The sequence below is a fragment of the uncultured Piscinibacter sp. genome, assembly GCF_937952055.1.
GTDB lineage: Bacteria > Pseudomonadota > Gammaproteobacteria > Burkholderiales > Burkholderiaceae_C > Piscinibacter.
The window spans coordinates 1-54,966 of record NZ_CALFYO010000028.1 but is presented as its reverse complement, the minus strand read 5'-3'; the positions used below and the strand labels follow the sequence as shown (position 1 = coordinate 54,966).

The window sequence follows — 54,966 nt, the reverse complement described above, 5'->3', positions numbered from 1 at the left end:
CTGATCGACACGACGAAGTGCGCCAGCGGCTGCACCGACTGCGTCAGCGCCTGCAACACCGAGAACGGCCTCGACCCGACGCCCTCGCCCACCTCGGCACAGTGGATCCGCAAGGTCGAGATCAAGGAGATCAAGACCGGCCGGCAGGCCTCGCTGCCGGTGATGTGCCAACACTGCGCCGAGCCGCCCTGCGTCGACGTCTGCCCGACCGGCGCCTCGTTCAAGCGCGCCGACGGCATCGTGCTGGTCGACCGCCACAGCTGCATCGGCTGCCGCTACTGCGTGATGGCCTGCCCCTACAAGGCGCGCAGCTTCGTGCACGAGCCGCTGACGAACCAGAAGCCCGACGTGCCGCGCGGCAAGGGCTGCGTGGAGGGCTGCACGCTGTGCGTGCACCGCGTCGATCGCGGCGGCACGCCCGCCTGCGTCGAGGCCTGTGCCAAGGCCGGCCACGAGGCGATGCTGTTCGGTGACCTGAACGACCCCGACAGCGCGATCTCCCGGCGCATCCGCGACATCGCGACGCGCCAGCTTCGCGCCGACCTGAAGCTCGATCCGGGCGTGCGCTACGCAGGACTGTGAGCATGGACCGCCAGGAATTCCAACGCATCGAACCGCGCGCCTTCTGGGCGCTGCTGGCCGTCGGCGGCGCCATCACGCTCGCCGGCCTCGCGGCCGCACACACGATGGAGGTGCACGGCCACGCCATCACCGGCATGACCAACCAGGTGGTGTGGGGCCTGCCGCACGTGTTCGCGATCTTCATGATCGTCGCCGCCTCGGGCGTGCTCAACGTCGCCTCGATCGGTTCGGTGTTCGGACAGAGCGCCTACAAGCCGCGCGCGCCGCTGTCGGGCCTGCTCTCGCTGGCCCTGCTGGCCGGTGGCCTGATGGTGCTGATGCTCGACCTCGGCCGGCCCGACCGCGTCATCGTCGCTGCGACGCACTACAACTTCACGTCGGTGTTCGCCTGGAACGTGTTCCTCTACTCGGGCATGGCGGCCATCGTCGCCCTCTACCTCTGGACGATGTTCGAGCGGCGCATGAACCGCTACTCGAAGGCGGCGGGCATCGCCGCGCTGGTCTGGCGCTTCGCGCTGACCACCGGCACCGGCTCGATCTTCGGATTCCTCGTCGCCCGCCAGGCCTACCAGTCGGCGGTGCTGGCACCGCTGTTCATCGTGCTCTCGTTCGCCTGGGGGCTGGCGGTGTTCCTCATCGTGCAGTCGACCATGTACGCCTGGAACGGCCAGACCCTGCCCGAGGCGGTGCGCGCGCGCATGGCGCGGCTGCTCGGCGTGTTCGTCGCGGCGGCGCTGTACCTCGTCGCCGTCTACCACGGCACCAACCTCTACTTCGCCCGGCAGGGCGACTTCGAGGCCTTCGTCCTGCTCGGTCGCGGCGATGCGCTCGGCGTCTTCCCTGCGCTGTTCTGGGGCGGCTACGTGCTGCTCGGCGCATTGCTGCCGATGGCCCTGCTGTTCCACCCGCGCGGCGTCGGGCCCAACGCCATGCTGCTGGCCAGCGCGATGGTGGTGGCCGGAGCCTTCGCGCTGCTGTTCGTCTTCATCGTCGGCGGTCAATCCTTCCCGCTGGAGATCTTTCCCGGCCACGAGGTGTCGAGTTCGTTCGCGGACGGTTCGGTGGAGCTGTACATGCCGCGCTGGCCGGAATGGCTGCTCGGACTCGGCGGGCTCGGCGCGGCCTTCGTGCTGACGCTGATCGGCGTGCGCGCGCTCGACGTGCTGCCGCAGGACGAGCTCAAGCCATGAGTCTGGCAGCCCTGCTCGTCTCCGCGGCGCACAAGTCGTCGGGAAAGACGACGGTGACGCTGGGCCTGGCCGCGGCGCTGGCGGCGCGCGGCCACGTCGTGCAGCCGTTCAAGAAGGGGCCGGACTACATCGATCCGATGTGGCTCTCGCTGGCCGCCGGACGGCCCTGCCTGAATCTCGACCCGCACCTCATGGCGGCGTCCGAGATCGAGGGCACCTTCGCGCAGCGCATGGACGGCGCCGGCATCGGCCTCGTCGAGGGCAACAAGGGTCTCTACGACGGCCTCGCCCTGGACGGCAGCAACAGCAACGCGGCGCTGGCGCGCCAGCTCGGCCTGCCGGTGCTGCTGGTGCTGGACGCGCGCGGCATGACGCGCGGCATCGCGCCGCTGATCCTCGGTTACCAGGCCTTCGACCGCGACATCCGCATCGGCGGCGTGATCCTCAACCGCGTCGGCGGCGCGCGCCACGAGGCCAAGCTGCGCGCGGTGATCGAGCACTACACCGACGTGCCGGTGCTCGGCGCGGTGCCGCAGGATGCGCGGCTGGAACTGGTGGAGCGCCACCTCGGCCTGATGCCCGACCGCGAGCTGGGCGATGCACCGCAGCGCGTGCGCGCGATGGGCGAGCTGATCGCCGAACGCGTGGACCTCGACCGCGTGCTGGCGCTGGCGGCATCGCGCACGTGTGCGGAGCCGGCCCTGCCCGCGCCGACCGCGCCGGCGCGCCGCGCCGGCGCCCCGCTGCGCGTCGGCATCGCGCGTGACAAGGCCTTCGGCTTCTACTACCCCGACGACCTCGACGCCCTGGTGGCCGAAGGTGCCGAGCTGGTGCCCCTGGACACGCTGGCCGACCGGCAGCTGCCACCGGCGCTGGACGGCCTGTTCATCGGCGGCGGCTTCCCCGAGCTGTTCATGGCCGAGCTGGAAGCCAACGTCTCGCTGCGCACGTCGCTGCACCGCGCGATCACCGAAGGCCTGCCGGTCTACGCCGAGTGCGGCGGCCTGATGTACCTGGCGCGCACGCTGAACTGGAACGGCCGCAGCGCGCAGATGGTCGGCGCCATTCCCGGCGACGTGGTGATGCACGAGCGGCCGGTGGGTCGAGGCTACGTGCGCGTCGAGGAGACCGCGGATTTCCCGTGGCGGGACGCCGCGTCGCCGCCGTCGGTGCGCCTCGGCCACGAATTCCACCACTCCAGCCTGGAGAACCTCGACCCGTCGGTGCGCTTCGCCTACCGCGTGCAGCGCGGCCATGGCATCGACGGTGCGAACGATGGCGTGCTGGTGCACCACGTGCTGGCCTCCTACGCCCACCTGCGCCACACCGCCGGCAACGACTGGCCAAGCCGCTTCATGGCCTACGTGCGCCGCGTGCGCGACGCCGCCCACCGGCCGCTGCCGCGGCCCCTGCCGACCGGAGAAGCTGCATGGTCGAGACGCTGAGAGACGCCATCCGTGTCGGCGAGAAGCTGATCGAGATCGATTCCGAGGGCTATCTGCTTCGCCTGTCGGATTGGTCGGAGGATTTCGCCCGCGCGCTGGCCCAGCGAGAGGGCCTCGAGCTGACCGAGGCGCACTGGGAGCTGATCCGCTTCCTGCGCGCCTACTGGAACGAGCATGGCGTACAGCCGCAAGTGCGCGTGATGATCCGCCACTTCAGCGACCGCTGGGGCGCGGAGCGCGGCAGCAACCATCACCTGCACGAGATGTTCCCGCGCGGCGGGCCGCAGAAGCAGGGCAATCGCCTCGCCGGCCTGCTGCGCACCAAGGGCGAACACTGAAGGACCCGACACGATGTTCACGCTGACCCGCAATGCCGCCGCACGCATCCGCCAGGCTGCCGTCGAAGGCGGCATGGAGGAGCTGGCCTTGCGCGTGGCCGCGCGCCGCGAGGCCGACGGCTCGATCACCTACGGCATGGGCTTCGACGAGCCTCAGGAAGGCGAACAGCCTTCGCTGCAGACCGAGGGCGTGACCGTGCTGATCGCCTCCAGCTCGCAGCCGTTGCTGCTGGACACCGAGCTCGATTTCGTCGAGATGGAACCGGGCCAGTTCAGCTTCATTTTCGTGCCGCAGGCCGCAGCGCAGGGCGGCAACGGCTGCGGCAGCTGCGGCGGCGGCGGCTGCGCCACCTGCTGAATCCAGATCCGAGGAGACCGAAGCGATGAACGCCTGCGTCGACATTCCCCGCTCGCTGCTGCGAGACGAGCGCGCGTCCCGCGCCGGCAAAGTCTACCTGGTGGGCGCCGGCCCCGGCGACCCCGAGCTGCTGACGGTGAAGGCCGCGCGGCTGCTCGCCGGCGCCGACGTGGTGGTGATCGACCACCTGGTGTCGCCGCCGGTGCTGGACCTGATCGGCCCCGACGCGCAGCGCATCTACGCCGGCAAGCAGCGCAACCACCACACGCTCAAGCAGCACGAGATCAACGCGCTGCTGGTGAAGCTGGCGCAGCAGGGTCGCCAGGTCGTGCGCCTGAAGGGGGGCGACCCCTTCGTGTTCGGCCGCGGCGGCGAGGAGATGCAGGAACTGGTCGCCGCCGGCGTGGACTTCGAGGTGGTGCCAGGCATCACCGCGGCCTGCGGCGTTTCCGCCTATGCCGGCATCCCGCTGACGCACCGCGATCACGCGCAGAGCTGCACCTTCGTCACCGGCCACCTCAAGGACGGCAGTGCCGAACTCGACTGGGCCGGCCTGGCGCGTCCGCGGCAGACGGTGGTGATCTACATGGGGCTGACGGCGCTGGCGCAGATCTGCGAGAAGCTGATCGCGCACGGCCTGCCGCCGACGATGCCGGCCGCGGTGGTACAGCAGGGCACGACCGCCGCGCAGCGCGTGGTCACCGGCACGCTGGCCGATCTGGCCCGACGCGTCGCCGACGCCGGCCTCGAATCGCCCTGCCTGACCATCGTCGGCGAGGTGGTAAAGCTGCGCGAGATGCTCGACTGGTACGAGACGCAGCCCGCCGCCGAGCCCGCCGTCGCGCGAGCGCCGGCCGCTGAACTCAGCGCGGCGTTCGCCTAGCCGATTCGACCAGGCTCGCGCCGCCGGGCATCGCGGCGCGCTGCTCGACCGCGAACACGGCCGCCTCGACGCGCGAGTTGAGGTTGAGCTTGGTGAGGATGTGCCGCACGTGCAGCTTCACCGTGTCGTGGCTGATGTCCAGCGCACGGGCGATGGTCTTGTTGCTCTCGCCACGCGCCAGATGCTGGAGGATCTCGCGTTCGCGTTCGGTCAGCGACGACAGCAGGTCGCGCCGCTCCGGTTCGCTGCCCCCGGACTGCAGCATCTGCGCCAGCTTGAGGGTCAACGCCGGCGCCACGGCGAGCTCGCCACGCGCGGCGCGGCCGATGGCAGCGATCACGTCCTCGGGCTCCATGTCCTTGAGCAGGTAGCCCTTCACGCCGGCGCGCAGCGCGGCAGCGAGGTCGTCCTGCGAGTCGCTCATGGTGAGGATCACCGCCGGCGTCTGCACGCCCTCGCTGCGGATGTGGCGCAACAGGCTCAGTCCATCGGTGGTGGGCATGCGCAGGTCGAGCACGACCAGGTCGGGCTGGTGCTCGAGCAGCAGGCCGGTCACTTGCGTGGGGTCGCCGGTGGCCGCCGCGACCTGCATGCCGCCGCGGTGCTGCAGCAGGTCGGTCAGGCCGTTTCGGCACAGCGAGTGGTCGTCGACCAGCACGACCTTCAGCGGCCGATCGCTCATGACGTCGCCCCGACCGGTCCGGCCGGCGCATGGCAGGCCAGGCGCACCCGCGTACCGCCACCGGGGCGCGCCCCGACGCTGAACTCGCCGCCCAGTCGATGGGCCCGTTCGCTCATGATGCCGATGCCGAAATGCGAGCCCTCGTCGCACTGTTCGTCGCCGGGCCTCGGCCCGATGCCGTCGTCCTCGACGCGCAACTCGAAGCCCAGCGGACCACCCTCGATGGTCAGCCAGGCGTGTCGCGCGTGCGAGTGACGCTCGATGTTCGCCAAGGACTCTTGCACGATGTGGAAGACGTCGGTCTCGACTTCAGTGGACAGGTTCAGCGGCATGCCGCGATTGACAAAGCTCAGTTCGATCGCATTGCGCTCGCGGAAGCGCGCCACCAGCGCGTCCAGCGCATGGCCGAGTCCGCGCGGGTCGATGCGCGTGCGGAACTGGGTGACGATCTCGCGCAGGCTGGCATGCGCCTCGCCCACCGCCCGGCGCACGTCACCGAGGTACTTCAGCGCGTTCGGTCCGTCGTGCTCGACCACCGCGTCCTGCAGCAGCGGCAGTCGCATCTTCACGAAGGTCAGTGTCTGCGCGATCGAGTCGTGGATCTCCGCGGCCATCGCCTGGCGCTCCTGCATCACCGTGGCACGCAGGTTCTCGGATTCGAGGCGGGCATTGTCCAGGGCCAGCCCGAGCAGCTCGCCGACGGACTTGAGCAGCGCCATGACCTGTGGCGACGGTTCGTCGTTGCCGGCGAAGAACAGGTTGTAGACACCCAGCACACGCCCGCGCCGCTGCAGCGGAACGGCCAGCACGCGCCGGCACTCGTGGCCGAAGTAGTCGCCGCCGCCGCGCGCCGAGCACAGCCGCAGGTCGGAGGTCGCAACCATGTGCCGCGCGTCCGCCGCCGCGCCGCAGACGCCGCAATGCCGGTCGACGCTCTCTTCGATGCGGTGCACCGCGCGCGGCAACCCGATGTCGCTGACCAACTGCATCCCGCTGTCGGAGAGCAACCGCACCGCGCCGGCCTGCGCCCCGGCCAGCGCGACGATCGGGGAGAGCAGGCGGTCGAGCAACGCGCGCAGATCCTCGCCTCCGGCCAGGCCGGCCGCGATCTCCGCCAGCAACTCGGAGCCGGGCTGCGGCGAACGGATGGGCGTAGCTTCGAGGCTAGTCGGTACGGCGGACATGACAGGCGAATGATGACGTATTCGAACGGAATTCTTCAGTCTCGGCCATTCGGCATTCTCCGGACCCGCGACCTGCCTTGCGTTGCGTCAAGCCCTGCCGAAGGAGTCGGCAAGGCCGGCCGCGACATCACCTGATCGCACGCAGGGTCATTTCCCGGGCGCCGCCGCTCTGCCACCGGGTGCGGCCCGAATCGCAGTCAGGCGCCCGGACGTGGCGAACGCAGCGCAGTGGCGCACGAACTCGTCCGTGCCCTGGCAGAGATGCTTGTCGCGGCGCAGCACGATGGCCAGGCGTCGCTGTGCGCGTGGCAAGCGTGTGTCCAGTTGCACGAGCGTCCCTTGGGCCAGCTCGCGAGCCACCGCCTCGCGCGACAGGCAGCCGAGCGCCGCGCCTGCCGCCACGAGGTGCTTGATGGCCTCGGCGCTGCTGAGCTCGAACTCCACTTTCAGCGGACCGACGCGCTCGAGAAGCCAGCGATCGACCGCCTGGCGCGTCCCCGAGCCGGGCTCGCGAAAAGCCCAGCTGGCCTCGCGCAGCTGTCGTGCGCTGACCGTGCCGGCGGCCAGCGCGTGACCGGGCGCCGCGAAGATGACCAGCTCGTCGGTCAGCCATGGCCGCACGATCAACTGCGGGTGGGTCTGCGGCCCCTCGATGAAACCCACGTCGACGTCGGACCCTGCGACCGCCGAAATCACCTCGGTCGTGTTGCCGATCATCATGTGCACCGGACTGGCCGGATGGTTCATCTTCCAGTGCGCCAGCAGCCCCGGCAGCAGGTACTCGCCGATGGTCATGCTCGCGGCCACGCGCAGCGGCGCGGCGTGCGCCCCCGAGAACAGATGTTCCACTTCGGTGGCGAGATCGAGCAGCAGGCTCGCCTTGGGCAGCAGCGCGCGGCCGTTCTCGTTGAGCACCAGGCGCCGTCCCACGCGGTCGAACAACGGTACCCCGAGGCAGCCCTCCAACTCGACGAGCGACGCGCTGGCGGCCGACTGCGAGCGCGCCACGTGGTCCGCTGCGGCGCGCGTGGACCCGGCGCGCGCGGTGGCCACGAAGACCTCGAGCTGGCGCAGCCCCAGGCGCAGCCGGCTGTTGGGCGGCAGGACACTGGATTGATCGGTTTTTCCGGTCACAGTGATCAGTATTGTCCGCTTTTTCTTTTGAAAGGGGATGTCTACGATCGGCCGACCCATCATGTACGCGATTGCCTGTCTCCGCTCCCGCCACGCTGCCTGCGGCGCACGTCGGGATGGTGCAATGGCTCCGGCCCCGCACCAGGATCGGCCCTCCGAGGCCGCGACGGGCCCTGTGTCGGCGGGCTCACGCGCGTTGCATCCGGAGGACAGATGAGCATGCTGGTTCGTCCCCACGGCGGTACCGAGTTGCGACCGCTGCTGCTCCAGGGCGCAGCGCTGGAGCAGGAACTCAAGCGGATTCCCGGACTGCCGAAGGTGCGCGTGAGTTCGCGCGAGCGCGGCGACATCCTGATGCTGGGCATCGGCGGCTTCACGCCGCTCTCCGGATTCATGACGCACGCCGACTGGCAAGGGGTATGCGACGGCATGCGCCTGACCAGCGGTCTGTTCTGGCCGATCCCGATCACCCTGTCGACCGACACCGACACCGCGGCTTCGTTCAGGACCGGTCAGGAGATCGCGCTCATCGACCCGGACAGCGGGGCGGCGCTGGCGACCATGCTCGTCACCGAGAAGTATTCGATCAACAGGGCACACGAGTGTGCCGCCGTCTTCCGCACCACCGATCCCGCCCACCCGGGCGTGAAGATGGTCATGGAGCAAGGCGAGGTGAATCTCGCAGGCCCGATCAAGGTGCTCTCGCAGGGCGGCTTCCCCGAGAAGTACGGCGACCTGTACATGACGCCGGAACAGACGCGCCAGCTGTTCACTTCCTACGGCTGGACGCGCATCGCAGCGTTCCAGACGCGCAACCCGATGCACCGCTCGCACGAGTACCTGGCCAAGGTGGCCATCGAGGTCTGTGACGGCGTGCTGGTGCACTCGCTGCTGGGCGCGCTCAAGCCCGGCGACATTCCCGCCGAGGTGCGCACGCGTGCCATCGGCGCGCTGGCAAAGAACTATTTCGTGCCCAGCACCGTCGTGCAGGCCGGTTACCCGCTGGACATGCGCTACGCCGGCCCGCGCGAGGCGCTGCTGCACGCGCTGTTCCGCCAGAACTACGGCTGCTCGCATCTGATCGTCGGCCGCGATCACGCCGGCGTGGGCAGCTACTACGGGCCGTTCGATGCCCATCGCATCTTCGACGAGATCCCCAAGGACGCGCTCGAGACACAGGCGCTCAAGATCGACGTCTCGTTCTGGTGCTACCGCTGTGGCGGCATGGCCAGCGGCCGCACCTGCCCGCACGGCGACGCCGACCGGCTGCAGGTCAGCGGCACCCAGTTGCGCAAGTGGCTGTCCGAGGGTCACGACGTGCCCCCCGAGTTCAGCCGGCCGGAAGTGCTCGACGTGCTGCGTACCTACTATGCCAGCCAGTCCGGCACGGCGCCGCGGTGACCGCATGAAGGTCTGCATCGTCTCCGACAGCCACGACCGTGCCGACGCGCTGGCTCAGGCCGTGCAGGCGGCCAGGGAGCGCGGCGCCGAGGCGGTGATCCACTGCGGCGACCTGATCGGCGCGCAGTCGCTCAAGCCCGCACTGGCAGCCGGGCTGCCGGTGCACTTGATCCACGGCAACAACCTCGGCGACGCGCAGGCGCTGCACCGGCTGTCGCGCAGCAGCGGCGGGCAGTTGCAGTATCACGGCGCGGATGCGCGCATCGAGCTCGGCGGCCGCCGTGTATTCGTCGTGCACTACGACGATTACGGCTACGCGATGGCGTGCACCGGCGAGTGGGATCTGGTGTGCTGTGGCCACTCGCATCGGGCCGAGGTGCGGCAGGTCGATGCGGTCCGTGGCGGTTCGAGCTGGCTGGTCAATCCGGGCACGGTGGCCGGACTGGCCGCGCCGCAGACCTGGGTGCTGGGCGACCTGGCGGCCCTGCGGTTCGAGGTGCACGAACTGGGCGCACCACGAAAGGACGCTGCGCTCGCGTAGAACGATCACGAAGTTGCGCGACCGGCGGCCCGCCGCGCAACCGCTCCAGCAGGCCGGGCCACCTAGAAGATCGACAGGAGACATGCACGATGTTCACGACCAACCCCTTTGCGGCGGTGGCCGACTCACTGCCGGCCAGCGCGATGCAGGTCTTCGTGGTCCTGATGGCGCTGGCGGTGCTGTTGGGCACGGTGCTCGACATGGTCCACAAGGGCAGTGCGACCTACTTCTTCGCCAACTGGCGCAAGTCTCGGGGCAAGGGCGCGCCAGTCGACGTCGCGTCGATCGCGGTCAAGACCGTCGTGGTGGACGTGCTCGCCTCGGGCGAGTTCTGCAACCCGCGGCGCCGCGTCGCCCACCTCCTGACCATGTACGGGTTCATCCTGTATCTGGTGACCACCGCGATCATGGTGTTCGGCTATCCGACGACCGCCACGCCGACGCCGACGCCGGTGGTGCAGCTGTGGTGGCTGGGCGGGCTGATGGTTCTCGCCGGCGGCTACTGGTTCTGGTTCTTTATCCGCGTGGACGTCGCAGCCGAGGGCAGTTCGCCCTTGCGCCTGATGCGCGCTGACCTCTTCATCCTCTCGCTGCTCGCCAGCGTGACGCTCGGCCTTCTCTGGGCGGGGCTGCAGGGGTCGGGCAGCGCGGCCGCCGGAGTCGTGTTCGGCCTGTACATCCTCGCCACCATCGTGCTGTTCGGCGGGGTGTACTGGTCCAAGTTCGCGCACATGTTCTTCAAGCCCGCGGCGGCGTTCGAGAAGCGTGTCTCCAAGGCCAGCGGCGTCTACGCCAACCTGCCGCTGCAGACTCGCGACGATCCTGCGCAGCGTGAAAGACATTCGATGGAGCTGCTGCGCGATGCCCCGATGGACATGGGGCTGGGCATCAAGCGCGAAGCGCCGCGTCACTATTGAGAGAAAGTCCGCAGGTCCTCGCGGAATACAACAAGGAGTCAGCCTATGCCTACCTTCGTCTACATGACGAGGTGCGACGGATGCGGCCACTGTGTCGACATCTGCCCCTCGGACATCATGCACATCGACAAGACCTATCGGCGCGCCTACAACATCGAGCCGAACATGTGCTGGGAGTGCTTCTCCTGCGTGAAGGCCTGCCCGCAGCATGCGATCGACGTGCGTGGCTATGCCGACTTCGCTCCGCTGGGCCACAGCGTTCGAGTCGTCCGCGACGAACAGAAGGGCACGATCGCCTGGAGGATCAAGTTCCGCAACGGTACGGAAAAGAACTTCCTGTCACCCATCACCACCAAGCCGTGGGGGCAGGCGATCCCCAAGCTCGCGGATGTTCCGGGCCCGAGCAAGGAAATGCGCGACAGCGAACTGCTCTACAACGAGCCCAAGTACATCCGCCTGGATGACGGCGGTCTGCGCACGCTCGAGTCCGCTGGTCTCAAGATGAAGATGGGGGTCTACTACTAATGGCCTACGAAACGATCGTCGAAGACGGCATCGACATTCTGGTCGTCGGTGCAGGTCTTGGCGGCACCGGTGCCGCCTGGGAGGCGAGATTCTGGGGACAGAACAAGAAGATCGTCATTGCCGAGAAGGCCAACATCGACCGCTCAGGCGCGGTCGCCCAGGGTCTTTACGCGATCAACTGCTACATGGGCACGCGCTGGGGCGAGAACAACCCGGAAGACCATGTCCGCTACGCGCGCATCGACCTGATGGGCATGGTGCGTGAGGATCTGCTGTTCGACATGGCCCGCCACGTCGACTCCACGGTGCATCAGTTCGAGGAGTGGGGCCTGCCCATCATGAAGGACCCGAAGACCGGGCGCTACCTGCGCGAAGGTCGGTGGCAGATCATGATTCACGGCGAGTCCTACAAGCCCATCGTGGCCGAGGCGGCCAAGAAGTCGGCGGACAAGGTCTTCAACCGCATCTGCGTCACCCACCTGCTGATGGACGAGAGCAAGGAGAACCGCGTCGCCGGTGCCGTCGGCTTCAACGTCCGCACGGGCAACTTCCATGTCTTCAAGTCCAAGGCCGTGATCTGCAGTGCGGGCGGCGCCTCCAACATCTTCAAGCCGCGCTCGGTGGGCGAAGGTTCCGGCCGGACCTGGTATGCACCGTGGTCGTCGGCGTCGGCGTACGGTCTCCTGATCAATGCCGGCGCCAAGATGACGCAGATGGAAAACCGCATCGTGCTGGCGCGCTTCAAGGATGGCTATGGCCCGGTCGGCGCCTACTTCCTGCACCTGAAGACCTACACGCAGAACGGCCTGGGCGAAGAGTACGAGTCCAAGTGGTTCCCCGAACTGCAGAAGATGGTCGGCAAGGAGTATCTCGATCCGGAAGCTTCGCACCTGACGCATCGGCCGATCCCGACCTGTCTGCGCAACCACGCACTGATCAGCGAGGTCAATGCCGGCCGCGGTCCCATTCACATGGTGACGATGCGCTCGTTCCAGGATCCTCATCTGGAAGAGGTCGGTTGGGAGAACTTCCTCGGCATGACCGTGGGTCAGGCGGTGCTTTGGGCCGCTACCGATGTGGATCCCAAGAACGAGAATCCCGAGCTGACAACCTCCGAGCCCTATGTCATGGGCTCACACGCGACCGGTTCGGGCGCCTGGTGCTCCGGCCCCGAGGACGTTTCCCCGCCCGAGTACTTCTGGGGATACAACCGCATGACGTCGGTCGAGGGTCTGTTCGGCGCCGGTGATGCGGTCGGCGGCACGCCGCACGCATTCTCGTCGGGGTCGTTCACCGAAGGCCGTCTCGCTGCGAAGGCGGCGTGCAAGTACGTCGATGACGGAAAGGGCGAAGGCATCGTCGTCAGCGACGAGCAGATCGGGCGCCGCAAGGAGGAGATCTACAAGCCGCTGGAGCACTACAGGATCTACCGCAACGAGATCGTGGCGGGCGACGTCAACCCGAACTACATCAACCCCAAGCAGGGCCTGGATCGTCTGCAGAAGCTGATGGACGAGTACTGCGGCGGGGTGACCGTCAACTACATGACCAACGAGAAGCTTCTGAACATCGGACTCAAGAAGCTCGCCATCATGGAGGAAGACCTCGAGAGCCTGGCCGCCAAGGACATCCACGAACTGCTGCGTGCGTGGGAGCTGAAGCACCGCCACCGCGCCGCCGAGTGCGTCACGCAGCACACGCTGTTCCGCAAGGAGACCCGTTGGCCGGGGTACTACTATCGAGGTGACGCCATGAAGGTGGACGACGTGAACTGGCACGTGCTGACGGTTTCGCGCCGCGATCCGAAGACGGGCGAGTACACCATGGAGAAGGCGCCCTGCTATCACCTGATCGAGGACGAGAAGTAGAGAGAACTGCAGGCGGGCGCGAGCGTGAACATCACCGAAAAGAGCGACGCGGAGATCCTGGCCCTGGCCGAGCCGCTGTGGCTCGGCCTCGTCAGGAATTCGAACGAAGGCAAGTATGGAGAATTCGCGAGGAACTTCTCCAGTTCCCTGGCCCGCAACCTGGATCAGATCGCTGCAGGCCACCAGTTTGCGCACAGCGAACTGGCGCGGAACCTGTCCGAAGAAGTGGATACTCTCGGCATCATCCGCAGGGGCGAGCACGTGACGGTTCTTTACCGGCAGCGCAGTACCAAGAAACCCGGCGAATGGCTTGGCAGGCTCGTCCTCGGCTACGAGGATGGAACAGTCAGGATCTTCGGTGCATCAATCTTCTGAATATTTCGTCGAGACTTGAGATGAGCGAAGTCATCCAGGACGGCAAGTTCGTCGAGCTGACCTACGAGGTGACCGACAAGAAGCTGGGGCATGTCCTCACCAGTGTCGAGTTCCCGTTGGGCTATGTGCACGGACACAATGAAATCCTGGCCCCGTCGGTCCATGGCCAGCTCGAGGGCAGGTCCGCCGGCGACGTCATCGAAGTGGAGATCGATGGCAATCAGATCTTCGGCCCCAGGGACGAGTCGCTGGTCTTTTCCGATCACATCGAAAACGTCCCCGAGCAGTATCGGCAGATCGGCACCTCCATACTCATGGAGAACGACAGGGGTCAGACGCGCAGCTTTCTCGTCACCCACCTGGACGACGAGACACTGACGGTCGACGGCAACAATCCGCTCTCCGGCAGGGTGGTCGTGTTCAAGCTCGAGATACGGACCGTGCGCGACGCCACGGACGAAGAAGCGCGGGCGGGTGGGGCGATCGATGCAGGCGCCGCGATCGACCCGTCGCTCCTGAAACCCGTCTGAACGGCGGTGCGCCATGGCATCGCACGCCGCTCAGGCATCGTCGACTGCACTTGCAGTCCTCCATTCACGGCAAGAAAGGTGACGATATGAGCGACCACAAGCCGCCCCCGGCCAAGGTTCCAGACGGTGTCACGCGTTATCTGACCACGCGCCAGATGCCGCCCAACGAGAAGGGTTTCGTCGGCTTCGAGACCATCTGGAAGCCGTTCCAGAAGGAAGCCGAATACAAGACGCCGAAACGGCCGTAGGCATCGTGCGGGGACATCGACGACCCGGGACGCGCGCGACGGGCTCGCCGGCCACCTGGAATATGCATATGAGCCGATATTCCGATCGTCACCGCTGACAAGCGCGACAATGCGCTTTGCCGGAGCGCGACATGGAACATCTGCATCCCACCAAGGCGTACGAGATCGTCAAGGAGAGCCCGAACACGCTCCTGATCGACTGTCGCACCGAAGTCGAGTTCTTCTACGTCGGCCATCCCACCGATGCGATCAACATCGAGTGGAACACCGCGCCGGACTTCGAGGTGAACGAGCACTTCGCTGACGAGGTGCTGCGCATGGCCGGTCGCAAGGACCGACCGATCGTTCTGATCTGCCGCAGCGGCAAGCGCTCGGTGGACGCCGGGCTCGAACTGGAGAAGCACGGCTTCACGAACGTGAGCAATGTGCTCGAAGGCTTCGAAGGCGAGCTTGACGCCGAACACCACCGCGGCAATCTGGGCGGCTGGCGCAAGCACGGTCTGCCGTGGCGCCAGGTCTAGCCGCCGGCTGATGCCGCCAGGCTGGCGACCCTTCGATCAGGCCGCCAGCCGCGCAGAGCGGTGGCCTGCGGCGGTTCACGCCTGACGGTCGGAATACTTCTTCGCGTTGCCGCGCGCAAGGTGGACGGGGTACTTGCTCGCGTTGGTGGCGAGCTTGCTGCGCACCGCCTCGTCGAGATCCACCTCCAGCACCGCAGCCAGGCGCACCAGGTAGACCAGCACGTCGGCGATCTCGTCGCGCACGCGACGCGCGGTCAGCGGGTCGCGGGCCACGTCGCGCGAAGCATCCTCGCTGAGCCACTGGAACAGTTCGACCAACTCGCCCACCTCGCCCGTGAGCGCCATGGCGAGGTTCTTGGGCGAGTGGAACGACTCCCATTCACGCGCGCGCGCGAACTGCGCGATCGCGTCCTGCAGCGCGGCAACGTCGACCAGAGGCCGCGCTGACGGTTCCGGGGCGGCTGACTCGTCCTGGGGATGGGGGTCTGCGCTCGTCATTGCTGGTCCACGGCATGCTCCAACCGTGCATCGTAGCCGGCACTGCCCCATCGAGCCGGGCCCGGACATACCCCTGTCGGGCAGGTGGAGCTACCCCAACGCGGGAGTAGACGCCCCAAAGGGCCGATTGTCCAATCGAACGAGCTTGCGCCCCCAGGGGTCGGTCCTTGCTCTGCATGGCGTCAGCACACCTCTCCCGCACGACCCAGATCCGCCACCCATCCATGCCCCGATCGCCGCTGCACGACCCGCTCACCGATCCGCATGCCGATGCGGCCCACGAGACGCGCAACACGACCTGCTACATGTGTGCGTGCCGCTGCGGCATCCGCGTGCACCTGCGTGACGGCAAGGTGCGCTACATCGACGGCAACCCGGATCATCCGCTGAACCAGGGCGTGATCTGTGCCAAGGGCTCGTCGGGCATCATGAAACAGTACTCGCCGGCCCGTCTGCTCAAGCCGCTGAAGCGGCGCGAGGGCAGCGAGCGCGGTGCAGGCGAGTTCGTGGAGATCGAGTGGGAGGAAGCCTTCGCCACGCTGGCCGAGCGCCTGGCGCGCATCCGATCCACCGATCCGAAGCAGTTCGCCCTGTTCACCGGACGCGACCAGATGCAGGCGCTGACCGGCATGTTCGCGCGCCAGTTCGGTACGCCCAACTACGCGGCACACGGCGGTTTCTGCTCGGTGAACATGGCCGCCGGCATGATCTACACGATCGGCGGCTCGTTCTGGGAGTTCGGCGGCCCGGACCTCGACCGCGCCAAGCTGTTCGTGATGATCGGCACCGCCGAGGATCACCACTCCAACCCGATGAAGATCGCGCTGTCGAAGTTCAAGCGCGACGGCGGGCGCTTCATCTCGATCAACCCGGTGCGCACCGGGTACTCCGCGATCGCCGACGAGTGGGTGCCGATCCGCCCGGGCACCGACGGAGCCTTCCTGCTCGCGGTGATCCACGAGATCCTCGCCAAGGGTCTGTACGACCGCGACTTCCTGGTGCGCTACAGCAACGCGGGCCAACTCGTCAACGTCGATGCCGCCAGCGACGAGTTCGGCATGTTCGTGCGCACCGAGGTGCCCACCGAAGAGGCCTGCTACGACCCGCAGGACAAGCTCTGGTGGGACCGCACCACCGGCAAGCCGGTCGTGACGCACACGCCCGGGGCCGACCCGTTCCTGCTCGGCGAGTTCACTCTGGCCGACGGCACCGTGGTCAAGCCGGCGTTCCAGCTGCTGCAGGACCGCGTCAAGGACTACACGCCCGAGTGGGCGGCGCAGATCACCGGCATCCCCGCCGACACGATCCGCCGCCTGGCCCACGAGATGGGCGTGACGGCGCGCGACCAGCGCATCGAGCTGCCGATCGCCTGGACCGATGCCTGGGGCAACGAGCACGACACCGTGACCGGCAACCCCGTGTCGTTCCACGCGATGCGCGGGCTGGCCGCGCATTCCAACGGGTTCCAGACCATCCGCGCCCTGGGCATCCTGATGTCGCTGCTGGGCACGATCGACCGGCCGGGAGGATTTCGCCACAAGGCGCCCTTCCCTCGCCCGATTCCGCCATGCGCGCGCCCGCCCAACGACGAGCGCGCCGTCAAGCCCGACCATCCGCTGGACGGCATGCCGCTGGGCTGGCCCGCCGACCCCGACGACCTGTTCGTCACCGACGACGGCTCGCCGGTGCGCATCGACAAGGCGTTCTCCTGGGAGTACCCGCTGTCGGTGCACGGGCTGATGCACAACGTCATCACCAACGCATGGCGCGGTGACCCGTACCCGATCGACACGCTGCTCATCTTCATGGCCAACATGTCGTGGAACTCCACGATGAACACGGCCGAGGTGCGCAGGATGCTCAACGACAGGGGCGAGGACGGCGGCTACAAGATCCCGTTCATCGCCGTGTCCGATGCCTTCCATTCGGAGATGACGGCGTTCGCCGACCTGATCCTGCCCGACACCACCTACCTCGAGCGGCACGACGTCATGTCCATGCTCGACCGGCCGATCTCGGAGTTCGACGGCCCGGTCGATTCGGTGCGCATTCCGGTGGTGCCGCCGTCGGGCGACTGCAAGCCCTTCCAGGAGGTGCTGATCGAGCTCGGCACGCGGCTGAAGCTGCCCGCCTTCGTGACGCCGCAGGGCCAGCGCAAGTTCCGCGACTACCCCGACTTCATCGTCAACTGGGAGACCGAACCGGGCTCCGGCATCGGCTTCCTGGCGGGCTGGCGCGGCAAGGGCGGCGAGAAGAGCCTGGTGGGCGAGCCGAACCCGCGCCAGTGGGAGATGTACGAGCAGCACAACTGCGTCTTCCACTATGAGTTGCCGCGCAGCTACCAGTACATGCGCAACTGGAACCAGGGCTACCTCGAGTGGTCGCGCGCCAACCGCATCACGCGCTACGCCGAGCCGATCCTGATCCACCTGTATTCGGAGGTGCTGCAGCGCTTCCGCAGCGCCGCGCAGGGCAAGGGGCTGACCCGCAAGCCGCCCGCGCACCTGAAGAAGCGCGTCGAGACGTATTTCGACCCGCTGCCGTTCTTCTACGAGCCGCTCGAATCGCACGTCACCGACAAGCACCGCTACCCGCTCGCCGCGGTGACGCAGCGCCCGATGGCGATGTACCACTCCTGGGATTCGCAGAACGCCTGGCTGCGCCAGATCCACACCTACAACGTGCTGCACATCAATGCCCAGACCGCGCGTGCGTCGGGCATCGAGGACGGCGACTGGGTGTGGGTCGAGTCGCAATGGGGCCGTGTGCGCTGCAAGGCGAGCCACTCGCAGGCCGTCGAGCCCGGTACCGTCTGGACCTGGAACGCCATCGGCAAGGCCTCCGGCGCCTGGAACCTGTCTCCCGACGCCAATGAGTCGCGCGAGGGCTTCCTGCTCAACCACGTCATCTCCGAGGAGCTGCCGGTGCGCGGCAGCGATGCGAAGATCTCCAACTCCGACCCGATCACGGGCCAGGCTGCCTGGTACGACGTGCGCGTGCGGGTCGTCAAGGCCGCGCCCGAAGAGCCGGCGCAAAGCGAACCGCAGTTCCAGCCGATGCGCCGCTACCCGGGCATGGCTGCGCGTCCCGCGGAGCTGACGAACGCGAGCGACGCGGCCATTCCCGCGAAGGCAAGCCGATGAGCCGCCGCCAACTCGCCCTGGTCATCGACCTGAACGTCTGCGTGGGATGCCACGCCTGCGTGACCAGCTGCAAGGAATGGAACAACGCCGGCGCGGCCGGGCCGATGTCCGACCAGAGTCCCTATGGGGCTGATCCGAGCGGCACCTTCTTCAATCGGGTGCAGACCTTCGAGGTCGGGCAGTTCCCGCTCACCGAGACCGTCCACTTCCCGAAGTCCTGCCTGCATTGCGAGGATCCGCCGTGCGTGCCCGTGTGCCCGACCGGCGCCTCGTACAAGCGCGAGGAAGACGGCATCGTGCTGGTCGACTACGACAAGTGCATCGGCTGCAAGTACTGCAGCTGGGCCTGCCCGTACGGTGCGCGGGAGCTCGACGAGCACCAGAAGGTGATGAAGAAGTGCACTCTCTGCGTGGACCGGATCTACGACGCGCGCCTGCCCGAGGTGGACCGCAAGCCCTCGTGCGTCAAGGCCTGCCCGACCTCGGCGCGCATCTTCGGCGACATCCACGATCCGCAATCCGAGGCATCGCGCGCGATCCGCGAGAACGGCGGCTACGCGCTGATGCCGGAATGGGGCACCCAGCCCGCCAACCACTACCTGCCGCGGCGCACGACGCGCATCCGCATCCACGAGGACGAGCTGGTCCGGGCCGACAACCCGCTGCGGGTCGAGGGTCACCTGCCCAAGCCGTCCGAAGGCGCATCGACGCTCGAAGACGCCAGCTGGTGACCGCAACCTCCACCCCGACATGCATCCCGCTTTCTCCGTCATCTTCCTCACCACGCTGATCGGCGCCGGGCAAGGCCTGTTCCTGGCGCTGTTCACGGTGCAGAGCTACGCACTGGTCGGACTGCTGGCGTCCCCCGCCGGGCGCGCCTTCTACGCGACCGGAAGTGCCGTGGCGCTGGCTCTGCTGGTCGCCGGGCTGGTGGCGTCGTTCTTCCACCTCGGCCGCCCCGAGCGCGCCTGGCGCTCGGCCGCGCAATGGCGCACCTCGTGGCTGTCACGCGAGGTCATCGTGCTGCCGGCCTTCATGGCCGTCGTCGCGCTCTACGGCTTGCTGCACGCACTGGGCTGGGCGCCGGTGCTGATTGCCCTTCCGCACGGCGCGGACATCGACCTGACCGTCCTGGTCGGCATCGTCGGTACGCTGCTGGCGTTCGCCCTGTTCGTCTGCACCGGGATGATCTACGCGTGCCTGCGCTTCCTGGCCGAGTGGCACACGCCGTTGACGCCGCTGAACTACACGCTGCTCGGCGGCGCGTCCGGCTTCACCCTGGCTGCGGGCCTGGCCGCGCTGGCCGCATCCGAGGTGGCAGGCTTCCTCACGGGCTGGGCCATCGCGCTCACGGTGCTTGCGGCGATCGGGCGGGTCGCGTCCCTGTGGCGCAACGCTCGGCTGAAGCCGCGCTCGACGATCCAGTCCGCGATCGGCGTCAAGCATCCGACGGTGGTGCAGCGTTCGCAGGGTTTCATGGGGGGATCGTTCAACACGCGCGAGTTCTCGCACGGCCGCGGGCTGCCGTTCCTGCGCGCGGTGAAGTGGTTCTTCCTGGCCGCGGCCTTCCTCGTGCCGACGCTGCTGCTGGCGGCCATGCCCGGCACGGGCACCGCCCTGCTGCTGGCATTCGCGGTGCAGTTCGTCGGTCTGCTGGCCGAGCGCTGGTTCTTCTTCGCGCAGGCGAACCATCCGCAGAACCTCTACTACCAGGCGGTTTCCTGAATGCTGCGCCGCTTGCCCGCCTCCTTGCCCTGGCACGCCGCCTGGCTGGTGCTGTTGGCCTGCGTGGCCGGCCCGGCCCAGGCCGCCGATGTGGCGGCCGCCGCGACCGGTCTGCCGTGGTGGTTCTGGCCGGTCGCCCTGTTCGTCACCTGCTTCGTGATGGGCATCGTCGCGGTGCCGGCCGGTATCGGCGGCGGCACGCTGTTCGTGCCCATCGTCGGCGGCTTCTTCCCCTTCCATCTCGACTTCGTGCGCGGCGCCGGCCTGCTGGTGGCGCTGGCCAGCGCACTGGCAGCGGCGCCGATGCTGCTGCGCAGCGGCCTGGCCAGCCTGCGCCTGGCGCTGCCGCTGGCACTGCTGGCCTCGGCCAGCTCGATCGGCGGCGCGCTGCTCGGGCTGGCGATGCCGGTGTCGGTGGTGCAGACGGCGCTCGGCGTGATCGTGCTGGCAATCGTCGTGCTGATGTTCGTCTCGAAGAAGTCGGAGTTCCCGGTGGTCGATGCCCCCGACCGCCTGTCCGCCGCGCTGGCGCTGCACGGCGTGTTCGTCGACGGTGCCACGCGCCAGCGCATCGACTGGCAGGTGCATCGCAGCGGTGCCGGGCTCGTGGTGTTCCTCGGCATCGGCGTGCTCGCCGGCATGTTCGGCATCGGCGCCGGCTGGGCCAACGTGCCGGCGCTGAACCTGCTGATGGGCGCGCCACTGAAGGTTTCGGCCGGCACCTCCGGGCTGGTGCTGTCGCTGGTCGACTCCTCGGCCGCCTGGGTCTACGTCAACAAGGGCGCGGTGCTGCCGATGATCGCCGTGCCCTCGGTGATCGGCATGATGCTCGGCGCGATGATCGGCGCACGCCTGCTCGACGTGCTCAAGGGCACGGTGATCCGGCGCATGGTGATCAGCGTGCTGCTGTTTGCCGGCTTGCGCGCGTTGCTCAAGGGCACGGGGGTGTGGCCATGAAGCGTTACGAAGCCGGCGCCGTGACGGCCGCGCCGGCCGCCATCACCCAGGCCGAGGAGCAGTTGCGCTACGCGCGCTGGCTCGAACTGGGCACACGGACGGGCCTGGCGGCGCTGGTGCTGATCTTCCTCGCCTACGGCCTCGGACTCGTCGATCCGCACGTGCCGCACTCGCGCCTGCCGGAGGTCTGGAACCTGCCGGTGTCGGAGTTTCTCGCCGCCACCGGCGTGCCCACCGGCTGGGGCTGGCTGGGCCTGGCGCACCGCGGCGACATTGCCAACCTGCTCGGCATCGCGATGCTGACCGGCGCCTCGCTGCTCGCGTTGCTGGTCACGCTGCCGCTGTACCTGAAACGCGGCGACCGCCTCTACGCCGTCCTGTGCCTCGCGCAGGTGGCGGTGCTGCTGCTGGCGGCCTCCGGCGTGCTGACGGCAGGCCACTGAATGGGGTCGCGGCCATGACGCATGTCTTTTCGCGACTGCTGCTGGCCACCGAGCATTCGGAGCACGACGCAGGCGCCGAGGCGCTCGCCTTCGCCATGGCGCAGCGCTGCGGCCTGCCGCTGCGCGCCGTGCTGCCCATCGCCAGCAACCCGGAGTACGAGGCGCTCGCCCCGCAATTGGCCGCGCACGCCGAGGCGCAGGCGGGCGAGCGCATCGCCGCGCTGCTGGCGGACGCCAAGCGCGCCGGCATCGTGCTGGAACTGCAGGCGCGGCGCGGGCCCGAGGCCTGGCGCGAGATCGTCGACGAGGCCACGCAGCGCGACGCCGACCTGCTCGTCATCCGCCGCCGCGGCAGGCGTGGCCTGCTGGCCAACCTGCTGGTCGGCGAGATGGTGCGCAACGTGGTGGCGCATGCGCCTTGCGGCGTGCTCGTCGTGCCGCGCGGCGCAGCGATGTGGTCGGCCCGCGTGCTCGCGGCGCTCGACCCCGAGGCGCCGGAGCCGGCCTCGGTCGGCACTGCTGCCGCCATTGCCGCCGAGTGCGGCCTGCCATTGACGTTGCTGGCCGTGACCACCACGTCCGAGGAGTCGCGCCGCCGCGCCGAAGCGGCGTTGCAGCGGGCCGCCGGCGCGGCACAAGGCGCCGGCGTGGCAGTGGACACGATCGTGCGCAGCGGCCGGCCTCACGAGCAGATCGTCGAGGCCGCACGGCAGTGCGGCGCCGACCTGATCGTCATCGGACGGCACCGCGACGAGGGCCTGGCGCGCGCCTGGCTCGGCGGCGTGGCGCAGAAGGTCATCGGCCTGGCCGACGGGCCGGTGCTGGTGACGCCGCCGAGTTCGTCATCCAACGCAGGAACAGCATGAGCGACGCCCTCAACTACCTCGTCAAGGCCCGCCCCGACGCGGTCGGCCACTACTTCAAGTTCCTCAAGGAGTGCGGCAAGCACCTCGACCCGAAGACGCGCAACCTGATCTCGGTGATCACCAAGGTGCACGCGCAGACCGAGCGCGGTTTCAAGCAGTACCTCAACCGCGCGCTGCGCGAGGGCTGCACGCCGATGGAGGTGCTCGACGCGCTGCTGATGGCCTTCCCGGCGCTCGGGCTGGCGAAGATCGTCTGGGCGACCGACATCATCCTCGAGATGAACCTGCCGGGTTTCAGCCCGGAGGCGCTGCGCGGCGAGACGGTCTGGCACGACGTCATCGGTACCGACGAGCTGGCCAGCGGCGCGACGAAGCGCGTCGACTGCGACGGCCGCGCCCTCTTCGTGCACCGCGAGGGCGAGGAGTGGCGCGTCTACGACAGCCGCTGCCCGCACCAGACCACCGACATCCCCCATCTCGCGCTGCAAGGCCACACGCTGACCTGCCCCAAGCACGAGTGGGCCTTCGACATCCGCAATGGCGAGTGCATCGCCAAGGGCAATACCCCGCTCACGCGTTGGGAGAGCCGGGTGGAGGGCGGCCGCGTCCTCGCACGCTGGTAGGGGCCAACGAGTTCCCATCCATCGACTCACAGACCTACAGACAGGAGACACAGTCCATGACCCGAATTCACACTGCCCTGAAGGCCATCCCCCTGGCCGCCGCGCTCGTCGCCGGCCCGGCCCTGGCCACCAACGGCTACTTCTCCCATGGCTACGGCATGAAGGCCAAGGGCATGGGCGGCGTGTCCACCGCGCTGGCGCAGGACTCGTACGGCGGCGCCAACAACCCGGCCAGCATGGTGTGGGCGGGCTCGCGCTTCGACATCGGCGCCGAGGTCTTCATGCCCGACCGCGACGCCGAGCGTGCCGGCGCGACCATTCCGAGCCTGAACGGCAAGGTGCGCAGCGACAAGCGCTACTTCCTCGTGCCCGAGATGGGCTACAACCGCATGCTCTCCGACGACCTCTCGCTGGGCGTCACCGTCTACGGCAACGGCGGCATGAACACCACCTACCCGGAGGGCAACTTCAACTGCGGCGGCGGCCCGGCCAACATCCTGTGCGGCAGCGGCACGCTGGGCGTGGACCTGATGCAGCTCGTCGTGGCGCCGACGGTGGCCTACAAGTTGAACCCGCAGCATGCGGTGGGCCTGTCGCTGCTGCTGGGCTACCAGCGCTTCAAGGCGCAAGGCCTGCAGGCCTTCGACAACGCGCCCGGCTTTCCGCCCTTCACCGGCGCGCCCGGCAGCGTCACCAACGTCGGCACCGACAGCGCCAGCGGCGTGGGCCTGCGCGTCGGCTACATGGGGCGGCTGACCGACAGCTTCAGCGTCGGCGCGTCGTACTCGGGCGGCATCAAGATGAGCCGCTTCGACAAGTACGCCGGCCTGTTCGCCGAGGCCGGCGACTTCGACATTCCCGCCAACTACAACGTCGGCGTCGCCTTCAGCCCCGATGCGAAGTGGACCGTCGCGCTGGACTGGGGCCGCATCCTCTACAGCAAGGTCGCCTCCGTGGGCAACCCGAGCCTGCCGGTGGCGCCGCTCGGCGCCGACAACGGCCCCGGATTCGGCTGGCAGGACATCGACGTGCTCAAGCTCGGCGTGGCCTGGCAGATGAGCGACACGCTGACGCTGCGCGCCGGCTACAACCGCAGCGACAACCCGATCGGCAGCAGCGACGTGACCTTCAACATCCTGGCGCCCGGGGTCATGAAGGACCACTTCACCCTGGGCTTCACCTACGCCGGCTGCAAGAACTGCGAGCTCACCGGCATGCTGATGATTGCGCCGCGTCAATCCGTCAGCGGGCCTTCGTTGTTCAATGGCTTGCCGATCCCGGGCGTGCAGAACGAGGCCGGCAACGAGACCATCGGCATGAAGCAGAAATCATTCGGCATCGCCTGGGGCTACAAGTTCTGAACTGAACGAATGAGGCGCGCCGCGGCGCGGAAGGAGACGGAATGGCTCACATCGTCGTCATGGGTGCAGGCATCGGCGGCATGCCTGCCGCCTACGAGTTGCGCACGCTGCTGGGCGCGGAGCACAAGGTGACGGTGGTCAACCCCACCGACACCTTCCAGTTCACCCCTTCCAACCCCTGGGTGGCGGTCGGCTGGCGCGACCGCGAGACGGTCACGCTGCCGATCGCGCCGCACCTGGAGCGCAAGGGCATCGCCTTCATCGGCAAGGCGGTGACGGCGATCGACCCGGCCGCCAACCGCGTGACGCTCGACGGCGGCGAGGCGCTGGACTACGACTACCTCGTCATCACCACCGGCCCGAAGCTGGCGTTCGACGAGGTGCCGGGCGCCGGCCCGCACGGCGGGCACACGCATTCGGTGTGCACCGTCGGCCACGCGGAGATGTTCTGGGCCGAGTACCAGAAGTTCCTCGAGGCCCCCGGGCCGATCGTCATCGGCGCCATGCCCGGCGCGAGCTGCTTCGGCCCGGCCTACGAGTTCGCCTTCATCGTCGACGCCGACCTGCGCAAGCGCAAGCTGCGCCACAAGGTGCCCATCACCTTCGTCACCGCCGAGCCCTACATCGGCCATCTCGGCCTCGGGGGGGTGGGCGACAGCAAGTCGATGCTGGAGAGCGAGTTGCGCGGCCACGACATCAAGTGGATCACCAACGCCAAGACCACCAAGGTCGAGCCCGGCAAGCTCTTCACCACCCAGCTCGACGATCAGGGCAACGTCGTCAAGGAGCACGAGGTCGGCTTCAAGCTCGCCATGATGCTGCCCGCCTTCAAGGGCGTCGACCCGGTGGCGGCCGTGACGGACATGTGCAACCCCCGCGGTTTCGTGCTGATCGACGAGTTCCAGCGCAGCAAGAAGTACCGCAACATCTTTTCCGCCGGCGTGTGCGTGGCCATCCCGCCGGTGGAGGCCACGCCGGTGCCCAGTGGCGCGCCGAAGACCGGCTACATGATCGAGACGATGGTGACGGCGATCGCGCACAACATCGCCGACGAACTCGCCGGCAGGCCGGCCACCGCCAAGGGCACCTGGAACGCCATCTGCCTGGCCGACATGGGCGACACCGGCGCGGCCTTCGTGGCGCTGCCGCAGATCCCGCCGCGCAACGTCAACTGGTTCAAGAAGGGCAAGTGGGTCCACTACGCCAAGATCGCCTTCGAGAAGTACTTCATCCGCAAGATGAAGACCGGCAACTCCGACCCGGTCTACGAGAAGTACGTGCTCAAGGCGCTGGGCATCGTGCGACTGGCCGACTGAACCCGCGAAGGATCACGCCATGACACTGCTCGAATTCGCGCGCGGGCCCGCGCTCTACGCGTCGCTGGCAGTGTTCGTGCTCGGCACGCTGTGGCGGCTGGTGGGCATTCTGATCCGGCCGCGCCTGCCCGACCTGTCGCCGCCGCGCGAGCACTCGCCCGGCGTGCTGCTCTCGGTGCTGCACGCCAATGTGCGGGCGATGTGGCCGCGGCGCGAGTTCATCGCGCGCAGCCGCTTCGTCACGATCAACGGCTACGCCTTCCACATCGGCCTGGCGCTGGTCTTCTTCGGCTACGCACCGCACATCGCCTTCGTGCAGCGGCTCACCGGCCTGACCTGGACGGCGCTCCCGGACCCGGTGATGTACCTGTCGGCCAGCCTGACCATCGTCACGCTGCTGATCGCGCTGTCGATGCGCCTGACCGACCCGGTGCGCCGATCGATCTCCAGCGCCGACGACATGATCAGCTGGACGCTGACCTTCCTGCCTTTCGTCACCGGCATGGCGGTGGCGGGCGAGCCTTCCTCGGCCATCCTTGCGCGCGACCACGTCATCTATGGCGGGCCGCTGGCGATCCACCTGCTGTCGTTCGAACTGCTGCTGCTCTGGTTCCCGTTCGGCAAGCTGATGCATGCCGTGCTGTTCGCGTTCTCGCGCGGCGCCACCGGGCTGCGCTTCGGCCACCGCGGAGCGCTGTCGTGAGCGCCGCCGCCCCGACCTTCGACCGCCAGGGCGATCTCGGCGACGACGCGCGCGTCCAGGCCGCGATGGGGGCTTGGCTGCGCGAGTTCGGCGTCACCGCCTCGCTGCACCTCGAGTCGTGCGTGCACTGCGGCCAATGCGCACAGGCCTGCCACTTTCACGTCAGCACCGGCGATCCGAAGTACACGCCGATCCGCAAGCTCGAACTGCTGCGCCGCGCGTACCGCCGCGAGGCCGGGCCGCTGGCGCCACTGGTGCGCGCGCTCGGGCTGGTGCGGGCACCGGACGTCGACGAACTGCAGCAGTGGCAGGAACTGCTCTACGACTCCTGCACGATGTGCGGTCGCTGCACCACCGCCTGCCCGATGGGCATCGACATCGCCGAGCTGGTCAAGGTGGCGCGTCACGGCATGTTCAAGGCCGGACTGATGCCCGAGCGCCTGGCGCTGATGGATCGCACGGCGCGGCAATGGGGCAGCACCGCCACACCGGGCGAGGACCTGCCGGACATCCTCGCCGAGGTGTCGGCCGAGCACGGCGTGGCCATCCCCTGCGACCTGCCGCAGGCTGACATCCTCGTCACCGCGGCGCCGGCCGAGCTGGGCGAGCACACCAAGTCGCTGGCCGACGCGGCGAAGATCCTGAATCGCGCCGGACTGCGCTGGACCATGCATCGCGAGGGCTTCGACGCCTCCAACATCGGCTTCAACAACGGTGACCTGGAACTGCAGGAGAAGCTCACCCGCGCCATCGTCGACACCGCGGTGAAGATCGGTGCGAAGACCGTGCTGCTGCCCGAGTGCGGCCACGCCTACGGCGCCGCCCGCTGGGAGGCGGCGAAGTGGTACGGCAAGGCGCTGCCGGTGCGCATCATTCACATGACCGAGTTCCTCGACGAGCTGCTCGCCGACGGGCGCATCCGCGTCGAGCCGATCGGCGACACGGCCACCTTCCACGACCCCTGCCAGATCGTGCGTCGCGGCGGTCTGGAGGCGGCGGCACGCCGCGTGCTCGCCGCGCTGGGCTTCGAGCTCAGGGAGCTGCAGGACCACGGCATCGGTGGCTACTGCTGCGGCGGCGGCGGCGGCGTGGTCTCGAACCAGCGCGCCGCTCCGCTGCGGCACAAGGTGTTCGCGCTGAAGCAGCAGCAGGTCGAGGCCACGGGCGCCAAGCGCTTCGTCACCAGTTGCGGCCAGTGCCGCATCACGCTGGAACAGGGCGCCAAGCATGCCGGCTGGAACCGGCGCACCGAGAGCCTGCTGGAGCTGGTGGCCGACCGGCTGGCGGACTGAGCGTGGCAGCGCGGCACGGGACCGACATGACCGACTCACTCTTCGACGCGATTCGAGCCGGCGACCTCGATGCCGTGGAACGCCTGGCCAGCGCCGAGCGCTTGAACGTCGCCGGTGCCGGCGGCACCACGCCCTTGATGCTCGCCGCCGTGCTGGGCCAGCGCGACGTCGTCGCCAGGCTGATCGACAAGGGTGCCGACGTGAACGCTGCCGACGAACGCGGCTTCACGGCGCTGTTCCACGCCTGCTACAACCCCGACGAGGACCGTGGCCATCCGGAGGTGGTGGAGCTGCTGCTGGCCGCCGGGGCCGACAAGGAGGCGAAGATCGGCTACGGCGTGCGTCCGCTGATGTACGCCGCGGGCAACGGCGAGGCCGGCGTGGTGAGCGCGCTGCTGCGCGGCGGCGCCGATCCGCTGGCCCGCAACGAGGTCGGCCGCACGGCGCTGATGATGGTCAAGGACCGCGACTACGTCGACGTCATCAACATCCTTCACGAAGCCGAGGCAACACTGGAGTCGGCGAGTTGCGCGTCACGCAATGCGCCGGACATGCAGGTGGTCACCTTCCTGAAGCCGGCGCGCAAGGACTGATCGCCGCGGCCGGCGCGAACGGCAATCGGGCCGATGGCCTGCGCCTTGCGTCCGGGCATCGCCTCGTCCTCGCGCGCCGTCGTGCAAGCGCCGGCGGGCGAGGTGTGGTCACCCCGGACGGCGCGGCGCGCGGCAAATTCCTGTGGCGGCTTGTCAATCCCGCACGAACCGTGCCTCCTGGATTCGGATCGCCGCGCGCCGGACGGCTAGGATGGGCGACGCGCGCGACGAAGAAAGGAAGACGATGCCGCACACCGCACCCGCCGGCTTCCGGCTGATGCGCTATTTCACGCTGAGCACGGCGGTGGCGTTCGTCACGGTGGGCGCCGTGCTGTACTTCCTGCAGCGCAACGAGGAGGCGTTCTTCGCCCAAGTACAGCGGGAGCAGGCCGCCTTCTTCCGTCAGGCGCAGGACGAACTGGCGCAGCAGCACGAGGAAGCCTCGCGCGCCACGCTGCTGGCCGTGCACGAGGCCAACCACGTCAACCTGACGCGGCTGGTGGCCAACATGCTGTGGGCCAGCGATTTCGGCCCCTTCCTCGCCGCGTCCCAGCGGCTGCCGGTCGCGCCGTGTCTGGCGCTGCCCGCCGAGCCTGCCGCCGCGCGACGCGACTGCTTCGCCGAGATGGGCCGGCGCCTCGTCGCGCTGCCGGCCTTCAAGACCATGGACGCGAAGGCCTACGCCGCGATGCAGAGCACCACCGTCTTCAAGATCAAGGTGTTCGACATGCGCGGCATCACGGTCTATTCGTCGGAGCACCGGCAGATCGGCGAGTACGCCGCCGAGAACGCCGGCTGGCGCTCCGCCGCCGAGGGCCAGCCGGCGAGCGAGCTGACGCACCGCGATCGTTTCAGTGCCTTCGAGCGGACGGTCGAGAACCGCGACCTCATCTCCACCTACGTGCCGGTGCGCTCCGGCGGTGGCGACGCGGTGCTTGGCGTGGTGGAACTCTACTCCGACGTCACGCCCTTCCTGGATCAGATCCGCAGCGCCTCGCGCAGGTTCGCGCAGATCACCAGCGGCAACCAGACGCGCGTGGAGAGCACCGCCCGCAGCAACCAGGACAAGGTGGTGCGCAGCTCCGACCAGTTCCTGGTCATCGTCGGCAGCCTGATCTTGCTGCTGTACATGATCTCGCTGGCCATCGTGCGCGTCGGCCAGCGCATCATCGACCGGCAGGCGCAGGCGCAGGCCGAGGCGGCACAGCGCGAGCAGCGCTGGCATCGCGAGAAGATGGCCGCGCTGGCGACCATGGCCGCCAACGTCGCGCACGAGGTCGGCAACCCGCTGGCGGTGATCCAGGGCGTGGCGGGCGAACTGCCCGACTCCGAGCGAAACGCCGCGCGGCAGATCCGTTCGCAGGGCGAGCGCATCGCCCGCATGATGCGGCAGATCGCCGACTTCGCCGCCGCCCGCAGCGAATCGCCCGAATGGGTGGACGTGAACGCGATGCTCAAGGCGGTGTGCGAATTCCTCACCTTCGACCGGCGCTTTCGCAGCGCGCCGATCGAGTTCCGCCCGGGCGCGGGCGTGCCGGCCTGCGAACTGGTGCCCGACCATCTCAACGAGGTGGTGATGAACCTGCTGCAGGCCTGCGTGGACGACGAGCCGCATCACTTCAAGCGAGTCGTGGTGGAGACGCACCCCCAGGACGATCGTGTGCTGGTGCGCATCGGCGGCGCCACCACCGGCCTCGCCGACTGGTTCGCGCTGCCGCGGCTGGAGGCGATCCGCAGGCGCATCGCCGACATGGGTGCGGACGCCGTGGCCGTCGACGGCGCGATCGAGATCACCCTGCCCACGGTGTCGCCGGAGCCAAACCTCTCGAGCCGGCACGGCTGACCGTGTGGCGGCGGTTAACGGCTGCGCAACCGGTCGACGACGATGCGGCCGCCCTCGTCGACGCGCCCTCGAACCTCGGTGTAGCTGCCCGCGGCGGCCCGTCCGTCGATCCGGGACGAAGGCGTCACGGCCAGGGGCAGGTCGTCGAGCTGCCAGTTCGTGCCCAGGGTCCCGTGCAGGCGCACCCGGGCGCCGACCGGAACGGGTGCAGGCGCGCCGGCGGCATCACGCGCACCCTGGCTGATCCAGGCCTCGATCAGACGCACTTCCTCGCCGCTGAGGTAGGGCGGCCCGTCGAACGGCATGCGCGGTCGCGCCTGCCCGCGAATGCGGCGCACCAGTTCGCTCGCCGCGGGGTGCCCCGGAACGACCCGCACACGATCCGCGGCGGACAGCGTGGACGCGTGCGAGGTGAGCCTGTAGCCCTCCGGAGCCGCACCCATGAGCCCGCTGTCGGTGTGGCACTTCGCGCAGCGCGTCGCCAGGATCGGCGCGACGTGCAGATAGGTCACGGGCTCCCCCGGTGCCGGCGCTGTCGGCGCGGCCTTCGTCGCCGCGATCGCCTTTCCGCCCTGCAGGCCGCCGGCGATCCAGCGCTCGAACTGCGCGATCTCCTGGTCGGTCAGGAACGGCGGCCCCGTCATCGGCATGCGCGGCTGGCTGATGCCCTTCAGGCGACGGATCAGCTCGCTGCCCGCCGGCTCGCCGCTCTTCACGACGGGCCCTCGCGCACTGCCTCTCAGCACCGCCTCGAGGCTGTCCAGCCGCAGCCCGGCCGCAGGCGTATTCCCGCCGTGGCACATGACGCAGCGCTGCACGAGGAGGGGCGACAGGTCGGCATAGGTCGGTGCGTCGGCCCCCTGGCTGGGTACCGGCGTCGACGTGGCGAGCAGCACGGCCAGCAGCGTCGGCGCGAGCAGGGCGCGGCTCGCAGTCCGGGTGTCCGATGCGGACCTGCGCGCCTGCGCGCTGCGTCCGCGTCGTGCGCGACAGCTCATGGCGGTTCTCCCTCGCGAAGGCGGCTGTGATGGGTCGAGTGCCAAGTGTCCGACAACTTCACGGCGCACGGTGCGGGCGGCGGCGAAGCGGGCTCGCGGAGCCCGGCTCGGCCAGCCGCGGCCGTCCAACGAGGGCTCAGGGCTGCCGTTGCGAGAGCGCCACCTCGATGCGCGGACCGATGAACGTGACCGCACAGGCCGGGCTGCGATAGCACATGGTCGAGCGAGCCAGCTCCTCGACGAAGTCCATCTCCGTCGCCGGCCCCCACAGTTCGACCGTGTAGAGGCGGCGCGGGTCGAGCGGAAACTTCGTTCCGTTCACCTGGGCGACGGGCCGCAGCGCGGGTTTCGGGCTATCTCGCGGGCCGGCCTCGGCCACGCAGACCAGCCGCATCGCATCCTCGCTCAGACCGCACAGCCACTCCGTCTGTGCGGGACTCTGTGTGGGCAGGAGCCCCAGCAGGCCCCCAAGTGCTGCGATTGCGAACCGTTGCATGGCGTCGACTCCTGACGCCCTGCTTTCGGCTCCGGCCGGATGGACTTGCCGCCCGCCGCGGCCCGGCCCGTGAACATCTGCACGCGCAGCCAGTCACGGCTGGCGCCGCACACGATCGGCGACGAGTGGCCTGCGTGCCGTGCCCGTGCGAGGGGCCCGGGCGCGCCGCCCTGACCGTGCCCTGTGCCGTCAAACCACCGCGATGCGGCTCCGCCACGCTGCGTCCGACCCCTGCAGGCGGCCCGCCAGGGCCGCGGTGACCTGGCCGCGACCCTGACGGTCGATCACCAGCACGCGCGACACGCCCATGCGCTCGGCCACGGGCCGCCAGCGTTGCGGACCCGCCACCAGGAGGGCGGTGGCCGCGGCATCGGCGTACGCTGCAGACCGGTGCACCACGGTCACGCTGAGCAGTTCCGACGCCGGCGCCAGGGTTCCCGGGTCGAGGATGTGGCCGATGCGCTCGCCGTCCAGCATGCGGAAGCGCTCGTAGCTTCCCGAGGTGACCACCGCCTCACGCGCTTCGGTGGTGAGGCGGGCGACGAGCCCTTCGCCCTGCGGGTCGCGGATGCCGATGTGCCAGCCCGGCGCCCCGGCGCGGCTCATCGCCGCAAGGTTGCCGCCGAGGTCGACGAGCGCCGCATCGATGCCACGCCCCTGCAACTGGTCGAGCGCGCGGTCGATCGCCACGCCCTTGGCGTATGCACCGAAGTCGAGCTGCAGTCGAGGGTTGCGACTCGTCAGCAGATCGCCGCGCATCTCGATCTGCGCCAGGCTCGGTGCCGCGTCGCGCCAGGCGGCCAGCGCGCGCACATCGGGCCGCGCACCGGCGCGCATCAGGTCGTCGTGGAAGCCCCAGGCCCCGACCGCGCCGCCGATGCCGGGGTTGAAGAAGCCGGACGAGGCGCGCTCCAGGCGCGCCGCCGAGCGGATCATCGCCCCCAGCGCTGGCGCGACCCGCACCGCGCGGCCCTCACGGAACGCGGCGTTGAGACGGCTCAGGTCGCCCGGCTTCCACGCGTTCCAGCGCCGGTGGATCTGCGCCAGGCCGGCCATCACCGCGGCGAGCGCCGGATCGGCCGGGGCATCGCCGTCCTGCCGGACGCGCACGTCGACCGGCGAACCGAACAGGAAGTGCTGCGCCTGGCGCAGCGTCGCGTCGGCCCGACCCGGCATCGGCAGCCACACGGCGCCGGCCAGCGCCGCGAGCGCCCGGCGGCGTGTCGGGAGCGTGCCCTCGCCCATGTCGCCTCAGTAGCGGATGCGCGCCGCCAGCAGCGCGGCGCTCACGCGCTCGTGCTCCTGCGCGAGAGACTCGATCAATGGGGCGACGCCGTCGACCTCGCCGAGCCGGCTGCGACGCTCGATCTCGGCGCACAGCTGCGACATGCGCAGCGCGCCGATGTTCTGCGTGACCGACAGGAAACGGTGCGCCGCGCGGCCCAACCGCGCCGCATCCGCCGCGCCGAGCGCGTCGCCGAGCGCGCCCAGGTGCGACGGCGAGTCGGCGACGAACATGTCGATCAGCTCGCGCACCAGGCTCGGCTGGCTGTCGTCCTGCATGCCGCGCAGATGTTCCAGCCGCTGCGCATCGAGCACCTCGTCCTCGTCGACGTCGGGCGCGACGCCGCCGCGCGCGATCATCGCCACGCGCGTCATCGCCGCGGCGAGGTCGCCCATCTCGATCGGCTTGGCGACGTAGCCGTCCATGCCGGCGGTCATGTAGGTCTCGCGATCGCCGGGCATGGCGTTGGCAGTCATCGCGACGATGCGCGGCAGCCCGTCCGCCCCGCGCCGCTGCACGATCCAGCGCGCTGCCTGCAGGCCGTCCATCTCCGGCATCTGGATGTCCATCAGCACCACGTCGTAGTGCTGCCGCTCGACCGCGTCGATCACCTCCAGGCCGTTGGCGGCCACGTCGGCGCGGTAGCCCAGGCGCTGCAGCAGGCGCAGTGCGACGCGCTGGTTGATCGTGTTGTCCTCGGCCACCAGCACGCGCAGCGGCAGGCTGGCGGCGAGCACGGGAATCTGCGGCGCCGGCACCGGTGCCGGCGGCTGCGGGGCGCTGCGCTGCCCCTGCACCACCGCCACCAGCGTGGAGAACAACTGGCTCGCCTTGATCGGCTTGGCGAGGTAGGCGGCGAGGCCGGCGCCATGCGCATCCTGCAGCGCCTGACGCTGGCCGAGCGAGGTGAGCATGACGATCGGCAGTTCCTCGGCGCTGCGACGGCGCCGGATCTCCAGGGCAAGTTCGAGGCCGTCGATGCCGGGCATGCTCATGTCGAGCACGGCCACCTCGTAGCTCTCGCCGTGGCGGATGCGGTCCAGCGCCTCCAGCGCGGAAGGCAGTGTCGAGGGCACCATCCCCCACAGCAGTGCCAGCCGCGTGAGGATGCGGCGGTTGGTGAGGTTGTCGTCGACGATCAGCAGGCGCTTCCCGCTCAGGGCCGGCACGTTGCGCTGCAGGAAATCCGCCTGCGTCGCAGTGGTGGCGGCCTCGACCAGCACCGTCACCTGGAACAGCGAGCCGTGCCCCGGCTCGCTCTGCACGCTGACCGTTCCGCCCATCAGCTCGGCCAGGCGCTTGCTGATCGCCAGGCCGAGGCCGGTGCCGCCGTACTTGCGCGTCGTCGACGCGTCGACCTGCGTGAAGGACTGGAACAGCCGCGGCAGGTGCTCGGCCGGAATGCCGATGCCGGAGTCCTGCACCGAGAAGCGGATGCGGTGCATGCTGCCGTCCACCGGCTCGCTGTCCACCGACACGAAGACCTCGCCCTGGTGGGTGAACTTGACCGCGTTGGACAACAGGTTGACGAGGATCTGGCGGATGCGCGTGGCATCGCCGACCAGCGCTTCGGGCGTGCCGTCTTCGATCAGGTAGGCGAGGTTCAGGTGCTTCTCGAGCGCGCGCGGCGCCACCAGGTCGAGCGAGTCCTCCACGCAGCGGCGCAGGTCGAACGCCTGCTGCTCGATCTCGAGCTTGCCGACGTCGGCCTTCGAGTAGTCAAGGATGTCGTTGATGATCTCCAGCAGCGTCTCGCCACTGGCGCGGATGGTGCGCGCGAAGTCACGCTGGTCCTCGCTCATCGGCGTGTCCAGCAGCAGCGTGGTCATGCCGATCACGGCGTTGAGCGGCGTGCGGATCTCGTGGCTCATGTTGGCCAGGAACAGGCTCTTCGCGCGCGCCGCAGCCTCGGCCTCGGCCTTGGCGCGCTCGAGGGCCTGGGCCTGTTGGTGGCTCTCGGTGACGTCGGTGACGGTACCGAGGAAGCCACTGGCCGTGCCATCCACCTCGTGACTGCGCACCGCGCGCGCCATCACCCAGGACTCGGTGCCGTCGGGGCGCAGGAAGCGATAGCGCAGGTCGAACGGCGCATGCCCCTCGACCGCCGCCGACCAGGCCTGCTGCACGCGCGCCCGGTCGGCGGGGTGGAGGGCGCGCATCCAGCCGCTGCCCGCCGCCTCGGCGGGCGCCATGCCGGCCATCTGGCACCAGCGCTCGTTGACGTAGGTGCAGCGGCCCTGCGCATCGGTCTGGAAAATGCCCACCGGCGCGCTGGCGGCGAGCTCGCGGAAGCGCGCCTCGCTGCGCGCCAGCGCCCGCGTGGCGTCGCGCGCCTCACTGACATCGCGCAGGATGGCCGCGAAGAACATGCGACCGTCGATTTCGACATGCGAAATCGAGGCCTCCGCATCGAACAGGCTGCCGTCGGCGCGCCGCCCGTGGATCTCGCGCCGCTCGCCCATGCGGCGCGCCGCCAGCGGAGAGGCGGCAAAAGTCTGCAGGTGCTGCTCGTGCACCACGCGCGCCGACTCGGGCAGCAGCCGCGCCAGCGGCCGGCCCATGACCTCGTCGACGCGCCAGCCGAAGATGCGTTCGGCGCCCTGGTTGAACAGCACGATGTTCTGCCGCACGTCGGTGACGATCACCGCATCGTCGGCGATGGCCAGCAGCCGCGCCAGCAGCGGGCCGAGGTTGAGCGGCGCGAGATCGTGCGGCAGCGGGCTGTCCATCGCGCCAATCTTCTCAGGATGGCTTGATGCGTGCCACCCCACCGAAGCTGCCCACCCACAGCGTGCCGTCCCTCGCAGTGGTCATCGAGAAGACCGTGTTGCCGAACAGGCCGTCCTGCGTGGTCATCACGCGGAACCGCTCGCCTTCCATCTTCGCCAGGCCGTTGTTCGTGCCCACCCACAGGACGCCCTTCGGGTCGACGTGCAGCATGAACACGTGATTGCCCGGCAATCCCTCCGACACGGTGTAGTGCGACCAGGCCTTGCCGTCGTAGCGCGACAGGCCGCCGCCCCAGGTGCCGGCCCACACCACGCCCTGCGCATCGACCGCGAGCGAGACGATGTAGTTCGGGTTGTAGGCCACGTCGATCTTCTCCAGGCCCATCTCCTTCTTCTGCATCGCGTGATGCTCGGAGACCTTGGACGGATCGTTCTTGTACTGGATGTCGTCCTTGACCTTCTCGTACGGTGCGCCGAGTCCCTTGGCATGGTTCCAGTTCTGCCATTGTCCGTCCTTGAAGTGCGCCAGGCCGCCCTCCGTGCCGAGCCAGATCTCGCCGTTCTTGCCCTCGGCCAGGCCATAGACCCAGTCGTTCGGCAGGCCGCCCTTGGTGCTTTCCACCGTGTGCAGTTCCCAGGCCGACCGATCCTTCAGCTTGCCGCCCTTGACGCGGTTCACCCCCGACCAGGTGGCGATCCAGACGTCGCCGTTCTTCGCCTTCAGCACGTCGTAGACGAAAGCGTCACCCAGGCCCTCGGGGATGTTGAAGGTCTCCCACTGCTGCGTCGCCGGGTCGAGCAGCGACATGCCGCCGCCGTAGGTGCCGACGACGATGCGCTCGTCGAGTTTGCCGACGTGGAACACGCCGTTGGACAGCAGGCCGGACTTCACGTCGAACAGCTTGTACTCGTCGGTGCGCGTGTCGTAGCGCACCGCGCCGCCGGACGTGCCCACCCACACCGTGTCGCCGTCGACGAACAATCGCTTGACGTTCTTGTTGCCGACGCGGAAGTGCGTGAACTTCTGCGTCGGGTCAGGCGCGATCTTGCCCTCGCGTTGCGGCTCGCCGGCCGGTGGGTGACCTGCCGGCAGCGCAGCCGACGCGGTGACGGCGGGCGCGAGCGCGGCCGGAGTCGGCGCCGCCGCGATGGTCGCGCCGGCATTGCTGCGCCCGAGTTGGTACGCCCCGGCGAGCGCCGTCCCGAGCGCGATGACGCCGATGCCCGCAGCGCGCAAGCTGATGGCCATGAGTCTTCCTTTCACAGTGCTGCTCAGCGGCCGAGGCGCGCCACGCCCTTGCGCGTGCCGACCCAGATGTCGCCGTCGGGCGCCACCGCTATCGCGTATACGTTCTTCTCCAGCAAACCTTCCTTCATGCCGAGGTTCGTGAAGGACTTGCCGTCCCAGCGCGACACGCCATTGTTGGTGCCGAACCAGAGTGCGCCGTCGGCCCCCTGGGCGATGCTGTAGACGATGTTGCCGGCCAGGCCGTCCTTGGCGCTCAGGTTGGTCCACGCCTTGCCGTCCCAGCGCGCGGCACCGCCGCCCCAGGTGCCGGCCCACACCGAGCCGTCCCTGGCGACGAGGATGGAGAACACATAGTTGGGGTTGTAGGTCGCCGGCCCCTCCGAACTGACCGACAGGTCATGGCGCGTGCGCGTGCCCAGGCCGGTGTTCGCGCTGAACGGCAGGTTGTCCGTGTTCGGCGCACCCAGGCCGTCCTTGTGCGTCCACGACACCCAGCGTTTGCCGTCGTACATCGACACACCGCCCTCGGTGCCGAACCAGACTCGGTCTTGCGCGTCGACGCTTATGCCGTAGACCCATTCGTTGACCAGCTCCTTCACGTAGGTGCTGAACTTGCCCGTCTTGCCGTCGACCTTGTTGACGCCGGCCCAGGTGCCGATCCAGAAGTCGCCATTCCTCTGCTGCGCGAACGAGTAGATCCAGTAGTCGGCCAGACCATGCATCGGAAAGAAGGTCTTCCACTTGCCATTCTTGTAGCGCGACACGCCGCCGGCGTTGGTGCCGAACCACTTGTAGCCGTCGCGATCCAGTCCGACGGCGAAGACATACTCGTTGGCCAGGCCTTCCTTGCGCGTGAAGGTGTTGCGCAGCTTGCCGCTGGCGAGATCGACCTCGTGCACACCGGCGGACGTGCCGACCCACAGCGCGGCGCGCGACGCCTCCACGGTGAGCGCGCGCACGTAGACGGTGGGGCCGACCTCGTACACATCCTTGACGCGCGGCGCGGTCTGCGCGGGCGCGCTCGCCGAGACCGAGACGAGGGCCGCGACGAACGCGGCAAGGCGAAAGAGGCGAAGTGTCATCGGAGGGTGCGCAGGTGGGCCACGATGTCGAGGATGTCGCGGTCGCGCAGCAGGCCCTGGTAGGCCGGCATCGCGCCGCGGCCGGCGCGGATCGCCGTCAGCAGTGTGAGGTCGGGCTTGAGCAACGCGGTGGGCCGCGAGAAGTCGGGGGCGGTGGGCATCACCGGGCGGCCGTCGCCGCCGTGGCAGCCGGCGCAGTGGTGCCGATACAACTCGGCGCCGCGGATCGTGTCGGCAGCCTGCGCCGTGCCGGCCAGGGAGGCGCTCGCGGCCAGCATGACGGCGACGGACTGCCTCACGGCCGCGCCTTCGACGCGGCGCGCGCGCGTTGCTCGCGGATCTCGGCCACGCGTGCCCGCCAGCGCTCGGCCTGCGCGGCGTCGGCCTGCAGGCCGAAACCGCCCTGCCGGTAGGCACGCTCCAGCGCCTCGGCGGCCGGGAGATGGCCGATGTCGGCCGCACGCTTCAGGTCGGACTGGGCGCGGGCGAAGTCGCGCGGCTCGCGATCCAGGCCCATCGAGCCCCGGATGTGGGCGTCGGCGAGAACTTGCATGGCCAGTTCGTGGCCCCCCTCGGCCGCTTTCGAGAAATGCTCGAGCGCCCGCTTCTCATCTTTGGCAACGCCGCGACCCGTCAGGTAGAAGTTGCCGAGCGCGGCCAGCGCCTCGGCGTCGCCTTGCGCGGCGGCCTGCGTATAGAGCTTGGCCGCCTCTTCCGCGAAATCGCCGCGGTCGAGGATGAAGGCCAGCAGCGACTGGGAGGGGGCATGGCCGGCGTTGGCCGGCCCGCGCAGGACGCTCATCGCCGTGGCGACGTCGCCGCGGTGGTAGGCACTCATGCCGCGGCGGTAGTCGTCTTCCGGGGCGGCGAACGCCTGCGACAGCGCGAAGCACTGCGCCGCCACCGCCAACCAACTTGCCACGCCTGCAGGAAGCCTTGCCATGCGCGGCAAGGAGCGATTTCCATGCCACGCGGCTCAGACGCCGGGCGGCGACTCGCCCTGGAACTCCTCGAGCTTGCGGTACAGGCTGGACAGGCCGATGCCGAGCTTCTGCGCGGCGACACGACGGTCGCCCCCGGCATCCTCGATCGCTCGCAGGATCAGCGAGACCTCGAAGCGTCGCACGCGCTCGCGCAACGTCATCTCGCCGGACTCCGCCAACGGCATGGCGCTGGCACCCGGTGCGGAGCGCGACACCTCGGGCGGCAGGTCGCCGGCACGAATCGAGTCACCGTCGGCAAGAATGGTGGCGCGGTGCAGCACGTTCTCGAGCTGGCGCACGTTGCCCGGCCAGTTGAAGGCGATCAGCATGTCCATCGCTTCGGGATCGATGCTCAGCGCCTTGTCTGCACCGGACGGCGCGATACGCCGCGACAGCAGGTGCTGCACGAGCGCCGGGATGTCCGCGCGGCGCTCGCGCAAGGGCGGCATGGCGATCTGGAACACCGACAGCCTGAAGAACAGGTCCTCGCGGAAACGACCCGCAGCCACCATCGCCGGAAGTTCGCGGTTGGTCGCGGCGACGATGCGCACGTCGACCTTGCGGCTCTGCTCGGAGCCGAGCGGACGCACCTCCTTCGCCTCCAGCACATGCAGCAGCTTCGTCTGCAGTGCCAGCGGCAGCTCGCCGATCTCGTCGAGAAAGATGGTGCCGCGGTCGGCCTGCATGAACAGGCCGCGGCGCGGCCGGTCGGCGCTGGTGAAGGCGCCCTTGGTGTGGCCGAACAGCTCGCTCTCGATCAGGTTCTCGGGGATGGCACCGCAGTTCACCGACACGAAGGGACCGTCGCGCCGCGACGACAGCTCGTGGATGCGCCGCGCGGTGACGCCCTTGCCCGTGCCGCTCTCGCCAGTGATCAGCACCGTGCTGTCGGTGGGCGCGACGCGGCCGACGAGGCGGTCGATCGCCTGCATCGCCGGCGACACGAACTGGAACGCCGGCTGCGCGCCCCCCATCACCAGAGTGCGCAGCGCGCGGTTCTCCTCGCGCAGGCCGTGCATCGCCTCGATCTGCTCGAGCCGGTGCAGGATCTCCTCGTTGCGGACCGGCTTGGTGATGTAGTCCCAGGCACCGGCCTTGATCGCGTCGATCGCCGAGTCCACCGAGGCGAAGGCGGTGACCATGATGAAGGTCGCCGCGTGGCCGCGTGCGCGCGCCTGCTTGAGCAACTCGATGCCGTCGGTGACGGGCATGAAGACGTCGCTGAGCACGACGTCGTACGGCGACTTGTCCAGCCGCGCCAGGGCCTCCGAGGCCGACGCGGCGGTGTCCACCGCGTAGCCGGCCTTGCCGATGGCCGCCGCGAGCACCTGCCTCACGGCCGGCTCGTCGTCGACGACCAGCACGTTGAGTTCGGGCATCGTAGACATCCTTCTTCAGGCCCGAACCACCTCGGCGGGCCACGCCAGCTTAATGCGTAGCACCGGGCCGAGGTCTTGACCGAACGCAAGCCGCGCACCGAGGGGCTCGATCATGGCACGACTGAGCAACAGCGCGCGCTGCACCTCGCCGCGCGTGAAGTCGAGCTGCACCGGGAACTCGAGCTGCACCTCGACCGCCTTCGCGCCGCGGCGCGTCAGCACCCGCACCGCGGCCTCACCGGCCGGCGGCACGGCCATCGCATCGCAGCCCAGCGTGGCCATCTGCATGAGCACCTGCTGCAGCACCGCCGCCGGCGCCTGCACGGCCGGCAGATCGCCGTCGAGCTCGCTGGCGAACTGGATGGCGCGGTAGCGCTTGTCATAGCGCATCAGCTGCAGCACGCGCGTGACCATGGTGTTGACGTCGACCCAGTCGAACTCGTCGGGCTGCGGTGCGGCCACCTCGGCAAGGTGCCGCGAAGCCTGCGCGGCCCGCTGCGCCTGGGCGATGATCAGCTGCGCGGCCTCGGCGACGCGGGGTGCCGGCACGCAGCCTTCGATCGTGCCGAGGTCATGCGCCACGCCGGCGATCACCGCCAGCGGGTTGTTGACCTCGTGCGCCACGCCGGCAGCCAGCGCGCCGACGGCCATCATCTTTTCCTGGTGGGACCGGCGCTGGCCCTCGAGCTCGATCTGCTTTTCGCGCTGGTCGAGGTCGGCCGACAGCCGGTTCACCGCCTGCATCAGGCGGCCGAGCTCGTCGTCGCGCCGCACCGGCAGGTCGACGCCGCGGCCGCCGCGAACGATGCGGCGAGCGTGCGCCTCGAGGCGGAGGATGTCGCCGGTGAGCCTTGCAAAGAACCAGGCGACGAGCGCGCCGAACACCGCGATGCCCAGCAGCGAGAGCAGCAGCGACTCGGCCGTCACCGCGTCGTAGCGGCGCTGGTAGGTGACCATCGTCTCATCGCGCTGCTCGGCGAGGCTGCGGCGGCGGATCTCCAGTTCGTCGCTCGCACGCGCCAGCGCTTCGCGCAGCCCGATCCAGTTGGCGCGCAGCGGCGCGGCCTGCAGTTCTTCGTGGCTGCGCGCGATGGCGCGCTGCACCAGCGCGTAGGCAGGATCGAATTCCTCCAGCGCGACGAACAGCTTGGCGCAGGTATCCGAACACAGCGCCATGTCCGGCGAAGGCTGCAGTCCGCCGCCGGCCGCGCTGGTCGCCAGGTTGGCGTCGACCAGCGCGGCGTTCACCGCCGCCTCGGCCAGGGCGAGGGCTTTCTCGTGGCGGGAAATCTGCTGCAGCGCCTGAACGTTCTCGTAGATGAGGCCGCGCTCCGAGGCGACGTAGATCACCGAGGCGAGCAGGTAGACGAGCAGCGCGAGCGTGGCGAGGAAGCCCTTGGCACGCAGCGACTTGCGCAGCGGCACCGGTGCGGGCGCGGGTGCGGCGGACACGCCCGCAGCCTTCATGGCAGGCCCTCGCCCGCGGCAGCCACGTCGACGGGTACAGCGCTTGCATCGACGACGCCGCACGCCTGGAGCACCACCGACATGTCGATCTCGAGAACCATTGCCACCCTCACCCTCGCTGTCTTCCTGCTGCCCGCCTCGGCCGATCCGCTGCAGGACGGCATCGCCGCGATGAACCGCAAGGACTACCCCGCTGCACTGCAGCATCTCGAGCCTCTCGCCAGGTCGGGCAACGCCCAGGCCCAGCTGCGGCTGGGACTGCTGCATTACCACGGCCACGGCGTGCGCGAGAACGACAAGGAAGCCGTGCAATGGTTCGAGCGCGCCGCGCGCCAGGGGCTGGCCGAAGCCCAGTTCCAGCTAGGCAATATGTATGCCTATGGGCTGGCCGATCCGGGCGCCGATGCCGACCCCGTGCGCATCGCCGCGCAGTGGTACTTCGAGGCCGCGCGGCAGGGACACGCGCAAGCCCAGTACAGCCTCGGCATCCTCTTCCTCAGCGGATCCGGGGTGGTGCAGGACGACGGCGAGGCACGACGCTGGATCGAGCGCGCCGCGTCACAAGGCCATGCCGATGCGCAGGCCTACCTGAAGGGACGATCGCGCTGACGCGGCAGCGTCACTGGGGCTTCTCGGCGGTCATCGCGCCGCGCGGCGCGAGCCGCGCCGTGCCGGTCGCGCAGACACGTCGCGTGCGGGTTGCCGCCGGACCGACCCGGAGAGGAACTCGGGGCGGCAGCGCCTTCACGGCTGCACCTGGTCGATGACCAGGAGCAGGCCCTGCGCCGACGACGACACCACCGCACTCTGGCCGACCAGGTCGCCACGGGTCGGCGTGGCGTTGCCGCTCTTCGAGATGCGAGCGCCCACCACCACCCGCGTGTGCGCCGACAGTCGCAACTCGGGCGCCATCGCCATGCTGTCATCGAGCGAGAAGCGCACCGGCCACTCGCCCACGGGCTGCCTGTGGATGGCCAGCGGCATGCGCGGACCCTCGGCCGCGCGCGCGAACACAAACAGCGTGTCGCCTGCCGCCACGCGGGCGGCGAGCGCAGGGCTCAGGCTGACCTCGCCGCGCAGCGCCTGCGCGGTGGCAGCGGACACGGTCTTCACCGGCGTCGCCACGCCGGCGAGCGCCGCCTCGAGCTTGTTGGCCTGGGCGATGCTGCCCTGCATCGAGCGCGCGATGTCGGAATCCGGCGGCGCCACCTCGAGCAGACGCTGCCAGTAGCCGCGCGCCCCGGCATAGTCGCGCGCTTCGAAGGCCACGCTGCCGGCGAGCGCAAGCGCCTTCACGTGGCGCGGATCGGCATCGAGAGCCTGCTGGATCAGCCGCGACGGTTCGCCGGCCAGCCGCTTGCCCTGCGACATGGCGACCACGTCGGCAAGATCGGCGAGCAGCGTCGGATTGCCGGGCAGCAGTTCGCTGGCGCGCCGCCAGGCGGAGGCTGCATCGCGGAAGCGACCGAGCACGACATAGGAACGACCGAGCATCACCCAGCCTTCCGCGTTGCCGGGCTCGGCCTTCAGCCGTTCGGCCAGCGCAGCCACGCGCGCCTCGATCTGCTCCGGCGTGATGCTGTGGCGCGCGTCGCCCGCCGCCGGCATGGCCACGGTGTCGCCCGCGTCGATCGGCCGCAGGTCGCCGAGTTGCAGGTAGGTCAGCACGCTGGCCAGCGGCAGCAGCAGCGCGAGCGCGATGGCGCTGCCGCGCGAGCGCCACGCGGCGGTCGGGGCGGACGGCGCCGCCGTCTCGCCGTCCTCCAGCCAGCGGCGCTGGATGTCGTCGCGCGCCTGCGCGAACTGCTCGGGTGCGAGCAGGCCCGCGCCGAGATCCTGCTCCGCTTCGCGCCACTGGTCGCGGTAGACGGCGAGGTTCGCTGCCATCGGCGTCACCGCCTCGGCACTCGCGCGCGATCGCCACAGCGGCGGCACGAGCATCAGCAGGGCGCCGCCGAGCAGCATCGCCACGACCAGCCAGAAGACCATCATGGCCGGCCCCTCCCCCACGAACGGGAATCATTTCCCGGTATCGGGAAGCGAACGGGCGCAGCTTCGAATTCCTGTGAGACCATGGTCCGCACTAGCAAGAGCGCGGCCATGCCGTTCAGGGCGTGGAGCCCTTGCGCCTCGCCTCCTGCTGCGCCTCCCATTCCCACAGCGCGGCGCGTGCGCGGCGCAGGTGGGATTCGCTCTCGGTGCGCGCGAGGTGCAGGTAGGTGCGCATCGCTCCGAGCGCAAGTTCGAGATCGCCGCGCAGCTCCTGCGCGAGCGCGAGGCCATAGTACGCGTTGGCCTGGTCGGGACGCAGCGCGATGGCACGCTCGAATGCCCGGAGCGCCGGCTCGGCACGCTGCAGCCCGAGCAGGGCGAAGCCCAGGTTGGTGTGCGCTTCCGGAAGCGCGGGCGCGATCTCGATGACGCGGTGCAGCAGCACCTGCGCATCGTCGAAGCGGCGCGCGTGCAGCAACATCACCGCGGCATCGAAGTGGCGCGCGAGTTCGCCCTGCGGCTCGCCCGCTGCGGCCACTTCCGGCTCGGGCGGGTGGGTGGGCTCGAGCACGGCGATCCACAGGCCGCCGATCAGCACGGCCGCAATCGTCAGCGCCACGCCGATCACCCGGCGGTCGCGTCTTGCGGCGGCGTTCATATCGCCCCCTTGTGCGGCGCCGTCGAGATGAACGGCACGCCGAAGAACGTCAGGAAGGCCAGCACGAACACGCCGGCGAGCCACAGGCCGAACAGCGCCGGCGCCGGCCTCAGCGTGGCCCGAGCGTGCAATGCGGCCGCCAGCGCCAGCCAACTCGCGAAGGCCCACGACTCGAGCGGGTCCCAGGCCCAGTAGCGGCCCCAGGCATCCTGCGCCCACACCGCGCCGACGATCAGCATCAGCGTGTCGAACACCAGCGCGTAGGCCGCGAAGCGGTGGGCCAACTCGTCAAGACGGCGGTCGTCCGGAGCTGCCGCGAGGCGGGCCGCACCCCAGGCGGTGCGGCGCAGCGCCGGCAGCAGGCCGAGCGACACCGCCACCAGCAGCAGTCCGAGGTAGAGCTTGCCGACCACGGTGTGCAGGTAGAGCAGCGGCGTGGCATAGGTGGGCGGCAGGTGGCCCGGACGGCCGTCGGCCATCAGCAGCCACAGCGCCAGCGTGACCAGCACCGGCGTCGCCACCACCAGCGCGCTGCGCAGCTCGCGCACGCCCCACCAGGCGACGGCGAACACCAGCGAGAGGCTCCACAGGTTGCTGCTGAGGATCTCGTGCATGGTCGTGAACGGCCCGTGGCCGAGCATGCTCCAGCGCGTCCCGAGCGACAGGGTGTGCAGCGCGAGCGCCGCTCCCAGCGCGGTCGCCGCCCCGACCTGTGCACGGCTGACGCGCGGCTGCGGCGCCACGGCAGCCACCGGCCCCATCGCGGGCACGGCCAGCAGCGCCACCAGCGCGTAGCCGGCCAGCGCCATCCACAGCAGCAGTGCTTCAGGCACGGTAGCCCTCCTGCAGGACGCGCTGCGATGCCGGCTGGCCGCGCGGCGCGAAGAAGAAGCGCTGCGTGTAGTGCCAGGCCAGCGCCAGCGCGGCGAGCAGCGACGCGGCCAGCAGCCAGGGCAGTGTCGGGTCGTGGCTCACGCGGTAGCCCATCCAGCTGCGCAGGCCCTCGTAGGTGAGCGTGCCGCCATCGATCTCCACGCTCTGCCCAGGCAGCAGTTCCTGGCGCAGCGGGCCCATGCGGAACACCAGGCGATGTTTCTCGGGCAGGCGAAAGCTGCTCGCCACCGACGGGTCGATCAGCGTCTCGTCGATCTGCAGCAGCACCCAGGCCTGGCGCCCGTCCGGCAAGGTCCACTCGAGCGACTGGCGCAGCTCGTGCGCGGGGAACGCCGGCAGGTGCACGGCGCCGGTCACCGGCTCGCCACCGCGCGGCGTCCAGGTCAGCAGCGGCGCGAAGCCCTTGTTCGGGCTGGTGTAGATGCGGTAGCCGTCCAGCCGCAGCGGCCGGTGGTCGCCGATCACCGCGGATTGCGGCGCGCCGGAGGCCTCGGTCCAGACGACACGATTGCGCGTCGCGCCGCGCATGCGGCCCGGCGCGTAGTCGATCTCGAAGCCCTCGTGGCGGAACGACAGCGCCGCCAGGCCGTCGCGGTGCAGCAGCCCGGCGCGCGCGTCGAGCAGCGTGCCGTCGAAGGGCACGCCCTGCGTCAGCTCGAAGCGACCGTCCAGCGAGGCGAGGCGGCCGATCGCGGCCAGCAGCACGAGTGCCAGCAGCGCCAGGTGGAAGACCAGCAGCGGAAGCTGGCGCCGGAACGCCGGATGCACCACCAGCGCGGCCAGCAGGTTGAGCGAGAGCAGCGCCATCGCGGCGACCAGCGCGGGCGCGCCGAGGCCCTCGGCGATCTGCCCGGCGAACACGGCCGCGCCGAGCAGCGCCATGCCCGCCAGCGTGGTGCGCAGCGAGCCGAAGTGCGCGATCAGCGCGCGGGCGGCGGGGGTTGGTCTCATGGCGGGTTGCTGCAGACGCTGCCCATCCAGTTCTTGCCGTTCTGCGTGTCGTTGCCGTTGGTGCCGAAGGTGAGCGCGGAGTTGTTCGAGCCGCAGTTGGTGTCCACCCAGTTGCCGCTGGTGGCGAAGGTGCGCACCTTGAGCTTGGCGTTCAGGTAGTAGGGCTGCTGCGTGTAGGCCTGGCCCGAGGCGTTGAAGCGCCACTCCTCGTTGCCGGCCCGGCCCGCCTCCGGCCCGACGTCGTTGAGGTTGACCAGCAGCGCCTTGTTCTTCCAGCCGTGCGGTACCGCCACGTGGCACCAGTTGCAGCGGATGCGGCCGATGCGGTCGGTGTGGAAGGCGTGCAGGTTGCCGCGACCGCCGCCGACGAAACCGGTGGTGCCGGTGCCGTTGCGGTTCGCGTAGGTGTTGGGGTTGTGGCACTTGAAGCACAGGCCGTTGGCGTTCGGCCCGTTGTCGCCGCGGTTGTCGGCGCCCACGCTGGTGTTCCACAACCCCTTGAGCAGGAAGTTGTTGTTCGAGCCGTGCGGCCCCCAGGGCGTGCCGTTGTCGCCGCCCGGCGGCACCACGCTGGTGTCGGCCGTGTTGCTGCCGTGGCAGTCGCTGCAGTACATGGTCTGCGCGCCGATCGCATTGCCCCAGGGCGAGCGGAAGGCGGCGGCGTTGGCGCCGGTGCGGCCTGTCACGTCCATCACCGGGTGCCACGAGCGGTGGTTGTTGGTCGCGTAGTTGCTGCCGGCGCCGCTGTTCGGCTTGGTGCCCTGGCCGCGGTGCGCGGCCGGCGCCTGGAACTCCTTGGCCTGGTTGGTGTACACGGTCAGGCCGTTGGTGCCTGAGACCGTGCCGCCCGTGCGGCCGAGTGCCGGTCGGTTGCCCAGCGGATAGACGTTGTTGTCGGCGTAGCCGAAGTCGCTGTGGCACTTCATGCAGATCTGGTACTCGCGCGTCACGTAGGGCGCCGTCACCGAGGTGTCGACGCTCGCGCCGGGGTCGCCGCGCTTGACGGTGTAGCCGCTGGGCAGGTTCTGGAACGAGGTCGAGGCGTAGACCGGCTCCACCCCGGAGCTGCCGCGCAGCACGCCGGAGATGATGTTGCTGTGGGTGTAGCCGGTGGTCTCGTCATGGCGGTGCGTGCCGGCCGCATCGGGTGCGCCGGAGATGCCGGCGGCGCCGCCGGTGAAGCTGCGGAACTTCACCACGCGGTGCGGGTTGTGGCAGTCGGTGCATTCGGCATGGCGCTGCGCGAGGAGATCGCGCGACTCGAGGAAGTCGGCGCCGCAGCGGTTCGTCGGACCGCTGCAGTCCAGCGTGGCGTCGCTGAAGCCACCGCCGATGTCGTGCACCTCCTGCGTGGTGCCGCCCTGCTCCGCCGTGGTGATGGGCATGCGCACGGCGAGGTTGAACTCGCTCTCGATGTTGGGCACCTGCAGCACCGAGTTCAGCACCGACGACGCGCTCACGGTGTGGCACTGGTAGCAGGTCTTCTCCAGCGCCGGGTTGCCGCCCTGCTTGGCGGCCAGCGGGTTGCCCCCCGGCAGCGGCGCGTCGGTGCCTTCGCGCGTGAGCCGGCGCGCGCCCTGCACGGTATGGGTGTCGTGGCAGTTCAGGCAGGAGGCCTTCCACACCGGCGTGCCGAGCGGGAACTCGCGCAGCGTGGCGGCGGCGTCGCGGTAGGTCTCGTCGGCGACATCGGGCCGCGCATGCGCCGAGAAGGCCCAGATGCCGAAGCCCTGGTTCTTGTCGTGGCACGACAGGCAGATGGTGTCGCTGGCGGCGTTGAAGGTGGTGGTCGGCGTCGCCTCCTGGAAGCGCTGCGTGCGCAGGAACTTCTGGTTGCCCTTGGTCGGGTCGAGCTCGCGCACGTGCGGATCGTGGCAGGTGGCGCACTGCACCTGACCGGCGCCGTTGTTGCCGGTGGGTTCCAGCGGCAGCAGCGGCTTGACGCCCGGCGCGCGCAGGCCGAGCACGCTGCCGGTGCCGGCCGGCCAGCGCTGCGCGGCATCGACCGGCCGCAGCTCGCCGTCGCGCGCGGCGAGCGCGCTGTTGAAGGTGACCGAGATCGGGTGGTCGTTGCGCAGGTCGGTGCCGAGGAAGCGGGTGAAGCCGCTGGTGACGCCCTCGCCCGCCGGCATGACGCCGCCGGGGCCGGTGCCGGTCATCGGGATCGAGGCGTTGGCCGTGCCGTTGAGCACGTTGACGTTGCCGATCGCCAGCGTGCCGTCGTGGCAGGACAGGCACAGCTTGGAGCTGCCGCCGGGCTGCGCATTGAGGCCGTCGAGGATGGCCTGCGCGTCCATCGAGGCCGAGGTGTAGGGCGTGTAGGTCGCGCCGTCGGGAACGCGGCGGTTCCACAGCGGCGCGCGCATCGGCGCGCCGCCCTGGTCCTGCTGGGTGGCGCCGTGCGGCGTGTGGCAGAACACGCAGACCTCGCTGGTGCCGCCGGCATCGGCGTGGGTGGTGCCGGTGCCGCTGGTCGACAGGTTGTGGCGCGTGCCGCGCACGTCGGAGACGCGCTGCGCCAGCACCGGCGCGGCGAGCAGCACGACGAGCACGATGGCGGCGAAGCGGCGCAGCATCGTCAACCGCCCCCGAGGAACTGGAACAGCACCACCCGCCCGTTGAACATGTCGGCGATGTGCACGCGGTTGCGCGCGTCGACCCACACGCCCGAAGGTAGGTAGAAGCGGCCGGTGGAGGTGCCGGTGCCGCCGATCGGCAGCAGGAACTCGCCGCGCGGCGAGAACACGAGCAGGCTGTCGTAGTAGGACTCGATGACGTAGACGTTGCCCTCGGCATCGACCGACACGCCCTTGGGCCGCACCAGGTTGCCGAGGTAGAGGCCGCGCTGGCCGAAGCGGCGGGCGAGCAGTTCGCCGTCGGCGCTGAACACCTGCACGCGGCTGTTCATCGTGTCGGTGACGTACAGCTCGCCGCCCGCGAAGGTCAGGTGCGTCGGGTAGTTGAACTCGCCGTCACCGCTGCCGCGCCGGCCGATGGTGCGCAGCAGCCTGCCCTCGGCGTCGAACACCTTGATGTCGTGCGCATAGGTGTCGGCGACGAACAGCTGACCGCTGGCCGCGTCGCTGGCCAGGCCCACGGGCCTCTTCAGCAGGCCGCGGCCGATGGTCGCGCGCGGCTGGCCCTGCGCGTCGAGCCGCACGACGACACCCAGTTCGGCATCGGCGACGAACAGGCCGCGCTGCGGCGCCAGCGCCAGGCCGGCCGGCGCGACGAAGTTGAGCAGACCTTCGGCGCGCTCCCACACCTGCAGTTCGCCGGCCTTTTCGTCGAACACGAACACCGCCTGGCGGCTGGTGTCGCTGACGTACAGGCGCCCTTGCTCGTCGCCGATCAGCGCCGCCGGGCGCTGCAGGACCACCGGCTTGTCGCCTGCGCCGTCGAGCCCGGCCAGCCAGCGGCCGAAGGCCTTCAGCCCACTGGCGGCCTCGCGGCGGAAGTTGGCCTCGCCGGTGAGCGTGCCGGCGTAGAGATAGCGCGGCACCTCGGGCGCCTGCGGCCACAGCAGGCGCTGGCCTTCCGGCGCGTCGGCCATGCCGTAGTGCATGGTGCCGCGCACGGTCTCGACGCCGGCGCAACCGGTCAGCCCCAGCACCGCCAGCACGGCCAGTGCAGCCAGCCGCACGCGCGTCATGGCCGTCCCTCCCCGCCGAGCACGTGGATCACCACCTGCCCGGTGAGGCGATCGCTGACGGCGAGGAAGCGCTCGTCGATGGCGATGCCGCCGATCTGCTGCACGCGCAGCGCCGCCGCGTCGAACACCCAGGCCGCGCGGCCGGGCGCGAGCAGCTTGACGGCGCGGTCCTGCGCGTCGATCACGGCGACGCGGCCGAAGCGGTCGGCCGCGATGGCCACCGGCTGCTTCAGCTCACCCTCGCCCAGCCGGTCGGCCGCGCGGCCGTCGCGTCGCTCGACGTGGACCACACCGAGCGACTTGTCGAGCACGAACACCGTGTCGCCTGCCACCGCCAGGCCGTCGACGCCGCGCACCGCGTCGTCCTGCGGGATGGGCGTGGCGAAGGCGCCCGCCGGGCGGAACTCGACCCATTGACGCAGGCTGTCGTCGGCCACCAGCAGCGTGGCGCCGCCGTCGGCCAGCGCGAAGGCCACCGGCGAAGGCGACGCGGCGCCGCCGCGGTAGGTCTGCATCAGCCGGCCGTCGCGCGAGAATCGCAGCACCTGGCGCGAGACGCTGTCGAGCACCCAGGCGGAGAGATCCGGCCCCAGCGCCACCACGGTGGCCAGCGTGGCCGGCGCACCGGCAATCGGCGACAGCGTGTTCAGCGACAGGTCGACGCGCCAGACGCGGCCGGCCGCGCTGTCGACGACGAGCAGGTCGTTGCCGCGCAGCGCCAGGGCGGTGGGCGCCATCAGCTTGACGAATGCGCCTGTGCCCGGGCGTGCCGGCAGGCCGAACGGCTGGGCCGGCGGCGCGAGGAAGCCGCCGAGCAGCGTGCGATACGGGCTCAGGCCGGCGGGACGGGCGGGCGCGCCGACACCGTCCGACCGCCCCGCCGGGGCGGTCGTCACGCACGCGGCGAGGATGGCGAGCACCGCGGCGGCGGCACCCGCACGCAGCAGGAAGTCGATCCGGATCATTGGCTCACCACCTTCCGGGCCCCGAAGTCTGCGCCCCGCCGATGATGCCACTGGGCAGATTGGGCAGGCCGGAGTGGCACAGGTCGCAGCGGTCCGGCCCCCACGCGACCTGGCCGTTGTGGCACATGCCGCAGAACTTGCCGTCGATGATGTCGTCCATCAGCACGTCGTTGGCGCCGGCGCGCATCTTGAAGCCGAGCTCGCTGTGGCACACCTTGCAGCGGAAGCGGATGCGATGGAACCAGTGCGGGAACACCACCGGCCGCACGCCTTCCTTGTCGGAGCGCTTGTTGAGGACGACGTCGCCATACTCGGCGAACGGCGTGGCGGCCGGCATCGCGCAGGCCAGCACGAGCAGTGCAATGCGCAGGCCGCGGGTCCGGGCGCGGCGCGTCATGGCGTGGCTGTCCTGCGCCGCAGCGACTCGTTGGGCACGCTGTGGCAGCGGTTGCACTCGGTCAGCGGGAAGGCCACCGCGCCGTGGCACAGGCCGCACTGCTCCCCGTTCAGGATGGCGCTCATGCTGAACTTGTTCGCGCCGGCCTTGTCGGCGAACGGGAACGGATGGCAGTTCGAACAGTCCAGCCACAGCGTGTGCTGGCGGTGCGGAAACTTCACCGCCGGCATCGAGCCGAACTTCGACACGATGATGTCCTGGTCGAGCAGGCGCACCTTCGTCTCGGGCAGGATGTTGGTGCGCGGGTTGATCGCGCCGCTCTCCAGCGCCTGCACCCAGCGCACCATGTTGCCGGCGCTGTCGCGCGGCAGCGGTGCCAGCGCCTCCGCCGGCTGCTGCAGCAGCTTGATGCCCGGGTTGGCAGGGTCGTGGATGCCGTCCTTCTCCAGCGCGATCCACAGCGACGGCGCCGCGGCGAGGGCGGCCGCGGTCAGCACGCCCAGACCCCAGGCCGCCACGCGGCGCCCGTGCCGCCGATGCCGCCTCCCACCCTGCCGTGCCGGATTGTCGTCATGGCCCACTCGTCGCCCTCGGACCGCTCAACCGGGAATGTAGATGCCGCCCGCCCGGATCGCGCGCACGAGCTCGCGCGTCGAGTCCTCGAGCAGGCGGATGCCGGCTTCATGGTCGCCCCGCTTCGCCTGCGTCTCGGCCTCGGCGCGCAGCGCCGCCGCCCGCTCGGTGAACGGTGCCATCGTGCCGACCATGTCCTTGCGGTCGGAGAGCAGCACCTTGATCAACAACGCGTGGGTGTCGTTGCGGTCGATCTCGTAGTCGAACTCCTCGCGTTTGGTGGCGAAGTTCAGCGAACGCACCAGCGTGTCGCCGCGACGCATCGACTCGATCGACACGCGCGCGGTCAGGTACGCGCGGTCGAGCACCGGCCTCGCCTCCTCGTAGCGGCCCTGCGCGGCGATCGACTGCGCCTCGCCGATCTGCCGCTCGATGCTGCGCGCCGCGTCCAGCGCCTCGCGGCCGGCCGACTTCTCCTGCGTGATGCGCTGCTGCGCGGCGAGCAGCGCGCGCGCGCTCTCCAGCCGCGCCTCGAAGTCGCGCTTGTGCTTCTCGCCGGCCACCTGCTCCGGCTTGGCCAGCCGCGCGCCGTTCATCATCTCGCGCGCCGCCTGGTCGAGCAGTTTGGCCGCACCGGACAGGTCGTTGGCACGCATCGCCGCGGCCGCCTCGCGGTGGATCAGTCGCGCGTTGTCGCGCCGCTCGCGTGCTGCTGCCACGCCGCTGCTCTCGATCTGCTTCGCCGCGGAGGAGCTCTCGATCAGCGTGCCGACCGACTGCACGCGGCGCTCGACCTGCTCGCGGTCCTGCGCCGCTGAAGCGGTGGTGAGGGCGGCCAGCACGAGGGCGGCGGCCAGGCGGGGGAACAGGGGGGGACGTCGGTTCTTCATGGCGGGTTTCCGGTGGGCTGCGGCGCAACGAGGCCGGCCGCGAGCAGGGCGCGCTGCACGTACAGCGTGGCATTGCGAAGGTCGACGAGTGCGTTGGCGACCTCACCGGCCTGGAATCGCTGCATCGCCTGGCCGTAGAGGGTGGCGCGCGTCTCGCCATAGCGATCGATCAGTGCCATCGCATCGGGACGCGGCTGAAGGTCGCGAACCGCCAGCGGCACGAGTTCGAGCAGGCTCTGGTGGCGCGCCAGCTCCTGCTGGAACTCCTCCAGCGGGCTGGAGGCGCGCACGGTGTAGTCGAGCGTGGCGGCGTGCAGCGTCCGGTTCATTCCGGCGAGCACGTGGCGTTCGGCCGAGCCGAGCGTCTGGTTCGCCTCCTCGTAGCGACCCGCCTTCGCGTGCTGGCGCGCCACGTCGAGCAGTCCGATGGCCGCGGTCAGGTCGTCGGCCTCAGCCGCGCCGGCGCGCGCGCGCAACGTCTGGATGAGGCGCTCGACGCTTGCCAGCAGCTGCTCGTGGCGCTGCTTCGCCACCTCGAGCCGCGCCGGCGCGTCGGGCACGGTGCGCCGCGCCAGGCCGAGGTGATGCAGGGCGTGGTCGGCCGCCTTGCGCGCTCCGGTGAGATCGCCCTTGGCGAGCAGGTCCGCGGCCAGCGCATGGTGCACCCGCCCCTCGTCCAGATGCGCCATCGCCTGGGCATTGCCACTGGAGGCGATGCGCTGCGCGGAGCGCGAGTCGGACAGCAGCGAGGCCACGAGCTTGAGTCGCTGCTCGATCTGGACGCGCTGGGCCTCCTCGTCCTGCGCATGCACCGGCATGCTGCCGATGAGCAGCGCCGCCACCAGCGCGGCCGGCGCGAAGCGCTGCTCCAGCGTCATGGCTTGCGCTCCCCCGCAACCACCGCTTCGGTCTTCTTCTTCGAGTGGCACAGCCGGCACTCCGACACCGGGAAGGCCACCTTGCCGTGGCAGACGCCGCATTTCTGCCCGAGCAGGATGGAGGCCATGCTGATCTGGTTGGCGCCCTTCTGCGGGACGAAGATCGCCGGGTGGCAGTTCGAGCAGTCCAGCCACTCGGTGTGCTGCTTGTGCGGGTAGACCACGTCGGGCATCGACCCCTTCACCTCGCGCACGATGTTCAGGTCCATGACCACGGCGGCTGCGCTCGGGTCGTTGCGGTCCCAGCGCGGCGCGATCGCCTTGCTGTCCAGCGACTTGACCCAGTCGACGTGGTTGCCGGCCATGCTCTTGGGCATGGCGGCGAAGGCCACCGACGGCGGCTGCAGTTGGAGCGTCATGTCGTTCGTCGGGTCGTGGATGCCCGACTCGGCCGCCGGCCGGTTGAAGCGGCCCACCGGCCTGAGCAGGCGGTTGAAGGCGTTCACCTCGGCGGTGGCCGGCGGATTCGGCGCAGCCGCCCGCGCCGCGGCCAGCGTGGCCGCCGGCGCGGCGTCCGCGGGTCGTGCGGCCGTGGCTGCCGTGCTGGCCGGCGCCGCCGCGGCAGCCGGAGCCGGAGCCGGAGCCGGAGCCGCAGCCGCAGCCGGAGCCGGGGCCGGGGCCGGCTTCGCCACCGCCGGCGCGGCCTTCTCCTTCTCGCTGACCTTGGCAGCGGGCTTGTCGGCCGCCTTCTCCGCCGGCTTGGCGGCGGCCACGGTGGCCGTCTTGCCGCCGCTCATCATGTACTCGATCGTCTCCTTCAGCTGCGCGGCGCTCAGCTCGGCGCGGCCGCCCTTGGGCGGCATGCCCTTGGCGGTGCCTGCCGTGGCACTCTTCACCAGGCCGTCGATGCCACCGGCAGCCTTGGCGCGCGGGCCCCAGGCGGCGGCCTCGCCGAGCTTGGGCGCTCCCAGCACGCCGCTGCCGTGGCAGCCGATGCAGGCCGATTCGTAGATCGCCTTGCCGCCGGTCTGCGCGAAGCTGTCGACGGCGCTCAGGAACAGCGCGCCGGCGGCGAGCGCTGCGAGAAGGATGCGCTTCATCGCCGGCCTCCCGTGTCCTTGGCCGGCGCCGAGGCGGCCGCGGCCAGTGGTGCCGCGGCGGCCGCCGGCGGCGGCGGCGCGCTGAGCTTCTGCAACGTGCTCTCGTGCACCTGCGTCACCGTGCCGGGCTTGCCGGAGTGGCACAGGTTGCAGTTCTCCGCCGACCAGGCCAGCTCGCCGTTGTGGCAGGCGCCGCAGTACTGGCCGTCGATGATCTTCAGCATGTTGATCTGGTTGCCGCCGGCCTTGAACTGGAAGCCCAG

At 69.8% G+C, this 54,966-nt stretch carries 56 protein-coding genes (1 of these 56 only partly in view); 29 read left to right on the top strand and 27 right to left on the bottom strand.

The features are described 5' to 3' along the window. The 6 genes in view from dsrO to cobA are tightly spaced (at most 25 nt apart) and all read left to right on the top strand, a layout consistent with a single transcriptional unit that may run on beyond the window. Positions 1–582: the 3' portion of a sulfate reduction electron transfer complex DsrMKJOP subunit DsrO gene (dsrO, locus tag Q0599_RS21605; RefSeq protein ID WP_298834308.1), read on the top strand. The gene continues 159 nt to the left of window position 1, outside the view; only the last 582 of its 741 coding nucleotides appear in the window; its start codon lies beyond the left edge, outside the window; it ends in the stop codon at positions 580–582. A gap of 2 nt (positions 583–584) precedes the next feature. Then, the gene (gene nrfD / locus Q0599_RS21600; RefSeq protein ID WP_298834305.1) at positions 585–1,772 is read left to right on the top strand and encodes an NrfD/PsrC family molybdoenzyme membrane anchor subunit; all 1,188 of its coding nucleotides are present in this window, start codon (positions 585–587) and stop codon (positions 1,770–1,772) included. Further along, positions 1,769–3,217, top strand: a complete 1,449-nt coding sequence (locus tag Q0599_RS21595; RefSeq protein ID WP_298834302.1) for a cobyrinate a,c-diamide synthase — start codon at positions 1,769–1,771, stop codon at positions 3,215–3,217. Before nrfD ends, Q0599_RS21595 begins: the two co-directional genes overlap by 4 nt. Next, positions 3,202–3,555: a TusE/DsrC/DsvC family sulfur relay protein gene (locus tag Q0599_RS21590; protein ID WP_298834299.1), complete on the top strand. Its 354-nt coding sequence runs from the start codon at positions 3,202–3,204 to the stop codon at positions 3,553–3,555. Before Q0599_RS21595 ends, Q0599_RS21590 begins: the two co-directional genes overlap by 16 nt. Positions 3,556–3,568: 13 nt before the next feature. After that, positions 3,569–3,913, top strand: coding sequence for a hypothetical protein (locus tag Q0599_RS21585; RefSeq protein WP_298834297.1), 345 nt, complete (start codon positions 3,569–3,571; stop codon positions 3,911–3,913). A 25-nt stretch (positions 3,914–3,938) separates the two neighbouring features. Then, positions 3,939–4,796, top strand: a complete 858-nt coding sequence (gene cobA, locus Q0599_RS21580) for a uroporphyrinogen-III C-methyltransferase (protein ID WP_298834294.1) — start codon at positions 3,939–3,941, stop codon at positions 4,794–4,796. Here cobA and Q0599_RS21575 read toward each other — a convergent pair. The 3 genes from Q0599_RS21575 to Q0599_RS21565 form a co-directional block, all read right to left on the bottom strand. Beyond that, the gene (locus tag Q0599_RS21575; RefSeq protein ID WP_298834290.1) at positions 4,777–5,478 is read right to left on the bottom strand and encodes a response regulator; all 702 of its coding nucleotides are present in this window, start codon (positions 5,476–5,478) and stop codon (positions 4,777–4,779) included. The genes cobA and Q0599_RS21575 overlap by 20 nt on opposite strands. Continuing rightward, complete coding sequence (locus Q0599_RS21570) at positions 5,475–6,662, bottom strand: GAF domain-containing protein (protein ID WP_298834288.1); 1,188 nt, start codon at positions 6,660–6,662, stop codon at positions 5,475–5,477. Before Q0599_RS21570 ends, Q0599_RS21575 begins: the two co-directional genes overlap by 4 nt. Positions 6,663–6,809: 147 nt before the next feature. After that, positions 6,810–7,856 carry a LysR family transcriptional regulator gene (locus Q0599_RS21565; RefSeq protein WP_298834388.1) on the bottom strand — a complete coding sequence of 349 codons (1,047 nt, stop codon included), beginning with the start codon at positions 7,854–7,856 and terminating at the stop codon, positions 6,810–6,812. Between the two features lie 159 nt (positions 7,857–8,015). Here Q0599_RS21565 and sat point away from each other — a divergent pair, with 159 nt between their 5' ends. The 9 genes from sat (at position 8,016) to Q0599_RS21520 (ending at position 14,722) form a co-directional block, all read left to right on the top strand. Beyond that, positions 8,016–9,197 carry a sulfate adenylyltransferase gene (gene sat, locus Q0599_RS21560; RefSeq protein ID WP_298834285.1) on the top strand — a complete coding sequence of 394 codons (1,182 nt, stop codon included), beginning with the start codon at positions 8,016–8,018 and terminating at the stop codon, positions 9,195–9,197. A gap of 4 nt (positions 9,198–9,201) precedes the next feature. Then, positions 9,202–9,738 (top strand): metallophosphoesterase family protein, encoded by a 537-nt coding sequence (locus tag Q0599_RS21555; protein WP_298834283.1) that lies wholly within the window; start codon positions 9,202–9,204, stop codon positions 9,736–9,738. Between the two features lie 89 nt (positions 9,739–9,827). Then, complete coding sequence (locus Q0599_RS21550) at positions 9,828–10,655, top strand: hypothetical protein (protein ID WP_298834280.1); 828 nt, start codon at positions 9,828–9,830, stop codon at positions 10,653–10,655. Between the two features lie 45 nt (positions 10,656–10,700). Beyond that, complete coding sequence (gene aprB / locus Q0599_RS21545) at positions 10,701–11,180, top strand: adenylyl-sulfate reductase subunit beta (RefSeq protein WP_298834277.1); 480 nt, start codon at positions 10,701–10,703, stop codon at positions 11,178–11,180. Continuing rightward, entirely contained in the window at positions 11,180–13,048 is a 1,869-nt protein-coding gene (gene aprA / locus Q0599_RS21540) for an adenylyl-sulfate reductase subunit alpha (RefSeq protein WP_298834275.1), read from the top strand. The genes aprB and aprA overlap by 1 nt, the downstream gene beginning before the upstream one ends. Before the next feature lie 24 nt (positions 13,049–13,072). Continuing rightward, positions 13,073–13,423, top strand: coding sequence for a hypothetical protein (locus tag Q0599_RS21535; protein ID WP_298834272.1), 351 nt, complete (start codon positions 13,073–13,075; stop codon positions 13,421–13,423). Between the two features lie 20 nt (positions 13,424–13,443). Then, on the top strand, positions 13,444–13,953 hold the full coding sequence (locus tag Q0599_RS21530; RefSeq protein WP_298834269.1) for a hypothetical protein: 510 nt from the start codon (positions 13,444–13,446) through the stop codon (positions 13,951–13,953). Positions 13,954–14,039: 86 nt separating this feature from the next. After that, positions 14,040–14,201 carry a hypothetical protein gene (locus Q0599_RS21525; RefSeq protein ID WP_298834266.1) on the top strand — a complete coding sequence of 54 codons (162 nt, stop codon included), beginning with the start codon at positions 14,040–14,042 and terminating at the stop codon, positions 14,199–14,201. Between the two features lie 131 nt (positions 14,202–14,332). Continuing rightward, positions 14,333–14,722 (top strand): rhodanese-like domain-containing protein, encoded by a 390-nt coding sequence (locus Q0599_RS21520; protein WP_298834262.1) that lies wholly within the window; start codon positions 14,333–14,335, stop codon positions 14,720–14,722. A gap of 75 nt (positions 14,723–14,797) precedes the next feature. On the opposite strand, the gene Q0599_RS21515 is transcribed toward Q0599_RS21520, so the two are convergent. After that, on the bottom strand, positions 14,798–15,220 hold the full coding sequence (locus Q0599_RS21515) for a nucleotide pyrophosphohydrolase (protein WP_298834260.1): 423 nt from the start codon (positions 15,218–15,220) through the stop codon (positions 14,798–14,800). A 239-nt stretch (positions 15,221–15,459) separates the two neighbouring features. Between Q0599_RS21515 and Q0599_RS21510 the strand changes: the two genes are divergently transcribed. The 13 genes from Q0599_RS21510 (at position 15,460) to Q0599_RS21450 (ending at position 30,085) form a co-directional block, all read left to right on the top strand. Next, complete coding sequence (locus Q0599_RS21510) at positions 15,460–18,363, top strand: molybdopterin oxidoreductase family protein (RefSeq protein WP_367180983.1); 2,904 nt, start codon at positions 15,460–15,462, stop codon at positions 18,361–18,363. Beyond that, positions 18,360–19,094, top strand: coding sequence for a 4Fe-4S dicluster domain-containing protein (locus Q0599_RS21505; protein WP_298834256.1), 735 nt, complete (start codon positions 18,360–18,362; stop codon positions 19,092–19,094). The genes Q0599_RS21510 and Q0599_RS21505 overlap by 4 nt, the downstream gene beginning before the upstream one ends. Positions 19,095–19,113: 19 nt before the next feature. Beyond that, entirely contained in the window at positions 19,114–20,088 is a 975-nt protein-coding gene (locus Q0599_RS21500; protein WP_298834253.1) for a DmsC/YnfH family molybdoenzyme membrane anchor subunit, read from the top strand. Further along, on the top strand, positions 20,089–21,045 hold the full coding sequence (locus tag Q0599_RS21495; protein WP_298834251.1) for a sulfite exporter TauE/SafE family protein: 957 nt from the start codon (positions 20,089–20,091) through the stop codon (positions 21,043–21,045). Further along, the gene (locus Q0599_RS21490; protein WP_298834248.1) at positions 21,042–21,488 is read left to right on the top strand and encodes a hypothetical protein; all 447 of its coding nucleotides are present in this window, start codon (positions 21,042–21,044) and stop codon (positions 21,486–21,488) included. The genes Q0599_RS21495 and Q0599_RS21490 overlap by 4 nt, the downstream gene beginning before the upstream one ends. 14 nt (positions 21,489–21,502) lie before the next feature. Next, positions 21,503–22,354 (top strand): universal stress protein, encoded by an 852-nt coding sequence (locus tag Q0599_RS21485; RefSeq protein ID WP_298834243.1) that lies wholly within the window; start codon positions 21,503–21,505, stop codon positions 22,352–22,354. Beyond that, positions 22,351–22,977 (top strand): Rieske 2Fe-2S domain-containing protein, encoded by a 627-nt coding sequence (locus Q0599_RS21480; protein WP_298834240.1) that lies wholly within the window; start codon positions 22,351–22,353, stop codon positions 22,975–22,977. The genes Q0599_RS21485 and Q0599_RS21480 overlap by 4 nt, the downstream gene beginning before the upstream one ends. 56 nt (positions 22,978–23,033) lie before the next feature. Then, a complete protein-coding gene (locus tag Q0599_RS21475; protein ID WP_298834237.1) occupies positions 23,034–24,338 on the top strand; it encodes an OmpP1/FadL family transporter in 1,305 nt (434 codons plus the stop codon). A 41-nt stretch (positions 24,339–24,379) separates the two neighbouring features. After that, a complete protein-coding gene (locus Q0599_RS21470) occupies positions 24,380–25,654 on the top strand; it encodes an FAD-dependent oxidoreductase (protein ID WP_298834234.1) in 1,275 nt (424 codons plus the stop codon). 19 nt (positions 25,655–25,673) lie between these two features. Further along, the gene (locus tag Q0599_RS21465; protein WP_298834230.1) at positions 25,674–26,357 is read left to right on the top strand and encodes a hypothetical protein; all 684 of its coding nucleotides are present in this window, start codon (positions 25,674–25,676) and stop codon (positions 26,355–26,357) included. Next, entirely contained in the window at positions 26,354–27,649 is a 1,296-nt protein-coding gene (locus Q0599_RS21460) for a (Fe-S)-binding protein (RefSeq protein ID WP_298834228.1), read from the top strand. Before Q0599_RS21465 ends, Q0599_RS21460 begins: the two co-directional genes overlap by 4 nt. A gap of 26 nt (positions 27,650–27,675) precedes the next feature. Beyond that, positions 27,676–28,242 (top strand): ankyrin repeat domain-containing protein, encoded by a 567-nt coding sequence (locus Q0599_RS21455; protein ID WP_298834226.1) that lies wholly within the window; start codon positions 27,676–27,678, stop codon positions 28,240–28,242. A 244-nt stretch (positions 28,243–28,486) separates the two neighbouring features. Beyond that, complete coding sequence (locus Q0599_RS21450; RefSeq protein ID WP_298834223.1) at positions 28,487–30,085, top strand: histidine kinase dimerization/phospho-acceptor domain-containing protein; 1,599 nt, start codon at positions 28,487–28,489, stop codon at positions 30,083–30,085. A gap of 14 nt (positions 30,086–30,099) precedes the next feature. Here the strand turns inward: Q0599_RS21450 and Q0599_RS21445 are convergent, their stop codons facing one another. The 10 genes from Q0599_RS21445 to Q0599_RS21400 all read right to left on the bottom strand — a co-directional run bounded on the left by Q0599_RS21445 (position 30,100) and on the right by Q0599_RS21400 (position 41,753). Further along, positions 30,100–31,083, bottom strand: a complete 984-nt coding sequence (locus Q0599_RS21445; RefSeq protein WP_298834219.1) for a c-type cytochrome domain-containing protein — start codon at positions 31,081–31,083, stop codon at positions 30,100–30,102. A 136-nt stretch (positions 31,084–31,219) separates the two neighbouring features. Continuing rightward, a complete protein-coding gene (locus tag Q0599_RS21440) occupies positions 31,220–31,579 on the bottom strand; it encodes a hypothetical protein (protein ID WP_298834216.1) in 360 nt (119 codons plus the stop codon). A 189-nt stretch (positions 31,580–31,768) separates the two neighbouring features. Further along, the gene (locus tag Q0599_RS21435) at positions 31,769–32,824 is read right to left on the bottom strand and encodes an FAD:protein FMN transferase (RefSeq protein ID WP_298834213.1); all 1,056 of its coding nucleotides are present in this window, start codon (positions 32,822–32,824) and stop codon (positions 31,769–31,771) included. A gap of 6 nt (positions 32,825–32,830) precedes the next feature. Next, on the bottom strand, positions 32,831–35,593 hold the full coding sequence (locus Q0599_RS21430; protein WP_298834210.1) for a PAS domain-containing hybrid sensor histidine kinase/response regulator: 2,763 nt from the start codon (positions 35,591–35,593) through the stop codon (positions 32,831–32,833). 13 nt (positions 35,594–35,606) lie between these two features. Further along, positions 35,607–36,842 (bottom strand): two-component regulator propeller domain-containing protein, encoded by a 1,236-nt coding sequence (locus Q0599_RS21425; protein ID WP_298834207.1) that lies wholly within the window; start codon positions 36,840–36,842, stop codon positions 35,607–35,609. 23 nt (positions 36,843–36,865) lie between these two features. Further along, positions 36,866–37,924: a two-component regulator propeller domain-containing protein gene (locus Q0599_RS21420; RefSeq protein ID WP_298834204.1), complete on the bottom strand. Its 1,059-nt coding sequence runs from the start codon at positions 37,922–37,924 to the stop codon at positions 36,866–36,868. Further along, the gene (locus Q0599_RS21415; RefSeq protein WP_298834202.1) at positions 37,921–38,223 is read right to left on the bottom strand and encodes a c-type cytochrome; all 303 of its coding nucleotides are present in this window, start codon (positions 38,221–38,223) and stop codon (positions 37,921–37,923) included. Before Q0599_RS21415 ends, Q0599_RS21420 begins: the two co-directional genes overlap by 4 nt. Next, positions 38,220–38,846, bottom strand: coding sequence for a tetratricopeptide repeat protein (locus tag Q0599_RS21410; RefSeq protein WP_298834201.1), 627 nt, complete (start codon positions 38,844–38,846; stop codon positions 38,220–38,222). Before Q0599_RS21410 ends, Q0599_RS21415 begins: the two co-directional genes overlap by 4 nt. A gap of 54 nt (positions 38,847–38,900) precedes the next feature. Further along, a complete protein-coding gene (locus Q0599_RS21405) occupies positions 38,901–40,286 on the bottom strand; it encodes a sigma-54 dependent transcriptional regulator (protein ID WP_298834198.1) in 1,386 nt (461 codons plus the stop codon). A 15-nt stretch (positions 40,287–40,301) separates the two neighbouring features. After that, on the bottom strand, positions 40,302–41,753 hold the full coding sequence (locus tag Q0599_RS21400; RefSeq protein WP_298834195.1) for a HAMP domain-containing protein: 1,452 nt from the start codon (positions 41,751–41,753) through the stop codon (positions 40,302–40,304). An 81-nt stretch (positions 41,754–41,834) separates the two neighbouring features. On the opposite strand from Q0599_RS21400, the gene Q0599_RS21395 reads away from it, so the two are divergent. After that, a complete protein-coding gene (locus tag Q0599_RS21395; RefSeq protein ID WP_298834192.1) occupies positions 41,835–42,362 on the top strand; it encodes a tetratricopeptide repeat protein in 528 nt (175 codons plus the stop codon). Between the two features lie 135 nt (positions 42,363–42,497). Here Q0599_RS21395 and ccmI read toward each other — a convergent pair whose 3' ends face one another. From ccmI to Q0599_RS21330, 13 genes are all read right to left on the bottom strand, one after another. After that, positions 42,498–43,745 carry a c-type cytochrome biogenesis protein CcmI gene (gene ccmI, locus Q0599_RS21390; protein ID WP_298834189.1) on the bottom strand — a complete coding sequence of 416 codons (1,248 nt, stop codon included), beginning with the start codon at positions 43,743–43,745 and terminating at the stop codon, positions 42,498–42,500. Between the two features lie 115 nt (positions 43,746–43,860). Further along, a complete protein-coding gene (locus Q0599_RS21385) occupies positions 43,861–44,403 on the bottom strand; it encodes a tetratricopeptide repeat protein (protein WP_298834184.1) in 543 nt (180 codons plus the stop codon). Further along, positions 44,400–45,236, bottom strand: coding sequence for a cytochrome c biogenesis protein CcsA (gene ccsA / locus Q0599_RS21380; protein WP_298834182.1), 837 nt, complete (start codon positions 45,234–45,236; stop codon positions 44,400–44,402). Before ccsA ends, Q0599_RS21385 begins: the two co-directional genes overlap by 4 nt. After that, complete coding sequence (locus tag Q0599_RS21375) at positions 45,229–46,248, bottom strand: cytochrome c biogenesis protein ResB (protein WP_298834180.1); 1,020 nt, start codon at positions 46,246–46,248, stop codon at positions 45,229–45,231. The genes ccsA and Q0599_RS21375 overlap by 8 nt, the downstream gene beginning before the upstream one ends. Further along, a complete protein-coding gene (locus tag Q0599_RS21370) occupies positions 46,245–48,824 on the bottom strand; it encodes a cytochrome c3 family protein (protein ID WP_298834178.1) in 2,580 nt (859 codons plus the stop codon). The genes Q0599_RS21375 and Q0599_RS21370 overlap by 4 nt, the downstream gene beginning before the upstream one ends. Positions 48,825–48,826: 2 nt before the next feature. Further along, complete coding sequence (locus Q0599_RS21365; protein ID WP_298834175.1) at positions 48,827–49,900, bottom strand: 6-bladed beta-propeller; 1,074 nt, start codon at positions 49,898–49,900, stop codon at positions 48,827–48,829. Next, positions 49,897–50,865, bottom strand: coding sequence for a hypothetical protein (locus Q0599_RS21360; RefSeq protein ID WP_298834173.1), 969 nt, complete (start codon positions 50,863–50,865; stop codon positions 49,897–49,899). The genes Q0599_RS21365 and Q0599_RS21360 overlap by 4 nt, the downstream gene beginning before the upstream one ends. Before the next feature lie 4 nt (positions 50,866–50,869). Continuing rightward, positions 50,870–51,262: a c(7)-type cytochrome triheme domain-containing protein gene (locus tag Q0599_RS21355; RefSeq protein ID WP_298834171.1), complete on the bottom strand. Its 393-nt coding sequence runs from the start codon at positions 51,260–51,262 to the stop codon at positions 50,870–50,872. Then, positions 51,259–51,780, bottom strand: a complete 522-nt coding sequence (locus Q0599_RS21350; RefSeq protein ID WP_298834169.1) for a c(7)-type cytochrome triheme domain-containing protein — start codon at positions 51,778–51,780, stop codon at positions 51,259–51,261. Before Q0599_RS21350 ends, Q0599_RS21355 begins: the two co-directional genes overlap by 4 nt. 81 nt (positions 51,781–51,861) lie before the next feature. Next, positions 51,862–52,725: a hypothetical protein gene (locus tag Q0599_RS21345; protein WP_298834167.1), complete on the bottom strand. Its 864-nt coding sequence runs from the start codon at positions 52,723–52,725 to the stop codon at positions 51,862–51,864. Continuing rightward, positions 52,722–53,603, bottom strand: coding sequence for a hypothetical protein (locus Q0599_RS21340; RefSeq protein ID WP_298834165.1), 882 nt, complete (start codon positions 53,601–53,603; stop codon positions 52,722–52,724). The genes Q0599_RS21345 and Q0599_RS21340 overlap by 4 nt, the downstream gene beginning before the upstream one ends. Then, complete coding sequence (locus tag Q0599_RS21335; protein WP_298834163.1) at positions 53,600–54,703, bottom strand: c(7)-type cytochrome triheme domain-containing protein; 1,104 nt, start codon at positions 54,701–54,703, stop codon at positions 53,600–53,602. Before Q0599_RS21335 ends, Q0599_RS21340 begins: the two co-directional genes overlap by 4 nt. Further along, positions 54,700–54,966, bottom strand: a 267-nt coding sequence (locus Q0599_RS21330) for a cytochrome c3 family protein (RefSeq protein ID WP_367180982.1), incomplete at its 5' end; no start/stop codon positions are given. The genes Q0599_RS21330 and Q0599_RS21335, both read right to left, overlap by 4 nt.

What these genes read in the sequence shown, in the direction of transcription:
- nrfD (WP_298834305.1), top strand. Translation starts at nt 585, where the DNA reads ATGGACCGCCAGGAATTCCAACGCATCGAACCGCGCGCCTTCTGGGCG.
- Q0599_RS21595 (WP_298834302.1), top strand. Translation starts at nt 1,769, where the DNA reads ATGAGTCTGGCAGCCCTGCTCGTCTCCGCGGCGCACAAGTCGTCGGGA.
- Q0599_RS21590 (WP_298834299.1), top strand. Translation starts at nt 3,202, where the DNA reads ATGGTCGAGACGCTGAGAGACGCCATCCGTGTCGGCGAGAAGCTGATC.
- Q0599_RS21585 (WP_298834297.1), top strand. Translation starts at nt 3,569, where the DNA reads ATGTTCACGCTGACCCGCAATGCCGCCGCACGCATCCGCCAGGCTGCC.
- cobA (WP_298834294.1), top strand. Translation starts at nt 3,939, where the DNA reads ATGAACGCCTGCGTCGACATTCCCCGCTCGCTGCTGCGAGACGAGCGC.
- Q0599_RS21575 (WP_298834290.1), bottom strand. Translation starts at nt 5,478, where the DNA reads ATGAGCGATCGGCCGCTGAAGGTCGTGCTGGTCGACGACCACTCGCTG.
- Q0599_RS21570 (WP_298834288.1), bottom strand. Translation starts at nt 6,662, where the DNA reads ATGTCCGCCGTACCGACTAGCCTCGAAGCTACGCCCATCCGTTCGCCG.
- Q0599_RS21565 (WP_298834388.1), bottom strand. Translation starts at nt 7,856, where the DNA reads ATGGGTCGGCCGATCGTAGACATCCCCTTTCAAAAGAAAAAGCGGACA.
- sat (WP_298834285.1), top strand. Translation starts at nt 8,016, where the DNA reads ATGCTGGTTCGTCCCCACGGCGGTACCGAGTTGCGACCGCTGCTGCTC.
- Q0599_RS21555 (WP_298834283.1), top strand. Translation starts at nt 9,202, where the DNA reads ATGAAGGTCTGCATCGTCTCCGACAGCCACGACCGTGCCGACGCGCTG.
- Q0599_RS21550 (WP_298834280.1), top strand. Translation starts at nt 9,828, where the DNA reads ATGTTCACGACCAACCCCTTTGCGGCGGTGGCCGACTCACTGCCGGCC.
- aprB (WP_298834277.1), top strand. Translation starts at nt 10,701, where the DNA reads ATGCCTACCTTCGTCTACATGACGAGGTGCGACGGATGCGGCCACTGT.
- aprA (WP_298834275.1), top strand. Translation starts at nt 11,180, where the DNA reads ATGGCCTACGAAACGATCGTCGAAGACGGCATCGACATTCTGGTCGTC.
- Q0599_RS21530 (WP_298834269.1), top strand. Translation starts at nt 13,444, where the DNA reads ATGAGCGAAGTCATCCAGGACGGCAAGTTCGTCGAGCTGACCTACGAG.
- Q0599_RS21525 (WP_298834266.1), top strand. Translation starts at nt 14,040, where the DNA reads ATGAGCGACCACAAGCCGCCCCCGGCCAAGGTTCCAGACGGTGTCACG.
- Q0599_RS21520 (WP_298834262.1), top strand. Translation starts at nt 14,333, where the DNA reads ATGGAACATCTGCATCCCACCAAGGCGTACGAGATCGTCAAGGAGAGC.
- Q0599_RS21515 (WP_298834260.1), bottom strand. Translation starts at nt 15,220, where the DNA reads ATGACGAGCGCAGACCCCCATCCCCAGGACGAGTCAGCCGCCCCGGAA.
- Q0599_RS21505 (WP_298834256.1), top strand. Translation starts at nt 18,360, where the DNA reads ATGAGCCGCCGCCAACTCGCCCTGGTCATCGACCTGAACGTCTGCGTG.
- Q0599_RS21500 (WP_298834253.1), top strand. Translation starts at nt 19,114, where the DNA reads ATGCATCCCGCTTTCTCCGTCATCTTCCTCACCACGCTGATCGGCGCC.
- Q0599_RS21495 (WP_298834251.1), top strand. Translation starts at nt 20,089, where the DNA reads ATGCTGCGCCGCTTGCCCGCCTCCTTGCCCTGGCACGCCGCCTGGCTG.
- Q0599_RS21490 (WP_298834248.1), top strand. Translation starts at nt 21,042, where the DNA reads ATGAAGCGTTACGAAGCCGGCGCCGTGACGGCCGCGCCGGCCGCCATC.
- Q0599_RS21485 (WP_298834243.1), top strand. Translation starts at nt 21,503, where the DNA reads ATGACGCATGTCTTTTCGCGACTGCTGCTGGCCACCGAGCATTCGGAG.
- Q0599_RS21480 (WP_298834240.1), top strand. Translation starts at nt 22,351, where the DNA reads ATGAGCGACGCCCTCAACTACCTCGTCAAGGCCCGCCCCGACGCGGTC.
- Q0599_RS21475 (WP_298834237.1), top strand. Translation starts at nt 23,034, where the DNA reads ATGACCCGAATTCACACTGCCCTGAAGGCCATCCCCCTGGCCGCCGCG.
- Q0599_RS21470 (WP_298834234.1), top strand. Translation starts at nt 24,380, where the DNA reads ATGGCTCACATCGTCGTCATGGGTGCAGGCATCGGCGGCATGCCTGCC.
- Q0599_RS21465 (WP_298834230.1), top strand. Translation starts at nt 25,674, where the DNA reads ATGACACTGCTCGAATTCGCGCGCGGGCCCGCGCTCTACGCGTCGCTG.
- Q0599_RS21455 (WP_298834226.1), top strand. Translation starts at nt 27,676, where the DNA reads ATGACCGACTCACTCTTCGACGCGATTCGAGCCGGCGACCTCGATGCC.
- Q0599_RS21450 (WP_298834223.1), top strand. Translation starts at nt 28,487, where the DNA reads ATGCCGCACACCGCACCCGCCGGCTTCCGGCTGATGCGCTATTTCACG.
- Q0599_RS21445 (WP_298834219.1), bottom strand. Translation starts at nt 31,083, where the DNA reads ATGAGCTGTCGCGCACGACGCGGACGCAGCGCGCAGGCGCGCAGGTCC.
- Q0599_RS21440 (WP_298834216.1), bottom strand. Translation starts at nt 31,579, where the DNA reads ATGCAACGGTTCGCAATCGCAGCACTTGGGGGCCTGCTGGGGCTCCTG.
- Q0599_RS21435 (WP_298834213.1), bottom strand. Translation starts at nt 32,824, where the DNA reads ATGGGCGAGGGCACGCTCCCGACACGCCGCCGGGCGCTCGCGGCGCTG.
- Q0599_RS21430 (WP_298834210.1), bottom strand. Translation starts at nt 35,593, where the DNA reads ATGGACAGCCCGCTGCCGCACGATCTCGCGCCGCTCAACCTCGGCCCG.
- Q0599_RS21425 (WP_298834207.1), bottom strand. Translation starts at nt 36,842, where the DNA reads ATGGCCATCAGCTTGCGCGCTGCGGGCATCGGCGTCATCGCGCTCGGG.
- Q0599_RS21420 (WP_298834204.1), bottom strand. Translation starts at nt 37,924, where the DNA reads ATGACACTTCGCCTCTTTCGCCTTGCCGCGTTCGTCGCGGCCCTCGTC.
- Q0599_RS21405 (WP_298834198.1), bottom strand. Translation starts at nt 40,286, where the DNA reads ATGCCCGAACTCAACGTGCTGGTCGTCGACGACGAGCCGGCCGTGAGG.
- Q0599_RS21400 (WP_298834195.1), bottom strand. Translation starts at nt 41,753, where the DNA reads ATGAAGGCTGCGGGCGTGTCCGCCGCACCCGCGCCCGCACCGGTGCCG.
- Q0599_RS21395 (WP_298834192.1), top strand. Translation starts at nt 41,835, where the DNA reads ATGTCGATCTCGAGAACCATTGCCACCCTCACCCTCGCTGTCTTCCTG.
- ccmI (WP_298834189.1), bottom strand. Translation starts at nt 43,745, where the DNA reads ATGATGGTCTTCTGGCTGGTCGTGGCGATGCTGCTCGGCGGCGCCCTG.
- Q0599_RS21385 (WP_298834184.1), bottom strand. Translation starts at nt 44,403, where the DNA reads ATGAACGCCGCCGCAAGACGCGACCGCCGGGTGATCGGCGTGGCGCTG.
- Q0599_RS21375 (WP_298834180.1), bottom strand. Translation starts at nt 46,248, where the DNA reads ATGAGACCAACCCCCGCCGCCCGCGCGCTGATCGCGCACTTCGGCTCG.
- Q0599_RS21370 (WP_298834178.1), bottom strand. Translation starts at nt 48,824, where the DNA reads ATGCTGCGCCGCTTCGCCGCCATCGTGCTCGTCGTGCTGCTCGCCGCG.
- Q0599_RS21365 (WP_298834175.1), bottom strand. Translation starts at nt 49,900, where the DNA reads ATGACGCGCGTGCGGCTGGCTGCACTGGCCGTGCTGGCGGTGCTGGGG.
- Q0599_RS21360 (WP_298834173.1), bottom strand. Translation starts at nt 50,865, where the DNA reads ATGATCCGGATCGACTTCCTGCTGCGTGCGGGTGCCGCCGCCGCGGTG.
- Q0599_RS21355 (WP_298834171.1), bottom strand. Translation starts at nt 51,262, where the DNA reads ATGACGCGCCGCGCCCGGACCCGCGGCCTGCGCATTGCACTGCTCGTG.
- Q0599_RS21345 (WP_298834167.1), bottom strand. Translation starts at nt 52,725, where the DNA reads ATGAAGAACCGACGTCCCCCCCTGTTCCCCCGCCTGGCCGCCGCCCTC.
- Q0599_RS21340 (WP_298834165.1), bottom strand. Translation starts at nt 53,603, where the DNA reads ATGACGCTGGAGCAGCGCTTCGCGCCGGCCGCGCTGGTGGCGGCGCTG.
- Q0599_RS21335 (WP_298834163.1), bottom strand. Translation starts at nt 54,703, where the DNA reads ATGAAGCGCATCCTTCTCGCAGCGCTCGCCGCCGGCGCGCTGTTCCTG.